Source organism: Massilia sp. IC2-476, assembly GCF_020707295.1.
GTDB lineage: Bacteria > Pseudomonadota > Gammaproteobacteria > Burkholderiales > Burkholderiaceae_D > Telluria.
Window position 1 is genome coordinate 113,908 of the sequence record NZ_JAJFER010000003.1, and the last position, 57,671, is coordinate 171,578.

Annotated in this window: 47 protein-coding genes, 2 tRNA genes, 1 other RNA gene, 1 pseudogene and 1 riboswitch (2 of these 52 only partly in view); of the genes and pseudogenes, 29 read left to right on the forward strand and 22 right to left on the reverse strand. The window is 66.0% G+C overall.

All coding sequences use genetic code 11. The features are described from left to right. Positions 1-753: the 5' portion of an L-cystine transporter gene (locus LK539_RS09445; protein ID WP_227800670.1), read on the reverse strand. 648 nt of this gene lie to the left of the window's left edge; 753 of the gene's 1,401 nt are visible here — the first part of the coding sequence; its start codon is at positions 751-753; its stop codon lies off the left edge, out of view. A 282-nt stretch (positions 754-1,035) separates the two neighbouring features. Between LK539_RS09445 and LK539_RS09450 the strand changes: the two genes are divergently transcribed. Beyond that, entirely contained in the window at positions 1,036-2,745 is a 1,710-nt protein-coding gene (locus LK539_RS09450) for a methyl-accepting chemotaxis protein (RefSeq protein ID WP_227800671.1), read from the forward strand. A 143-nt stretch (positions 2,746-2,888) separates the two neighbouring features. Here the strand turns inward: LK539_RS09450 and LK539_RS09455 are convergent, their stop codons facing one another. Further along, positions 2,889-3,065 (reverse strand): hypothetical protein, encoded by a 177-nt coding sequence (locus LK539_RS09455; RefSeq protein WP_227800672.1) that lies wholly within the window; start codon positions 3,063-3,065, stop codon positions 2,889-2,891. 611 nt (positions 3,066-3,676) lie between these two features. Between LK539_RS09455 and LK539_RS09460 the strand changes: the two genes are divergently transcribed. After that, a complete protein-coding gene (locus LK539_RS09460; protein ID WP_227800673.1) occupies positions 3,677-4,099 on the forward strand; it encodes a hypothetical protein in 423 nt (140 codons plus the stop codon). Positions 4,100-4,140: 41 nt separating this feature from the next. Here the strand turns inward: LK539_RS09460 and LK539_RS09465 are convergent. The 9 genes from LK539_RS09465 to LK539_RS09505 form a co-directional block, all read right to left on the reverse strand. Beyond that, positions 4,141-4,216, reverse strand: a tRNA-Lys gene (locus LK539_RS09465). 70 nt (positions 4,217-4,286) lie between these two features. Then, on the reverse strand, positions 4,287-5,042 hold the full coding sequence (gene ybgF / locus LK539_RS09470; RefSeq protein WP_227800674.1) for a tol-pal system protein YbgF: 756 nt from the start codon (positions 5,040-5,042) through the stop codon (positions 4,287-4,289). 104 nt (positions 5,043-5,146) lie between these two features. Beyond that, positions 5,147-5,668: a peptidoglycan-associated lipoprotein Pal gene (pal, locus tag LK539_RS09475; RefSeq protein ID WP_227800675.1), complete on the reverse strand. Its 522-nt coding sequence runs from the start codon at positions 5,666-5,668 to the stop codon at positions 5,147-5,149. Between the two features lie 36 nt (positions 5,669-5,704). Further along, positions 5,705-6,970 (reverse strand): Tol-Pal system beta propeller repeat protein TolB, encoded by a 1,266-nt coding sequence (gene tolB, locus LK539_RS09480; protein ID WP_227800676.1) that lies wholly within the window; start codon positions 6,968-6,970, stop codon positions 5,705-5,707. A 22-nt stretch (positions 6,971-6,992) separates the two neighbouring features. Then, positions 6,993-7,910, reverse strand: a complete 918-nt coding sequence (gene tolA, locus LK539_RS09485; RefSeq protein WP_227800677.1) for a cell envelope integrity protein TolA — start codon at positions 7,908-7,910, stop codon at positions 6,993-6,995. Positions 7,911-7,920: 10 nt separating this feature from the next. After that, complete coding sequence (locus LK539_RS09490) at positions 7,921-8,352, reverse strand: biopolymer transporter ExbD (RefSeq protein ID WP_227800678.1); 432 nt, start codon at positions 8,350-8,352, stop codon at positions 7,921-7,923. Positions 8,353-8,363: 11 nt separating this feature from the next. Then, entirely contained in the window at positions 8,364-9,047 is a 684-nt protein-coding gene (gene tolQ, locus LK539_RS09495; RefSeq protein ID WP_159695738.1) for a protein TolQ, read from the reverse strand. A 27-nt stretch (positions 9,048-9,074) separates the two neighbouring features. Continuing rightward, complete coding sequence (gene ybgC / locus LK539_RS09500; RefSeq protein ID WP_227800679.1) at positions 9,075-9,479, reverse strand: tol-pal system-associated acyl-CoA thioesterase; 405 nt, start codon at positions 9,477-9,479, stop codon at positions 9,075-9,077. Between the two features lie 227 nt (positions 9,480-9,706). Beyond that, complete coding sequence (locus tag LK539_RS09505; RefSeq protein WP_227800680.1) at positions 9,707-10,453, reverse strand: SDR family oxidoreductase; 747 nt, start codon at positions 10,451-10,453, stop codon at positions 9,707-9,709. Between the two features lie 135 nt (positions 10,454-10,588). After that, a riboswitch (ZMP/ZTP riboswitch) is annotated at positions 10,589-10,705 on the forward strand. A 99-nt stretch (positions 10,706-10,804) separates the two neighbouring features. Here LK539_RS09505 and glyA point away from each other — a divergent pair. The 9 genes from glyA (at position 10,805) to LK539_RS09555 (ending at position 17,596) form a co-directional block, all read left to right on the forward strand. Further along, a complete protein-coding gene (glyA, locus tag LK539_RS09510; protein ID WP_227800681.1) occupies positions 10,805-12,052 on the forward strand; it encodes a serine hydroxymethyltransferase in 1,248 nt (415 codons plus the stop codon). A 46-nt stretch (positions 12,053-12,098) separates the two neighbouring features. Further along, positions 12,099-12,557 carry a transcriptional regulator NrdR gene (gene nrdR / locus LK539_RS09515; protein WP_036245133.1) on the forward strand — a complete coding sequence of 153 codons (459 nt, stop codon included), beginning with the start codon at positions 12,099-12,101 and terminating at the stop codon, positions 12,555-12,557. A gap of 113 nt (positions 12,558-12,670) precedes the next feature. Beyond that, positions 12,671-13,189: a type IV pilus modification protein PilV gene (gene pilV / locus LK539_RS09520; protein ID WP_227800682.1), complete on the forward strand. Its 519-nt coding sequence runs from the start codon at positions 12,671-12,673 to the stop codon at positions 13,187-13,189. After that, positions 13,186-14,121, forward strand: coding sequence for a PilW family protein (locus tag LK539_RS09525; RefSeq protein WP_227800683.1), 936 nt, complete (start codon positions 13,186-13,188; stop codon positions 14,119-14,121). The genes pilV and LK539_RS09525 overlap by 4 nt, the downstream gene beginning before the upstream one ends. 7 nt (positions 14,122-14,128) lie before the next feature. Next, the gene (locus tag LK539_RS09530; protein WP_227800684.1) at positions 14,129-14,812 is read left to right on the forward strand and encodes a pilus assembly protein; all 684 of its coding nucleotides are present in this window, start codon (positions 14,129-14,131) and stop codon (positions 14,810-14,812) included. Further along, positions 14,809-15,255: a type IV pilin protein gene (locus tag LK539_RS09540; protein ID WP_307729097.1), complete on the forward strand. Its 447-nt coding sequence runs from the start codon at positions 14,809-14,811 to the stop codon at positions 15,253-15,255. The genes LK539_RS09530 and LK539_RS09540 overlap by 4 nt, the downstream gene beginning before the upstream one ends. After that, complete coding sequence (locus LK539_RS09545; protein WP_227800685.1) at positions 15,252-15,809, forward strand: GspH/FimT family protein; 558 nt, start codon at positions 15,252-15,254, stop codon at positions 15,807-15,809. Before LK539_RS09540 ends, LK539_RS09545 begins: the two co-directional genes overlap by 4 nt. A 73-nt stretch (positions 15,810-15,882) precedes the next feature. After that, positions 15,883-16,971, forward strand: a complete 1,089-nt coding sequence (ribD, locus tag LK539_RS09550) for a bifunctional diaminohydroxyphosphoribosylaminopyrimidine deaminase/5-amino-6-(5-phosphoribosylamino)uracil reductase RibD (protein ID WP_227801131.1) — start codon at positions 15,883-15,885, stop codon at positions 16,969-16,971. A 1-nt stretch (position 16,972) separates the two neighbouring features. Then, complete coding sequence (locus LK539_RS09555) at positions 16,973-17,596, forward strand: riboflavin synthase (protein WP_227800686.1); 624 nt, start codon at positions 16,973-16,975, stop codon at positions 17,594-17,596. A 130-nt stretch (positions 17,597-17,726) separates the two neighbouring features. On the opposite strand, the gene LK539_RS09560 is transcribed toward LK539_RS09555, so the two are convergent. Both LK539_RS09560 and LK539_RS09565 read right to left on the reverse strand, forming a co-directional pair. Continuing rightward, entirely contained in the window at positions 17,727-20,645 is a 2,919-nt protein-coding gene (locus tag LK539_RS09560; protein WP_227800687.1) for a pitrilysin family protein, read from the reverse strand. Positions 20,646-20,724: 79 nt separating this feature from the next. Then, entirely contained in the window at positions 20,725-23,400 is a 2,676-nt protein-coding gene (locus LK539_RS09565) for an EAL domain-containing protein (protein ID WP_227800688.1), read from the reverse strand. A gap of 367 nt (positions 23,401-23,767) precedes the next feature. Here LK539_RS09565 and ribBA point away from each other — a divergent pair, with 367 nt between their 5' ends. From ribBA to LK539_RS09585, 4 genes are all read left to right on the forward strand, one after another. After that, complete coding sequence (ribBA, locus tag LK539_RS09570; RefSeq protein ID WP_227800689.1) at positions 23,768-24,871, forward strand: bifunctional 3,4-dihydroxy-2-butanone-4-phosphate synthase/GTP cyclohydrolase II; 1,104 nt, start codon at positions 23,768-23,770, stop codon at positions 24,869-24,871. Positions 24,872-25,049: 178 nt separating this feature from the next. Then, entirely contained in the window at positions 25,050-25,529 is a 480-nt protein-coding gene (ribH, locus tag LK539_RS09575) for a 6,7-dimethyl-8-ribityllumazine synthase (protein ID WP_227800690.1), read from the forward strand. 12 nt (positions 25,530-25,541) lie between these two features. Next, positions 25,542-26,012: a transcription antitermination factor NusB gene (nusB, locus tag LK539_RS09580; protein ID WP_227800691.1), complete on the forward strand. Its 471-nt coding sequence runs from the start codon at positions 25,542-25,544 to the stop codon at positions 26,010-26,012. A 175-nt stretch (positions 26,013-26,187) separates the two neighbouring features. Beyond that, complete coding sequence (locus LK539_RS09585) at positions 26,188-26,736, forward strand: GNAT family N-acetyltransferase (protein WP_227800692.1); 549 nt, start codon at positions 26,188-26,190, stop codon at positions 26,734-26,736. Positions 26,737-26,800: 64 nt separating this feature from the next. On the opposite strand, the gene LK539_RS09590 is transcribed toward LK539_RS09585, so the two are convergent. Beyond that, entirely contained in the window at positions 26,801-27,670 is an 870-nt protein-coding gene (locus tag LK539_RS09590; protein WP_373889536.1) for a transglycosylase SLT domain-containing protein, read from the reverse strand. A gap of 523 nt (positions 27,671-28,193) precedes the next feature. On the opposite strand from LK539_RS09590, the gene ubiD reads away from it, so the two are divergent. From ubiD to LK539_RS09635, 9 genes and pseudogenes are all read left to right on the forward strand, one after another. Next, positions 28,194-29,678 carry a 4-hydroxy-3-polyprenylbenzoate decarboxylase gene (ubiD, locus tag LK539_RS09595; RefSeq protein ID WP_227800694.1) on the forward strand — a complete coding sequence of 495 codons (1,485 nt, stop codon included), beginning with the start codon at positions 28,194-28,196 and terminating at the stop codon, positions 29,676-29,678. Positions 29,679-29,762: 84 nt separating this feature from the next. Then, positions 29,763-30,449 (forward strand): annotated as a pseudogene (locus LK539_RS09600) (type 1 glutamine amidotransferase domain-containing protein). 52 nt (positions 30,450-30,501) lie between these two features. After that, an RNA gene (ffs, locus tag LK539_RS09605) (signal recognition particle sRNA small type) lies at positions 30,502-30,600 on the forward strand. 148 nt (positions 30,601-30,748) lie between these two features. Continuing rightward, the gene (locus LK539_RS09610) at positions 30,749-32,896 is read left to right on the forward strand and encodes a DNA polymerase III subunit gamma/tau (protein WP_227800695.1); all 2,148 of its coding nucleotides are present in this window, start codon (positions 30,749-30,751) and stop codon (positions 32,894-32,896) included. A gap of 54 nt (positions 32,897-32,950) precedes the next feature. Next, positions 32,951-33,277 carry a YbaB/EbfC family nucleoid-associated protein gene (locus LK539_RS09615; RefSeq protein ID WP_227800696.1) on the forward strand — a complete coding sequence of 109 codons (327 nt, stop codon included), beginning with the start codon at positions 32,951-32,953 and terminating at the stop codon, positions 33,275-33,277. Between the two features lie 14 nt (positions 33,278-33,291). Further along, on the forward strand, positions 33,292-33,882 hold the full coding sequence (recR, locus tag LK539_RS09620; protein ID WP_227800697.1) for a recombination mediator RecR: 591 nt from the start codon (positions 33,292-33,294) through the stop codon (positions 33,880-33,882). Positions 33,883-33,998: 116 nt separating this feature from the next. Beyond that, entirely contained in the window at positions 33,999-35,132 is a 1,134-nt protein-coding gene (locus LK539_RS09625) for a glycosyltransferase (RefSeq protein ID WP_227800698.1), read from the forward strand. Further along, a complete protein-coding gene (locus tag LK539_RS09630; protein WP_227800699.1) occupies positions 35,119-36,000 on the forward strand; it encodes a DUF2334 domain-containing protein in 882 nt (293 codons plus the stop codon). Before LK539_RS09625 ends, LK539_RS09630 begins: the two co-directional genes overlap by 14 nt. A gap of 369 nt (positions 36,001-36,369) precedes the next feature. Continuing rightward, positions 36,370-38,775: a penicillin acylase family protein gene (locus tag LK539_RS09635; RefSeq protein ID WP_227800700.1), complete on the forward strand. Its 2,406-nt coding sequence runs from the start codon at positions 36,370-36,372 to the stop codon at positions 38,773-38,775. 123 nt (positions 38,776-38,898) lie between these two features. On the opposite strand, the gene LK539_RS09640 is transcribed toward LK539_RS09635, so the two are convergent. The 4 genes from LK539_RS09640 to LK539_RS09655 form a co-directional block, all read right to left on the reverse strand. Then, positions 38,899-41,034 (reverse strand): bifunctional diguanylate cyclase/phosphodiesterase, encoded by a 2,136-nt coding sequence (locus LK539_RS09640; RefSeq protein WP_227800701.1) that lies wholly within the window; start codon positions 41,032-41,034, stop codon positions 38,899-38,901. Between the two features lies 1 nt (position 41,035). After that, the gene (locus tag LK539_RS09645) at positions 41,036-43,906 is read right to left on the reverse strand and encodes a response regulator (RefSeq protein ID WP_227800702.1); all 2,871 of its coding nucleotides are present in this window, start codon (positions 43,904-43,906) and stop codon (positions 41,036-41,038) included. A 392-nt stretch (positions 43,907-44,298) separates the two neighbouring features. Further along, positions 44,299-44,505, reverse strand: coding sequence for a YbdD/YjiX family protein (locus LK539_RS09650; protein ID WP_227800703.1), 207 nt, complete (start codon positions 44,503-44,505; stop codon positions 44,299-44,301). Then, entirely contained in the window at positions 44,505-46,571 is a 2,067-nt protein-coding gene (locus LK539_RS09655; RefSeq protein ID WP_227800704.1) for a carbon starvation CstA family protein, read from the reverse strand. The genes LK539_RS09650 and LK539_RS09655 overlap by 1 nt, the downstream gene beginning before the upstream one ends. Before the next feature lie 337 nt (positions 46,572-46,908). Here LK539_RS09655 and LK539_RS09660 point away from each other — a divergent pair, with 337 nt between their 5' ends. From LK539_RS09660 to LK539_RS09680, 5 genes are all read left to right on the forward strand, one after another. Continuing rightward, positions 46,909-48,273: a cache domain-containing protein gene (locus LK539_RS09660; protein ID WP_227800705.1), complete on the forward strand. Its 1,365-nt coding sequence runs from the start codon at positions 46,909-46,911 to the stop codon at positions 48,271-48,273. Next, complete coding sequence (locus LK539_RS09665; RefSeq protein ID WP_227800706.1) at positions 48,270-48,908, forward strand: response regulator transcription factor; 639 nt, start codon at positions 48,270-48,272, stop codon at positions 48,906-48,908. The genes LK539_RS09660 and LK539_RS09665 overlap by 4 nt, the downstream gene beginning before the upstream one ends. A gap of 102 nt (positions 48,909-49,010) precedes the next feature. Continuing rightward, positions 49,011-50,174, forward strand: a complete 1,164-nt coding sequence (locus tag LK539_RS09670) for an HDOD domain-containing protein (RefSeq protein ID WP_227800707.1) — start codon at positions 49,011-49,013, stop codon at positions 50,172-50,174. Position 50,175: 1 nt separating this feature from the next. Then, complete coding sequence (locus LK539_RS09675; RefSeq protein ID WP_227800708.1) at positions 50,176-52,221, forward strand: bifunctional diguanylate cyclase/phosphodiesterase; 2,046 nt, start codon at positions 50,176-50,178, stop codon at positions 52,219-52,221. A 48-nt stretch (positions 52,222-52,269) separates the two neighbouring features. Further along, positions 52,270-52,359 (forward strand) — tRNA-Ser (locus LK539_RS09680). A 151-nt stretch (positions 52,360-52,510) separates the two neighbouring features. Here LK539_RS09680 and LK539_RS09685 read toward each other — a convergent pair. The 4 genes from LK539_RS09685 to LK539_RS09700 all read right to left on the reverse strand — a co-directional run. After that, positions 52,511-53,164 (reverse strand): PEP-CTERM sorting domain-containing protein, encoded by a 654-nt coding sequence (locus tag LK539_RS09685; RefSeq protein WP_227800709.1) that lies wholly within the window; start codon positions 53,162-53,164, stop codon positions 52,511-52,513. A 160-nt stretch (positions 53,165-53,324) separates the two neighbouring features. Beyond that, positions 53,325-53,744 carry a type II toxin-antitoxin system HicB family antitoxin gene (locus LK539_RS09690; protein WP_227800710.1) on the reverse strand — a complete coding sequence of 140 codons (420 nt, stop codon included), beginning with the start codon at positions 53,742-53,744 and terminating at the stop codon, positions 53,325-53,327. 753 nt (positions 53,745-54,497) lie between these two features. Further along, positions 54,498-57,047 (reverse strand): chemotaxis protein CheW, encoded by a 2,550-nt coding sequence (locus LK539_RS09695; RefSeq protein ID WP_227800711.1) that lies wholly within the window; start codon positions 57,045-57,047, stop codon positions 54,498-54,500. Between the two features lie 67 nt (positions 57,048-57,114). Further along, positions 57,115-57,671, reverse strand: the 3' portion of a protein-coding gene (locus tag LK539_RS09700; protein ID WP_227800712.1) for an acyltransferase. It continues 535 nt past the right edge of the window; 557 of the gene's 1,092 nt are visible here — the last part of the coding sequence; its start codon lies off the right edge, out of view; it ends in the stop codon at positions 57,115-57,117.

Below are 57,671 nucleotides of genomic sequence, written 5' to 3' on the forward strand. Positions count from 1 at the left end.
CGAGCCCGCGACCATCTTGGTCATCAGGGCGAACACGCCTAAGGGCGTCAGGCGCAGCACCAGGGTCACCATGCGCATCACGATCACGTGCGCCACGTGCACGAAGCCGCTGAAGGACTGGAACACTTCGGGTTTCTTGCCGGCGATACCGGTGGCCGAGACGCCGATAAAGATCGCGAACACGACCACCGCGATGGTCGAGGTCTTGCGCGCACCGGTCATGTCGAGGAAGGGATTGGCCGGGATGAAGGACAGCAGCATGCCGGGCAGCGAGATCTCCTTGGCCGCCGCCAGGTTGCCCTGCAGGTATTCGCCGCGCGCCACTTCGGCGGTGGAGGCGGTCAGGCCGACCGCGCTCAGGCCGAACAGCTTGGCCATCAGGATGCCGATCGCCGCCGCCACGATGGTGGTCGTGATCAGGATGCCGATGGTGAGCGTGCTGATGGCGCCGAGCGAAGAGGCGTTGCGCAGCTTGAGGATGGCCTGCACGATCGAGACCATGATCAGGGGAATGATGATCATCTGGAGCAGCTTCACGTAGCCGCTGCCGACCACGTCGAGCCAGGCGCCGGTGGTGCCGATGACGGGCGAATCGGCGCCGTACACGGTCTGCAGCATCGCGCCCAGCACCACGCCGAGACCCAGGCCGGTAAACACCCGCTTGGTAAAGGAAACGTGGGTGGCCTGCAGGCGGTACAGCAGCACGCAGACCAGCAGTGCCAGGGTCAGGTTGATCAGGACAGGAAAGTTCATTGGGGCCTTTTCGTGGCGGCTAATGCGCTGGAGAAATCAATCGCAGCATTTTATAGGCAAACCGGCATCACCGCCGGAGCGGGCTGCAGCACCATCGTGGTGCAGGGCGTTGTCGGGTCAATCATGAATGGTGACAGGGTGGCAAGCACATGTGGCATGCGGGCGACGGTCGCTCTGGAAAACGCGAGATTGACTGTCCGGTTCCCAGGTCCAGCGGGGTTTTGTTTCTATAATTCAATACGTACTGACGTCTTTGCTGCCAACACATTCATCGGATTTCCCATGTTTAAACATCTCAGCATCAAGTCTCGCCTGATCTTCGTCATCGCCTTCCTGGCCGCCGAGTTGCTGGCTGGCGCGGTCATCGGCCTCTACAATTTGAGCGTCGCCAACAGCGAAATGAAGAGCATGCATGACGACCGCGTCGTCGCGCTCGGCCAGCTCAGCCGGGTCATGCAGCTGATCACCACTAACCAGCTGCTGGTCACCAAGGCGGCGCACCAGGAAGACGCCGCGGCGCGCAACACCCTGGTGGCGGAAGTCGACGCCAACATCGCCGCGGTAACAGCCACCTGGAAAGCGTACGAGCAAACCGAGATGACCAGTGAAGAAGCGGCACTGGCAGCGAAATTCGTGGAGGCCCGCAAGGCCTTCCTGGCGCAGGGATTGCAGCCTGCGCTTGCCGCCATCCGCGCCGGCGACCTGGCCCAGGCCAGCCAGCTGGCCAGCGGCGCCATGGAGCGGGGCTTCCAGCCGGTAGGCGAGCTCGGCGGCCAGCTGCTCGGGCTGCAGCAGCGCGTGGCGAAGGTCGAATACGAGCGCTCGCAGCAGAAGTATGAAATGGTGCGCCTCGTGTGCCTGGCAGGCCTGGCCTTCGGCCTCGTGATGGCCGCCGTGGTCGGCTGGATGCTGGTACGCGCCATCGTGCGCCCGATCGAGCAGGCCGTGCAGGTCGCCGCCGCGGTCGCGGCGGGTGACCTGAGCCAGAAAATCGAGGTCAGCTCGAAGGACGAGACCGGGCGCCTGTTGCAGGCCCTGAAGGACATGAACGAAGCGCTGGTGCAGATTGTCACCCGCGTGCGCGGCGGCACCGACACCATCGCCACCGCGTCCGGCCAGATCGCGGCCGGTAACCTGGACCTCTCGAGTCGCACCGAGCAGCAGGCCGGTTCGCTGGAAGAGACCGCCTCCTCGATGGAAGAACTGACCTCGACCGTGCGCCAGAACGCCGACAACGCGCGCCAAGCCAATGTCTTGGCGGCTTCGGCCCAGCAGGTGGCGGGCAAGGGCGGCGAAGTGGTCGAGCAGGTGGTGCAGACCATGGGCGCGATCAATAGCTCGGCAACCCGCATCGTCGACATCATCTCGGTCATCGACGGCATCGCTTTCCAGACCAATATCCTGGCGCTGAACGCGGCCGTGGAAGCGGCCCGCGCAGGCGAGCAGGGCCGCGGCTTCGCGGTGGTGGCGGGCGAGGTGCGCAACCTGGCCCAGCGCAGCGCGGCGGCGGCCAAGGAAATCAAGGCCCTGATCGACGATTCGGTCCAGAAGGTGCACCACGGTTCCGAGCTGGTCGACCAGGCCGGTGCAACGATGACGGAGATTGTCCAGAGCGTCGGCCGCGTGACCGACATCATGGCCGAGATCACGGCCGCCAGCCAGGAGCAGACCGCCGGCATCGAGCAGATCAACAGCGCAGTCACCCAGATGGACCAGGTGACGCAGCAGAACGCCGCGCTGGTCGAGCAGGCCTCGGCGGCGGCGCAGTCGATGCAGGAAGAAGCGGCGGCGCTGGCCCAGGCCGTCGGCGTGTTCAAGCTCGGCGTCCAGGCGGCGCCAGCCGCTCCGGTGCGCGCCGCGGCGCCTGCGCGGCCGGCAAAAGCGCCGGCACGGATCGCGGCGAAACCGGCGGCCGTCAAGCCCGAGCGCAAGCCGGCCAGGCCGGCCAAGGCCAAGGCCGAGGAAGCGACCGAAGGCTGGGAAGAGTTCTGACGGGCAGCGTAAGGGAAGGGCGGCCAACACGGCCGCCAGCTAGCGGTACGACTTGAAAGCAGCGGGCAGCGATGCCCGCTGTTTGTTGATGCGCCCAGCGCTGCCGGCGCGGGACGCCGTGCAGGGACTGGCGGAGGAAGTGCTTATTCGAAGGCGATGACGAGTGCGGCCAGGCCGACGCAGAGGCCGACGGCGACGCTGATGCGCTGGCGCAGGCGGCTCGACACGATGCCCTTGGCAAAGGTGCGCTTCGGTGCACTCGGGTTGCTGCGGTCGATGGTCGCAGCGTGGATGTTCGGATGCGAATGCTCGGTATTCATGTCGGTTCCTTGGTCCTTTGTTTGCCGTCTCCACCGGAGACTGGCGGTTCGATAGTGGAAAGCGCCCGGAGGCGCGCTCATGCATGGCAGCTTCGGTTCGGCGATATCGCGATGCCCGCGCTCGCCGGCTCAGACAAGTGGCACCGGAGCGGCCGGACCGGATCGACAAAGGGCGATGCGCTGGCAGTCCGAAAGGCTTGCCAGCCAGCGCTCAATGATAAATCCGGTCTCAAGAATCCCAGTCGGTAAGCTGCACGAATGTTGTTTATTCTACATGCAGGGGTAACGAAAACAAGGGCGCACACAATTGCTTACGACTTCAATCAATTGCTGCAAAACAACAATATCCTGCCGCACTCCACATATGTCAAGCAATTGTGGTAGGGAGTAGGGCGAAACCAACACTCAACGCCTGCCCGCCTTCGAATACGATACAAAAACGCCATGCATATTGCTATTTTTGTATCATTTCGTCTGGATCTGCCTTGTGGTGAATCGAGACCGTTTTGTCATGTCACGCGATGAGGCCTTGCGGGTAACGGACGCTGCCCTAGACTGAAGCTGTCCACCCTGACGCCGTCAGGGTGCCATCCCTTGCGAAGGAGAATGCCATGCGTCCCCTGACCCTGGCCATCGGGGCATCGCTGTTGCTCCTGGTCGCCGATGCCGCCGCACAGACCTCGTCCTATCCCGCCACCGCGCCTTCGTCGATCTCGAGCGTGCAGGTGACGGCGCCGCCACGCTCGGTGCGGCTCTACCAAGAACATCTAGATGCGGTGCGCGGCGTGTATGCGCTGTCGAACGGCTGGCGCCTGAAGGTCGACTCGGCCGCCGGCGGCATCATGGCGCGCATCGATCGCCAGCCGCCCATGCACCTGATTGCGCTCAGCCCGGACCGCTACGTGTCGCGCGACGGCAATGTGACGATGGATTTCAATCGCGGCGAGAGCGGCGACGATATGCTGATGCGCTATGTGCCGAATTCGCGCGTGGCACAGGTCATCGAGGTGCGGGCGACGCTGGCACAGCGCTGAAACAAAAACGCCAGCCCGGAGGCTGGCGTTTCTGCTGATTCTGGTAGGCCGTGCTGGGCTCGAACCAGCGACCAACGGATTAAAAGTCCGCTGCTCTACCAACTGAGCTAACGACCCGAAAGAAGCGAGATTATAGGATGCGCCGCGCTCGCTGTCAAATGCCCTGGGGCAGCGGCGCGGCCTGCGATCACTTCAGCGAAGCCAGGCGATCCTTGGCGGTCCGGGCGGCGCTCGAGTCGGGGTACTTCGAGACCAGCTGCTGCAGCGCCTTCTTGGCGTTCTTGCTGTCCTTCAGCAGGGCATAGCTGCTGCCGATGTTCAGCATCGCGTCCGGCACCTTGGGGCTGGTCGAATAGCTCGTGGTCAGCACTTCCTGGGCCGCGATGGCCTTCTTGTAGTCGCCCTGGGCGAAATACGCGTTGCCGAGCCAGTACTGCGCGTTGGCGGCATAGGCCGAATCCGGGTAGCGGCGCACGAAATCCTGCAGGGCAGCGGTGGCGCCCTTGTAGTCGCCGCTCTGGAACAGGGCGGTGGCGTTATCGTAGGCGGTCTTTTCGGCCGGCAGCACCGATGCGGTCTGGCCGTCGACGGTTTCCTGCTGCGGTTCGACCTTCTTGATGCGGGCGTCGAGGTCGGCGTACAGCTGCTTCTGGCTTTCCTGGGCGCGGGCGATCTGGTTGGCCAGCACTTCGATCTGGCCGCGCAGGCGGGAAATCTCCTGCATGGTCTGCTCGTGCTGGTTCAGCAGGTCGAGCTGGGAAGTCTTGTCCGACTTGGTCTCGATGCGGGCGTTCAGGTCGCGGGCGATGTTATCGACCTTGGCGCGCAGATCGAGGATGGCCTTGCGCGCTTCATCGTCGCTGAGCAGGCCGGCTTGCGCCTGCAACGGCATCCAGGCTGCCAGGAAGAGGCAGGCAAGTCGGGACGGGGACAGTTTCATCATGGCAGTCAATCTTTCCGGTTGCAGAGTAAAAACGGGGCGGATGCAGTCTGCACTGCCATCCGCCCCGCTGTCAATCAGCCGTATCTGATCAGTTATCGGAGTGATTACTGATAGACGATGTCGGCGCGACGGTTTTCAGCCCATGCAGCTTCGTCGCTGCCGGTGGCCTTCGGCTTTTCTTCGCCCAGCGACACGGCTTCCATCTGGTTGTCCGACACGCCCAGGGCGCCCATGGCGCGGCGCACGGCTTCGGCACGCTTCTGGCCCAGAGCCAGGTTGTACTCGGTGCCGCCGCGTTCGTCGGTGTTACCCTGGATCAGAACCTTGCGGCCGGCGTTCTTGGTCAGGAAGCCCGAGTGGTTGGCGACGACCGGCTTGCCGTCTTCGCGCACGACGAAGCTGTCGTAGTCGAAGTAGACGCTGCGGTTGGCCAGCGGGCCTTTCGGATCATTCAGCGGATCGACGCTGCCGGTTTCGACTGGACGGATGTCGCGCGCGTCAGGCTGGGCTGCCGGCGGGGTTGGGGTCTTCTCGACCACCGGGGTTTCGTTGAGCTTGGGCGAGGACGAGCAGGCGGTCAGCACGAGAGCGGAAGCGATGAGGGCTACTTTCTGGAAGTTGCGCATGGTTTTTCTCCTTGTCTAATAAAGTTTTACTGCTGTTTACTTCATGAAGGGACCCCAGCTGGGCTCCCGAATGTTTCCCGCATTGGTGGTTAAGCGCTGCTTGACCCGTCCATCCACCGAGACCACGGCGAGCGCAACACGCCCGCCGCCCTTGGTCGCATACATGATGTACTTGCCGTTAGGCGAAAAACTCGGTTCGGTGGCCCCATCGGCCAGGCGCAGCTCCTGGCCGCTGGCCAGGTCCATCGCGTAAAGGGAAAAACCGCCGTTGCGCTGGGAAATCCAGGCCAGTGTCTTGCCGTCGGCAGACACGCGCGGGCTGATATTGTAATTACCGTTGAACGTGACGCGGGTCGGCGTGCCGCCGTTCACGCTCATCTTGTAGATCTGCGGGCCGCCGCTGCGGTCGCTGGTGAAGTAGATGGTCTGGCCGTCGGCCGAGAATTGCGGCTCGGTATCGATCGACGGGCTGTTGGTCAGGCGGCGGTGGCCGGTGCCGTCCGAATTGACGGTGTAAACCTCGGTATTGCCGTCCTTCGACAGGGCCACGGCCAGGGTGCGGCCGTCCGGCGCCCACGACGGGGCCGAGTTGTTGCCCTTGACGTTGGAGATCACGTTGCGGCGGCCGGTCATCAGGTCTTGCAGGTAGACCACCGGCTTGCGGTCTTCCATCGAGACGTAGGCCACCTTGGTGCCGTCCGGCGCCCACGCCGGCGAGATGATCGGCTCGCGGCCGCGCGCGGCGATGACTTCGTTCTCGCCGTCGGCGTCGGCCACGGCCAGGGTGTAGTTGCGCGCGCTGCGGTCTTCCTTGACGTAGGCGATGCGGGTCGAGAAGATGCCGCGCACGCCGGTCAGCTTTTCGTAGACGTCGTCGGCGATGCGGTGCGCCTGCAGGCGGGTGTACTTCGGCTGGACTTCGCCGCCCAGCTGCGAGATCTGCGCGCCCTTGACGGTGTCGTGCAGCTTGTAGCGGACCGCGAAGCGGCCGTCGGGCTGCTTGGTCACGCTGCCGACCACCAGGGCGTCGGCGCCCTTGGCCTTGAACGCAGCCAGGTCGACGCTAGCGCTGTCGCTGATCACCTGGCCGGCGTCGATCACCTTGAACACGCCGCTGCGCTCGAGGTCGGCGCGGATGATGGCCGAGACCTGCGCCGGGGCGATCGATTCGTCGGCAAAGGCGGCGACCGCGACCGGGATCTGGTTGCTGCCGACACCGGCGATCTCGACCTTGATCTGGGCTTGCGTGGCCGTCCCCATCAGCAGGGTGGCGCTAAACAGCAGGAAATGGAGTTTTTTCATAGTCTGTCGTTGAACGAATGGGTCAATCGTAGTCTTTCATCGAGAAGTTGACGTCGATGGTGCGTTCCACCGTGCCGTCCTTCTTCTTCGGGAGCGGGGATGCCTTTTTGATACCATTCTCTACTGCTCTGTCAAACTCAGGCACACCGCTGCTTTTCACGAGGCGCACCGACATCACTTCGCCGGTCGGCAGCTGATCGACGCGGAACACCGCCTTCGGGTTGCCCGGCATCGTGGTGCTGCCGCCGTAGGCGGTGGCGCTCTTGATCGCGGCGGTCAATGCGGCGACGTAACCGCCGTCGGAACGCGGGCCAGTCGACTTTTCGGCAGTGCCGGTGGTGCCCATGGCGCCCGAGATGCGCTTGAGTTCGTCCTGGGCCAGCTTGGCCAGTTTGGCGGCTTCGGCCTTTTCCTTGGCGGCCTTGTCCTTCGCAGCCTTGTCGGCAGCGAGCTTCTCGGCCTTTTTCTTCTCGTCGGCTTCCTTCTTCGCGAGCTCTTTCTTCTCAGCCTCTTCTTGCTTCTTCTTCTCGGCGAGCTCCTTCTTGCGCTCTTCTTCCTTGCGTACGCGTTCCTTCTCGGCCTCGTCGCGTTTAGCCTGTTCCTTGCGCTCTTTCTCGCGCTGCAGATTGATGTCCGGTGGGGTCGGGGCAGGGCGCTCCACCGGCGGCGGTTCGGCCGGGCGCGGCGGTGGCGGAACGGGTTCGGGTTGCGGCTCGGGCTCCGGGGCCGGCGGGGGCGGCAGTTCCGGGGCGGCGGCGCTCTGGACCGACATGTCCCAGACCTCGGCCTGGACGGCGACCGGTTCGGTGTTCTGCCAGCTGATGCCGAACCAGAGGAAGCCCAGCAGCACGGCGTGCACGGCCACTGCCAGCATGAAGGCGGGCAGGCGGCTCGGTTCTGGCGGCACGGTGTAGGGTGCGCCGGCGATGGCTGGCTTCATTGCAGACATATCACTTGGTGGCAAGTCCCACCCGGTTGATACCCATCTTCTTCGCGTCCGAGATCAAGGTGATCACATCCTCGTATTTGCTGTCGCGGTCGCCTTCTATCAAGACCGGGTAGTCCGGGTTCTCTTCGTGCAGGGCGCGCAGGCGCGCCATCAGCGCGGTGCGGTCGGCCACGTCTTCCATGGCGAGCTTTTGCTTGCCGCCGACGCCGATCGACAGGCGGTTTTCCGGCTGCACGGAGACGCGGATATAGGTGTCCGGCGGCAGTGCCGATTTCTCGGCGCTCGGCAGGTTGACCACGCTCGGCGCCTCGTTGGCCGGCACCGCCATGAAGATGATGAGCAGCACCAGCATCACGTCGATATAGGGCACGACGTTGATCTCGGACTTGAACGCCCGTTTGCGTCCGCTGCGCAGGCTGCTGTTGAAGGCCATCCCGGTTCTCCTTAGCGCGACTGGCGCTGCAGGATGTTCGAGAACTCTTCGACGAAGCTCTCGAAGCGGATGGCCAGGCGGTCGATGTCGTGGGTGAAGCGGTTGTACGCCACCACGGCCGGGATCGCGGCGAACAGGCCGATCGCGGTGGCGATCAAGGCTTCGGCAATGCCGGGCGCGACCACGGCCAGGGTGGCCTGCTGCACGTTGGCCAGGCCTCGGAAGGCGTTCATGATGCCCCACACGGTACCGAGCAGGCCGATGTAAGGGGAGACCGAACCGACCGAAGCCAGGAAGTTCAGGTGGATGTCGAGGGCGTCGAGTTCGCGCTGGAAGGCGGCGCGCATGGCGCGGCGGGCGCCGTCGAGCACCGGACCCATGTCCATGGCGTCGCGCGCAGCCTGCTTGCCCTTGATGAATTCGCCCATGCCGGCCTCAAAAATGCGGGCCAGCGGACCGCTCTGGTCGCGCTGGCTGCTGGCGCTCTGGTGCAGGGTATGCAGGTTGCCGCCGGCCCAGAAGCTGCGTTCGAACTGTTCGGTCTGGCTACGTGCGGAACGCAGCGCGAACACCTTGCGGAAGATGTAGGTCCAGCTCACGACCGACAGGATCAGCAACAGGGCCATGATCAGCTGCACCAGGAAGTGTGCGTTGGCGATCAGCGTAATAAACGAAAGGTCTTGGGTCGCGGTCATCGGTTGGGTTCTGTTGTCTGTTTATCTTTATGCGGCGCGCATTTTATCAGCAGCATGCTCGGGCAGCGAACGCGGACGCATGGTGGCAAGGTCGACGCAGCCGACCTTGACGCTGGCGCTGGTCAGCAGCAGCTCGCCTTTCCACGCTTCCTGGGCGAACTGGACCGACGCGCGCCCCAGCTTCTCGACCGTGGTGCGGATGGTCAGCACGTCGTCGAGGCGGGCAGGCTGGTGGTAGTCCAGGGAAACGCTCTTGACGACAAAGGCAGCACGGTCGGTGTCCAGCAATTCCTGCTGGCCGACGCCGGCCGCGCGCAGCCATTCGGTGCGCGCCCGTTCGAAGAACTTCAGGTAGTTAGCGTAAAACACGATGCCACCGGCGTCGGTATCTTCGTAGTAGACCCTGACTGTCCAGTCAAATGCTGAAGGCATTTCCCCTGCCATTAAGTGTAAATAGGAAACATTTTACGCGATTTTTCCCCTCCTTATGTACGCTTGCGTACATATGAGAGAGGAAAAGACGGGCGTGCCTCTCGGTAAAGGCAGCTACAGTGCGGCAGTAGTAGACGTGAAACATGGCCGAAAGACCAATTACTGTAACACTTTCTCACAACTGCCGAGCGCTCGTTACATGCCTGCAATATGCATAGAGGGTGGCTTCAGCTGCGCTTGATCGTGAACGGCGAGAAGCCCTGGCAGGTCGGCATCAGCTCGATGCTGTTGACGTTCACGTGCGGCGGCAGGGTCGCGATCCAGTAGGCGGTGTTCGCGATGTCCTCCGCGGTGAGGGGCACGGTGCCCTCGTAGACCTTGGCCGCGGCCGCGTCGTCGCCCTTGAAGCGCACGTTCGAGAACTCGGTGCCGCCGCACAAGCCCGGCGCCAGGTTGGTAGCACGCACGCCGGTGCCGACCAGGTCGGCGCGCAGGTTGAGGGTGAACTGCTCCACGAAGGCCTTGGTCGCGCCGTACACATTGCCGCCCGGGTAGGGGTAGTGGCCAGCCACCGAGCCGAGGTTGATCACCAGGCCGCTGGCGCGCGCCACCATGGCGGGCAGCACGGCGCGGGTCATGGTCACCAGGCCCTGGCAGTTGGTGGCGATCATGGTGTCCCAGTCTTCCAGCGGCACTTCGTGCGCCGGTTTGGTGTTCAGGGCCAGGCCGGCATTGTTGATGAGCACGTCGATGTCGCGCCAGCCTTCCGGCAGCCCGGCGAGCGCGGCCTCGATGGAGGCGCGGCTGGTGACGTCCAGCGTGATGGGGAGGGCGGCATCGCCCAGTTCGCGCGCCAGCTCTTCGATGCGCTCGGTGCGGCGCGCCGCCAGGATAGCGCGGTGGCCGTTGCGGACAAAGACACGCGCCATCGCGGCGCCGAAGCCGGCCGACGCGCCGGTAATGAAGACGATCATGGTTGCTCTCGAAGGGCGGAGGAATGGAAAATTGTAGCCGAAATGGCCACAAGTCCGCTGGGACCCGCAAGCTTGTTAAGAAGACAGCAGTTTCCTTGCCCTAAGCGCCTTGGATCACATACAATCTTCTCAGTTTACGTCTCACGTAACTGGCGAAACACCGTGCGCCTGGAGTTTGCGATGCGCACGGCAAAAGGTGGACACCCACCGGGGAACGTGAGATGCCACTCGCCGTTCGCCTGGGCAGCCACCAACTGGTACGTGACGTACTGCGGGCTGCCTGTGCGCCTGTCGGTCCCGCCGCATGACGCGCTGCCCGTTGCCTGGTATTTCTCTCGATTGGAGTTTTACATGTTTGCCAAAGATCATACGCTTGCCAATATCGACCCGGAACTGTGGGATGCCATCCAGAAGGAAAACGTTCGCCAGCAAGACCACATCGAACTGATCGCCTCGGAGAACTACACCTCGCCGGCCGTGATGGAAGCGCAGGGCTCGCAGCTGACCAACAAGTATGCCGAAGGCTATCCGGGCAAGCGCTACTACGGCGGCTGCGAATACGTCGACGTCGCCGAGCAGCTGGCGATCGACCGCCTGAAGCAACTGTTCGGCGCTGAAGCCGCCAACGTGCAGCCGAACTCGGGTTCGCAGGCCAACCAGGGCGTGTTCTTCGCCATGCTGAAGCCGGGCGACACCATCATGGGCATGTCGCTGGCCGAAGGCGGCCACCTGACCCATGGCATGGCCCTGAACATGTCGGGCAAGTGGTTCAACGTCGTCTCCTACGGCCTGACCGAGCAGGAAGACATCGACTACGACGCCATGGAAGCTCTGGCCCGCGAGCACAAGCCGAAGATGATCATCGCCGGCGCCTCCGCCTTTGCCCTGCGCATCGACTTCGAGCGTTTCGCCCGCATCGCCAAGGAAGTCGGCGCCTACTTCATGGTCGACATGGCCCACTACGCCGGCCTGATCGCCGCCGGCGAATATCCGAACCCGGTGCCGCACGCCGACTTCGTCACCTCGACCACCCACAAGTCGCTGCGCGGCCCGCGCGGCGGCATCATCCTGATGAAGGCCGAGTACGAAAAGCAGATCAATTCGGCGATTTTCCCGGGCATCCAGGGTGGTCCGCTGATGCACGTGATCGCGGGCAAGGCCGTCGCCTTCAAGGAGGCGCTGTCGCCGGAGTTCAAGGAATACCAGAAGCAGGTGGTCAAGAACGCCAGCGCCCTGGCCAACACCCTGACCGAGCGCGGCCTGCGCATCGTGTCGGGCCGTACCGAGTCGCACGTGATGCTGGTCGACCTGCGTTCGAAAGGCCTCACCGGCAAGGAAGCGGAAGCGATCCTCGGCCAGGCCCACATGACCTGCAACAAGAACGGCATTCCGAACGACCCCCAGAAGCCTTTCGTCACCTCGGGCATCCGCCTCGGCAGCCCGGCCTTCACCACCCGCGGCTTCAAGGAAGAAGACGCGGTCAAGGTCGGCCACCTGATCGCCGACGTGCTGGACAACCCGCACGACGCCGCGACCATCGAGCGCGTGAAGGGTGAAGTCAAGAAGCTGACCGACAAGTATCCGGTCTACGCGAAGTAAGCAACCCGGGGCCGCAGGCTAGCGGCCCCATTCTCAGCACGGCGCCATGAAATGTCCCTTCTGCCAGCATGAAGATACCCAGGTCCTCGACACCCGCGTGTCCGAGGAAGGGGATGCCATTCGCCGGCGCCGGCGCTGCGCGAAGTGCGACAAGCGCTTCACCACCTACGAACGCATCGAACTGTCGATGCCGATCATCGTCAAGAAGAACGGCAGCCGCACCGAGTTCTCGTCCAACAAGCTGCGTGGCAGCTTGATGCTGGCCCTGCGCAAGCGTCCCGTCGCCGCCGAGGCGATCGACACCGCCGTCGCCACCATCGAAGAAAAGCTCCTGACCAGCGGCCGCCGCGAGGTGGACACCGGCTACGTGGGCGAGCTGGTGATGCAGGAACTCAAGCGTCTCGACAAGATCGCCTATATCCGCTTCGCCTCGGTCTACAAGAATTTCGAAGACCTGGCCGAGTTCCAGGAAGCGATCGCCGAAGTCGGCCAGCCGCGCAAGTAATCGCGCACACGAGCGCGATTACGAACCTGTTGCTGTTTTCGATTGCGCCAGCTCATGGCTGGCTCATGCACGCCTGATAACTTCGCAGCTCATCGTTTTTACGGGAGCTGGTCGTGCGGGTGCAGAGTCCTGGCTTTACCCTGGTCGAGGTGCTGGTCGCCTTGTTCGTGCTGGCGGTCGGCATTGTCGGCGCCGGCGCTACCCAGCTGACCGCGGAACGTACGCGCCAGCAGTCGGCGCTGCTGTCCGATGCGGCCCAGCTGGCGGCCTCGCTGGCCGCGCGCATGCAGCTCAATCCCGCCATGTCCGGCCTGCCGGACGACGCCAATCCCTATCTCGACTTTGCCTATGATGCAGGGGATGGCCTGCCCGCGCCCGGCGCCAGCTGTTTCGGCGCCAGCAGTTGCACCCCGGCCCAGCTGGCCGAGTTCGACCTGCACGAAATCCGCCAGGCCCTGCACGCGCAGTTCCCACGCGGGCGCATCGAAGTCTGCCGCGATGCATCTCCCTGGGACAGCGCGGTCGGCCGCTGGCGCTGGAGCTGCGACGGCACTGCCGGCGCGCTGCCGGTGGTGAAACTGGGTTGGCAGGGCACCGGGGACGCGCCCGGTTTCGTGCGAGTGCTGCAGTGAAGCCGCGTACGCTGCGGCAGCGCGGCATGTCGCTGGCCGAGCTGCTGGTGGCCATGACGATCGGCCTGTGCGTGCTGCTGGCGGCGGCCAGCCTGTTCATCTGGGCCAACCGCGCATTTGCCGCGCAGGTGGAGACGGCCGCCATGGACGACGCCGGCCGCTACGCGCTGGAAGCAATCGCACGCGCAATACGGCAGTCCGCCGCAGCCGACTGGGAAGGCCACAACACGGGGCCGGATCCGAGCGCGCCCGCCAACCTGGCGGGCCTGGACGCGCACAGCCTGAGCAAGACCGGATTCGCCCTCGACAATGCGCTGCCGGACGCGGTCAATGGCAGCGACGTGCTGGCGGTGCGCTTCCCGGGAACGGGCGCCGCGCCGAACGGCGACGGCACCACGCTCGACTGCGCCGGTTTCAGCGTGCACCGCGACCAGGAAGGCTGGAGCATCTTCTACGTCGCCCGCAACGCGCAGGGCGAGGCGGAATTGCGCTGCAAGTACCGCGGCGCGAGCGCCTGGTCGGCCGATGCAGTGGTGGGCAAGGTCGACAGCTTCCAGGTCTTGTACGGACTCGATACCGACGCCGACGGCACGCCCGAGCGCTACGTCAATGCCACGGCGCTTGAGGAACTCGACGCCGGCCTGGCCCTGGCAGGCGACACCCAGGCCGAACGCGACGTGGAACGGCGCCGGCGCACCCACTGGAAGCAGGTGGCGAGCGTGCGCGTGGCGCTGCTGCTGCAGGGAGCGGCCAGCCCGCTGGAGACGGCGTCCGACGCCGTCTACGACCTGTTCGGCCAGGCCTACGGCGAACTGGCCGGCAGCGAGGATGCCGGCACCCACCTGATGGAGGCGGCGCTGTCTGCCGGCCACGCGGCGCGCTACCGCAAGGTGTTCGGCACCACGGTCGCGCTGCCGGCGCGCACCAGGTGAGGGCGGCATGGCTACTCCTCAGTCGAACGGGGCGCAGCGTGGCATGGCGCTGCTCACGGCCCTGTTGCTGATGCTGGCGATCCTGATGACCAGCATTGCGGCCGCGCGCACCGCGATCAACGGCGCACGCGCCGCCGGCCACGAGCGCGACCGCATGCTGGCGCTGAGCGGCGCCATGGCCGCGCTGGTCGACGCCGAGCACGATATCGAAGGCGGCGCCGATCCCGCGTCGGCGCGCGCCGCGGCGCTTGCTAACGCCACGGCCGCGGCGTTCAGCGAGGGCTGCCGCGGCGGCGCTCCCTACGACGGCCTGTGCGCACAGGCGGCGGACGCTGCCGACATCTTCGCCGCGCTTGCCGACGCCGCCGGGCCTTCCGTCGCCCTCGGCAGCTTCACGGGCGCGCAGATTCCCGTTGGCGAAGGCGCACTGGCGGTGCAGGCGCCGCGCTACCTCATCGAACGCATGCCTTCCACGCCAGAGGTGCTGCTGTACCGGATTTCCGCGCTCGGCTTCGGCAGCGTCGACACGACCCAGGTGGCGGTGCAGGCCTATTACCGCAAGCTGCTCCCCGCCGGTCCGCCGGCCGAGCCTGCACAAGCGGTCGCGGAGCCTGGCGCCCCCGGCACGCCCGGCGGGCCCGGGGTTCGCGTGGGCTGGCGCGAAATCAGCAACTGGCAGGAGGGGCGATGAAGCCGCGCGGATTCACGCTGGTCGAGCTGATGATCGTGCTGGCGATCGTCGGCATCATGGCGGCGGTCGCCTATCCCAGCTACGCTCAGCACGTGCTCAGGACCCGCCGCGTCGAGGCCCAGCTGGCGCTGGTCGAGGCCATGCAGCGCCAGGAACAGTACCGCGCGCTGCACCACACCTATGTCGCCTTCTCGTCATCAGCGGAACAAGGCGACAGCGGCCAGTTCCGCTGGTGGCTCGGTACGCGTCCCGAGGACAGCGCCTACGAGCTCGAGGGGCGCGCCTGCGAAGGCCAGGACATCCGCCAGTGCATCGAACTGCGGGCCCAGCCGGGGACGGCCCGGGTCGACACGGATTTCAGCGATCCGGACTGCGGCGTATTGAGCCTCGACAGCAGCGGCGCGCAGGGTGCGAGCGGCGCCGGGCCGCGCTGCTGGCCATGAGCGGCGCTTCCGCTCGCGGCGCCACGCTGGCCGAGCTGGCGGTGGTGCTGGCGATCGCCGCCGTGGCCTTCGCGGCGGCGGCGCCTGACCTGCATGCCCTGGTGACGCACCAGCAGATCAAGGCCGCCTCCAGCGAATTGCTGGACGCCATCCTGCACACCCGCGCCCAGGCCATCGCCAGGGGCGAGCGGGTCAAGCTGGCGCCGCGCGACGCGGCGGGCAGCGACTGGACCCAAGGATGGACCGTCTTCGTCGACCGCGACGGCGACGGCGAATTGGGACCGCCAGACGAGCTGGTCGCGGTCCACGGCCCGCTGCCACGCGGCGTGCAGATCGACTTTTCCTTCACCCAGCCTGCGCCGCCGCAGTACATCGCCTACAATGGCGCCGGGCGCAGCTGCAGCGACAGCAACAGCGGCGCCTCCCGGCTCGGTACGCTGTCGCTGTTTCATGGCGGGCATATCCGGCGTATTAAAATCAACATGCTCGGGCGTGCGCGGCTGTGCAATCCCGCGCGCGACGATGGCTGTGACGGGGCCGAAGCCCCGCCCTAGCGGCCGGGCGAACCCAACAGCGGACAACAGAGTGGCACACGACAGCGCAAGCATTCTCAACGATACCGACGGCATGGCGCTGGCCCTCGCCTGGGCGGCAAAGGGCATGTTCATCACGGCGCCCAATCCGCGCATCGGCTGCGTGATCGTGCGCGACGGCGTCGTCATCGGCGCCGGCCACACCCAGCCGGCCGGACAGGCGCATGCCGAGATCCAGGCCATGCGCGATGCCGCGGCGCGCGGCAACGATGTGCGCGGCGCCACGGCCTATGTCACGCTCGAACCTTGCAGCCACTACGGCCGCACGCCGCCGTGTTCGAATGCGCTGGTGCAGGCCGGCATCGGGCGCGTGGTGGCGGCGATGACCGATCCCAACCCGCTGGTGGCCGGACGCGGCCTGGCCCAGCTCGAAGCGGCCGGCATCGCCGTCAGCTCGGGCGTGCTGGCCGAGCAGGCCTACGAGCTCAACATCGGCTTCTTTTCGCGCATGCGCCGCGGCCTTCCCTGGGTGCGCCTGAAGGTGGCCGCCAGCCTGGACGGCGCCACCGCGCTGGCCGGCGGCGAGAGCCAGTGGATCACGGGGCCGGACGCACGCGCCGACGGCCACGCCTGGCGCGCCCGCGCCCAGGCGATCGTGACCGGCATCGGCACCATCAAGGCCGACGATCCGCAGCTGACCGTGCGCGGCATCGAGACGCCCTTGCCGCCGCGCCGCGTGATCGTCGACAGCCGGCTCGAGATCGCGCTGGACGCCCGCATCCTGCAGGGCGCGCCGTGCTGGATCGTGACCGCGGCCGAGCAGCCCGAGAAGAGTGCGGCGCTGCGCGCGGCAGGCCACGAAGTCATTGTGCTGCCGAATGCGCGCGGCAAGGTCGATCTGCCGGCCCTGATGCAGGAACTGGGCCGGCGCGAGATCAACGAGGTCCACGTCGAGGCCGGCTCCAAGCTGAATGCCTCGATGGTGCGCGAAGGCTGCGTCGACGAGCTGCTGGTCTACCTGGCGCCCAGCCTGATCGGACCGGGGCAGGGCATGTTCGAGCTGCCGCCGCTGGCGCGCCTGTCCGACAAGCGCCAGCTGCGCTTCCACGACCTGGCGCGGGTCGGCGACGACATCCGCATCCTGGCCAGGTTCGCCCAATCGACAATCAACACTGAGGAATAATATGTTTACTGGAATCGTCGCCGCCGTCGGCAACATCACATCGGTCAAGCCGCTCGAAGGCGGCTCGTTTGCCGGCGTGCGCCTGCAAGTCGATGCCGGCCCGCTGGGACTGGCGGACGTGGCGCTGGGCGACTCGATCGCGATCAACGGCGCCTGCATGACCGTGGTGGACAAGACCGACAGCAGCTTCACCGTGGACGTCTCGCGCGAGAGCCTGAGCAAGACCGTCGGATTGGAAGCGCCCGGCGAAGTCAACCTGGAAAAGGCACTGACCCTGGCCGAGCGCCTGGGCGGCCACCTGGTGTCCGGCCACGTCGACGGCCTCGGCACCGTGCACAGCTTCGAACCGGTGGGCGAATCGCGCGAACTGATCATCGATGCGCCGCAAGACCTGGCCAAGTTCCTGGCCTATAAAGGCTCGGTGGTGGTGAATGGCGTGTCGCTGACGGTGAACCGCGTCGAGGATATCCAGACCGAAGGCGGCAAGGTATGCCGCTTCTCGATCAACCTGATTCCCCACACGATCGAGGTCACTACCCTCAAGCACCTGAAGGCGGGATCGCAGGTGAACCTGGAGATCGACCTGATTGCGCGTTACGTGGAGCGCATGCTCTCGGCGAAGTAGGGTGGGCGGGTTTCCCGCCCACGCGGTGATTGTTATCGGGTTCGTGTCGCGCCAGGTGATCTTGCTGCCGCTATAACGGCGTGGGGTGCTCTGGTCCGGTGAACCAGAGCACGAGCCGCCCACCCTACGGTCAACCACCCGGCGCGGTGGCCTTGGCGTTCGACGCCGCTACCGCCGTCGTCCCCTGCGTCTCGGGATTGAGCACCACCTGCACGTAGTTCATCTCGTTGAAATAGCGCCGTGCCGCGACCTTGATGTCTTCCGCCGTCAAGGCCTGCACCTGCTTCTCGACCTGCAGGATCGCGCCCGGGTCGGTCCCTTCGCTCAACGCCGTCTGCAGGTGCCCCAGCCAGTAGCCGTTCTCGCGCAGCGAGCGGCGGTGGTTCTGGATCCAGTTGCTCTTGACCTTTTCCAGGTCTTCAGCAATCGGTCCTTCCTTCTGCAGGCGCTTGATCTCCTCGAAGGTCGTGGCAATCACCTTGTCCACGTGTTCCGGCCCGGTCGGCAGGGTGACGCCGATCGAGTAGTTCCCGTAGGGGATCTTGCTCAGCACGCCCGAGGCGCCGCCGCCGTAGATCAGGGCCATCTTTTCGCGAAGCACGTCGATGATGCGCAGGTTGACCACCTCGAGCAGGGCCGACAGGCGCAGTTGCTCGGCTTCGCTGAACTCGGCCACGCCGGTAAAGGTCAGCGAGACCGTGCTCTTCGGCTCGGAACCGCTGCGCACCTCGCGCTTGACCACGCCCGTGGCCGGACGCAGGCCGACGTCGCGGTAGGCCACGGTCAGGTCCGGGGTCGGCAGGCTGCCCAGGTAGGTCGCCAGCAGCGGCTTGATCGTGGCCGTATCAAAGCTGCCGACCAGGATGAAGGTCAGGTCCTTCGCGCTGGAAAAGCGCTGGCGGAAGATCTCGATGCTGCGGTCGAGGTCGATCTGCTCGTACTCTTCCGCCTTCAGGGTGCGCGGTGCGCGCGGGTGGTTGTTGTACAGGGCCGACATGACCGCATCGCCGAAGCGCGCGCCGGGCTGCGTGGTCTGGTTGCGCGCCTGCTCGGCCTGCTTGCCGACATAGGACTTGAACAGGTCTTCGTCGCGCCGCACGCCGTTGAACTTCAGCCAGGTCAGCTGCAGCATGGTCTCGATGTCGGTCGCGCCGGATGCGCCCACCACCACGTCGGTGTAGTTGGCCAGGCCGACGTTCACCTGGGCCGCCTTGCCAGCCAGGATCTTGCGCATGTCGAGCGGCGTGAAGTCCCTGACGCCCATGCTGGCCACGATCGCGTTGGCGAAGCGCGCGTTCAGCACGTCCTTGTCGCCGAACAGGCTCTGGCCGCCGAAGCGCGCCGCGCTCATCATGACCTGGTCGTTGCGGAAATCGGTCGCCTTGAGGATCACCTTGACGCCGTTCGACAGTTCCAGACGCGTCAGTCCGAGCGCCTTGTCGTGCGATTCGGCCACGATGCGCCCAGGCGCGGGCGGGTGCTCCATCAGGCGCGCCGCCACCGCTTTTTCGTCGTGCGGACGCAGTTCGGCGCGCTGGGCCGTGGCCACCGCGGCGAGCAGCTGCTGGCCCTGTGGTGTGTCGGGACGGGTCACGCCCGTGTACAGTACCAGCTTGCCCGAATCCGCGGGAATCGTGCGGCGCGCATAGGCGTTGACTTCGTCCAGGGTGATGCCAGGGACCAGCTCCCTGACGTAGCGGTATTCGGTGTCGATGCCGGGAATCGCTTCCTGCTGCAGGAAGTTGCGGATGTACTCGGCCGCATAGGTGCCCGAATCGCTCTTGGCGCGCTCGTTCCAGGCCTGCTCGTAGTTGCGCATCAGGTTTTTCTTGACGCGCTCGAGTTCGCCCGCGCTGAAGCCGAAGCGGCGCGCGCGCTCGTTTTCCTCGACCAGGGCGGTGAGCGCCACTTCGGCGCCGCGCGCGCCGATGGCGGCCGAGGCGTTGTAGGAGCGGTAGCGCGGGGTCAGCTTGCCGAGCGAGCTGCTGGCGCCCATGAAGGGCGGTTCCGGCAGCTGCGACAGTTCCTGCAGGCGCTGGTTGAGCATGCTGGCGAACAGCGATTGCACCAGGTCGTCGCGGTAGGCGCGGATGGTGCCCGCTTCGACCACCGGCTGCACCGGATAGCGGATCAGCACCGCGTTGCCGGTCGCTTCCTGGTCGGTGACGACCAGGGCCTCGGTGGCCTGGCGCGCCGGGATCTCGGCATAGGGGCGCGGACGCGCCGGTTGCGGGTTCTTGAGGTGGGCGAAATGGGCCTTGACCAGCTTTTCGGCGTGTTGCGGGTCGATGTCGCCGACCACCACCACCGCCATCAGGTCGGGACGGTACCAGTCGCGGTAGAAGCGGGTCAGGGCTTCGGGCTGGAAGTTGCGCAGGACGTCCTCGGTGCCGATCGGCAGGCGCTCCGCGTATTTCGAACCGTTGAAGATGGCCGGCATGATCTGCTTGCTCATGCGGTCCGAGGCGCCTTTACCGAGGCGCAGTTCTTCCAGGATGATGCCGCGTTCCTTGTCAATGTCTTCCGGGTTGAAGCTGACGCCATGGGCCCAGTCTTCCAGCACCTGGAAGGCCTTCGTCACGTGCTCCGGCTTGTCGGTCGGGATCGGCAGGATGTAGACGGTCTCGTCGAACGAGGTATAGGCGTTCAGGTCGGCGCCGAAGCCGACGCCGATGGTCTGCAAATAGGACACCAGCTCGTGCTTGCGGAAGTTGGTCGAGCCGTTGAAGGCCATGTGCTCGACGAAGTGGGCCAGGCCGCGCTGGTCCTCGTCCTCGAGGATGGAACCGGCCTTGACCACCAGGCGCAGCTCGAGCTTGCGTTCCGGGCGCGCATTGCGCTGAATGTAATAGGTCAGGCCATTGGCCAGCTTGCCCACCTTGACCTGTGGGCCGACGGGAATCGCGGCGTCCAGGCGCAGGGGCGCGTTGTGCGCAGGCGCGGCGACAGGCTTGGCGGCGCTCCTTGCGGCAGGGGCGGCAACGGCGGCCAGCGGCTGCACACACAGCAGCGCGGCCAGGCAGAGGCCGCGCAGGGAATTCTTGCTCATCGAAGATCCAATCAGGGGATGAGCACGCATTCTACCGCGCATGCCCGTCGAAAATGTTGTGGTATTACGTATGTATGTGTCACACGGCAACGCGGCCCTTGGCCAGCAGCTGGGCCATCTCGTGCGACGGCACCGGGCGGCTGTACAGGTAGCCCTGCATCACGTCGCAGCCGATCAGGCCCAGGAAGTCGCGCTGGCCGATCGTCTCCACCCCTTCGGCCACCACCGACAGCGACAGGCCCTGGGCCAGCGCGATGGTGGCCTGGGCGATTGCCGCGCTGCGCTGCTCGGTGGTGATGTTGCGAACAAAGGTCTGGTCGATCTTGAGCTTGTCGAGCGGGAAGCGCGACAGGTAGCCGAGCGATGAATAGCCGGTGCCGAAGTCGTCCAGCGACAGCGACACCCCCATGGCGCGCAGCTCGGCCATCTGGGCCTCGGCCACGGCGCTGTCGCCCAGCATCACGCTTTCGGTCAACTCCACCTCCAGGTAGCGCGGCGCCAGCCCGCTCTCCAGCAGGGCCTTGCGCACCATGCTGCTGACTGAACCGGCCTTGAACTGGTTGGCCGAGACGTTGACGGCCATCTTCACGGGCGGCAGGCCGGCGTTTTGCCAGGCCTTGTTCTGGAAGCAGGCCTGGCGGATCACCCATTCGCCGATCGGGTGGATCAGGCCGGTGTCTTCGGCAAGCGGGATGAAGTCGCCCGGCGACACCGAGCCCATCTCCTCGCTGCGCCAGCGCAGCAGCGCTTCCATCCCCACCACGCTGCCGTCGATGCGTGAAATTTGCGGCTGGTAGTGGAGGGCCAGTTCGTCGCGCTCGATGGCGCGCCGCAGGCGGGTTTCCAGCGCCAGCCAGCGCAGCGCCTGGGCGTTCATCTCGCCCTTGAAGAAGCGGAAGCCGTTGCGCCCCGATTTCTTCATGTCGCCCAGGGCCGCGTCGGCCGCCTTCAGCAGGTCGCCCGGCGCATTGCCGTCGCGCGGGAAGATGCTGATGCCGACGCTGCCGGTGACCACTACGTCGTGCCCGCCCAGCACGAAGGGGCGGGCGATGGCGTCGATCAGGCGGCGCGCGGCCAGGATGATGTCCTCGTTGTCGTCGCAGCTGGTGAGCAGCAGGACGAATTCGTCGCCCGACAGGCGCGCCAGGGTGTCGGTCGGGCCGGCGATGTCGCCCACCCGCTGCGCCACCTCGCGCAGCACGGCGTCGCCGGCCGCGTGGCCGAGGCTGTCGTTGATGCGGGACAGGCGGTCGACGTTAAACAGAAGGAGTGCCAGCTGGCCATCGCCCTGGCGCGCGGCCGCGATCGCCTGCTGCAGGCGGTCGTTGAACAGGGAACGGTTGGGCAGCAGCGTGAGGGCGTCGTGGTTCGACAGGAAGTCGAGCTGGTGGTGCGCCGCCTTCAGGGCCGACAGGTCGGTGGAGACCGATACGTAGGCGGTCAGCTTGCCCGCTTCGTCGCGCACCGCGCTGATGCTGGTGCGTTCCGGGTAGACTTCGCCGTTCTTGCGGCGGTTCCAGATTTCGCCGCGCCACTGGCCATCCTTTTCCAGGCAGTGCCACATGTCGCGGTAGAAGGTGGCGTCATGCCGTCCCGAGCGCAGCATGCGCGGGCTCAGTCCCAGCACTTCCGATTCGCGGTAGCCGGTGATCTGCTCGAACGCGGGATTGACGGCGACGATGTTGGCGTCGGCATCGGTCATCATGATGCCTTCCTGGGTGCTGTCGAACACCTGGCGCGCCAGCTCGAGCCGGTGCTCGCTCTCGCGCAGGGCCTTGTCGGCGTCGGCGCGGGCCAGGGCTTCCAGCTGCAGCTGGGCCGCGTGGCGCTGGACCACGTCGTACAGGTTCAGGTTTTCATAGGCCACCGCCAGCTGGGCCGCCAGGGCCGTGGCCCAGCGTTCCTCTTCGTCGGTGAAGGCGGGGGCGCCAGGGCGGCGCGCGCAGTACAGCCAGCCGTGCGGATGCTGCAGGTCGTGCACCTGCAGGCCGAGGAAACTTCCCATGGGCGGGTGGCAGGACGGCATGCTGTCGAGCATGGCGTCGCCGGCCGCCAGGCGCAGCGGCGCGCGGGCACGCAGCAGCATGCCCGGCAGATGCGATTCGTCGAGGGCGTGCGAGGCAAGCAGGGCCGGGTCGAGGGTCCAGGTGTCGAGGTGGCGCACATTGCGCTCGCCGCGGTCGAGCAGGCACAGGGCGGCGCAGTCGGCGTGCAGCACGCGGCGGGCGGCGTCGAGGAAGGAGGCTGCCAGGGTCTCGACCCGGCGTTCGCCGATCAGCGACAGGCACATGCGCTCCAGTTCGGCCAGGCGCGCGCCCAGGTCGAAGGGCAGGGCGCGGTCGCCCTCCGCCGCCAGCTGGGGCACCGGCAGCGGCGGGGCGCCTTCGATGACGCCCAGTTCGGCCTGGATGGCATCCAGGATCTGCTGCGGGTCGGCCGGTTTCGGCAGCACGGTGGCGACCCCACAGCGCGCCGCCATCGCCTGGATTTCACGCTCCGCATACACTGCGGAGAAAAAGATGACGCGGATGCCGCGCAGCTCGTCGTCGCCGCGCAGCTGCTGGACCAGCTCGTAGCCGTCCATGATGGGCATCAGGAGGTCGGTGATGACGAGGTCCGGCCGCTCCCGCCGCGCCAGCGCCAGCGCCTGGGCGCCGTCGTGCGCTTCGAGCAGGCGGTGGCCGGTAAAACCGAGCAGCGCATTCAAAAAGGCGCGGTTGCTCGGCCTGTCGTCGACGATCAGGATCGTGGCCATCAATGCCGCCCTTCGCTGGAAGGGCAAGGCATGCCTGTGTTGCGAACCGCCGCCATGGCAACTCCGGAGATGTGCTGCGTGTTGCCATGGAGGAATCCCGGAAACACACGCAGCCGCGATGTTTTTATCATAATCGAGTCATGCGTAAACACGCAGCTTGTTGCGTGCAGGAAAGGAGAGCTTAACAATTCTGTGGGCGCGAAGGTACATCGCGCGTGCAATCGTGCACGCGTGTTGCTTTGTGGTAACAGGCGTTGACGGATTCGCAGCGCTGTGGTGGGGAAGGGCTGTAGTGGCTCGGTTGAAAGGCGGTAAATCCATTAAAATAACGGATTACGCAAAAACACCCCCGTTTCAAGGAATCCGTATGTCTATTTCCAGCACCGAGGAAATCGTTGCCGAATTGCGCGCAGGGCGCATGGTCATTCTTGTCGATGAAGAAGACCGCGAAAACGAGGGCGACCTGGTGCTTGCCGCCGATTTCGTCACCCCGGAAGCGATCAACTTCATGATCCGCCACGCGCGCGGCCTGGTCTGCCTGACCCTGACCGAGGAACGCTGCGACGAGCTGGCGCTGCCGATGATGACCTCGAAGAACGGCACCTCCTTCGGCACCAACTTCACGGTCTCGATCGAAGCGGCCGAAGGCGTGACCACCGGCATTTCCGCGGCCGACCGCGCGCGCACCATCCAGGTCGCCGTGAACAAGGGCACGACCCCGGACGACCTGGTGCAGCCGGGCCACATCTTCCCGCTGCGCGCCCAGAAGGGCGGCGTCCTGATGCGTGCAGGCCATACCGAAGCCGGCTGCGACCTGACCGAGATGGCCGGCCTGACCCCGGCCTCGGTGATCTGCGAGATCATCAAGGAAGACGGCACCATGGCGCGCCTGCCGGACCTGATCGAATTCGCACGGGAACACAAGCTGAAGATCGGCACCATCGCCGACCTGATCCATTACCGCAGCCAGAACGAAAGCCTGGTCGAGCGCGTGGCGGAACGCCCGCTCAACACGCCGTATGGCGAATTCAAGCTGGTTGCCTACCGCGACAAGCCGAGCGGCGCGGCCCACCTGGCCCTGGTGCACGGCGAAATCGCGCGCGACAAGGAAGCCCTGGTGCGCGTGCACCAGCCGGTTTCCATCCTCGACGTGCTGGGCAACTGCGCTTCGACCCACTCTTGGGACCTGGCCTCGGCCATGAAGGCGATCCAGGCCGGCGAGAGCGGTGCGATCGTGCTGCTCAACTGCGGCGAAACCGCCGACCAGCTGTTCGCCCAGTTCGCTCCGCGCGACACGGGCCCGCGCAGCAGCCGCGCCGCCTCGATGGACCTACGCACCTACGGCATCGGCGCCCAGATCCTGCGCAACCTCGGCGTCGGCAAGATGCAGCTGCTGGCCAATCCGCGCAAGATGCCGTCGATGACGGGCTTCGACCTGGAAGTAACCGGTTACCTGCCGCAACCAGCCTGAGCGCCTAACAATTCCCCCGATGGCTGCGTTGCATCGCCTCGCCGTACTAGCGTACTGTCTTCGGCGATGCGCCTTGCCCTCGGGGTTTTGTTAGACGCTCTTAAATGCTTGGGCGCGGCGCGCCCGAACGAGAATACCCACTAATATATATACACACATCGATAAGAAGAGGTCAGCCATGACGGTAGGAACTTTTGAAAGCAATCTGGCGGGCGAAGGCCTGCGCATCGGCATCGTGCAGGCACGATTCAACGCCGACATCGGCCACGGCCTGCTGTCGTCCTGCCTGGCCGAACTGAAGCGCCTGGGCGTCGCCGACGAGGACATCCTCCACATCACCGTCCCGGGTGCGCTGGAAGTGCCGCTGGCGCTGCAGAAGATGGCCGAGACCCAGCAGTTCGACTCGCTGATCGCGCTCGGCGCGGTGATCCGCGGCGAGACCTACCATTTCGAACTGGTGTCGAACGAATCGGGTGCGGGCATCACCCGCATCGGCCTGGACTACGGCATGCCGATCGCGAACGCGATCCTGACCACTGAGAACGACGAGCAGGCCGAAGCCCGCATGGCCGAGAAGGGCGCCGATGCGGCGCGCGTCGCGGTCGAGATGGCGAACCTGCTGTTCGCGCTGGAAGAACTGCAGGCCGAAGAAGAGTAAGGAAGAAAGCACATGACCGACAAGACCACGCACGCCAACCCCAGCAAGAACCGCACGCCGCGCCACCGCGCGCGCGAGTTCGCGCTGCAGGGCCTGTACCAATGGCTGCTGAACAATGAACCGGCCCGCACGGTGATCACCAATATCCGCGGCGCCCATGGCTTCGACAAGGCCGACGGCGAATTCTTCAGCGAACTGCTGAACGGCGCCATCGCCACTTCGGTCGAGCTGCGCGAAGTCATCGCGCCGCTGATCGACCGCAGCATCGCCGAGCTGTCCCCGATCGAGCACGGCGTGCTGCTGCTGGGCGCTTACGAGCTGAAGAACCATCCGGAAATCCCCTACCGCGTCGTGATCAACGAAGCGGTCGAGCTGACCAAGTCCTTCGGCGGCATCGACGGCCACAAGTACGTCAATGGCGTGCTGGACAAGCTGGCCTCGACCCTGCGCCCGGACGAGGTGGGCGCCGACGCGCGCCGCTGATCGACGGCGCATCTATATATAGAGCGAAAGCCACCGCGGCACTGCCCGGTGGCTTTTTTTTATGCCGATATGACATCCCAATCACGTTTCGCCGAACCCGCACTGCTGTGGGCCTGGCTGGCCGGCCGTTCGATCGCCCGCGGCCTGCCGCTGCCTGTGCCAGCCCATGGGGGGCATGCGCGTCGACACCGCCTCGATCGAGGAAACGTGCCGCTACGTGTTTGCCGGCCCGGCGCCGGGGCTGGTGGCGCTTGCGGCCTCGATCCGGGCGCCGCGTACCTTCATCAAGATGTGTGGCCGAGGCGAGGAACTGCTGGCGCTTGCCCCGCCGGGCTGGGAGCTGCAGCCGGGCGGCTACCTGATGACGCATGCGGGCCAGGATCGCGCCCCGCCTCCGCTCGCGCCCGGATACCGGCTCGAGCTGCGGCAGGAAGGGCCAGCGATCCTTGCCCGCATCCATGCGGAGGATGGCGCGCTCGCGGCGTCCGGTTACGCGGCCGAGTACGGCGGCGCCTTCGTGTTCGACCGGATCGCCACCTACGCAGCACATCGGCGGCGCGGCCTGGGCAGCGCCATGATCGCCGCGCTCGCTGCGCGCCAGCGATCGCCGGCCGCGCGCAGGGTGCTGGTGGCGACCGAGGACGGACGTGCCCTGTATGCGGCGCTCGGCTGGCGCGTGGCGTCGCCGTATTCCACCATCGTCATTCCCGACGACGTCCAATAAACCGCAGGAGCAATAAAAAAACCACCGCCGCGGCGGTGGTCTTCGTGAGGAGTGTTGCCCTGGCTTACAGGGTCGCCAGCGTTTCCGCGCCGTGGTTCTCCGGCTTGGCCGGGGCCGCTGCCGGCGCCGGCGTCTCGGCCGGCTCCTGCTTGACCATGATGGTGGCCGGAGCGGGCGAGGGAGCGGCGGGACGCGGCGGATTGGTGGTCGGAACCTTCTGGCCGCGCGCCACCTGCTTCAGGCGCTGGTATTCGGCCAGCACCTTGGCGCCGTAGCCGGAATCGCTTTCCATGTCGGCCGCGCCGACGTAGGTCTTGAGGCCGCCTTCCACGGAACCGGTGCGCTTGACGTAATCCTTCAGGATCAGGGCGCCGACCTTGATGTTGGCGACCGGATTCAGGGCTGCCTGCTGGCCGCCGACTTCCTCGAACTTGTCGTGGTGGACCTTGGCCATGACCTGCATCAAGCCCTTAGCGCCCATGGCGCTTTCGGCGAAGGGGTTCAGACCCGATTCGATGGCCATCACGGCCAGGATCAGGAGCGGATCCAGCTTGACCTCGTGCGCCGTCATGTAGGCGGTCGAGACCAGCATGTTGGCGGCATCGCTGGCGACGCGGTAGCGCTTGCTCAGCCAGGAAGTGACCCACTGCTGCTGCTTGCTGTTGCCCACGTGGTGAGCGTCGGCGACGGGCGTTTCGACTGCTTCCGCCACGTTCTCGAGCTTGGGCGCCGGGGCGACCGGGGCCACGGCGACGATTTCAGGCTGGGGATCCAGCACGTCCGAGACGCGCTTGGCGACGTCTTCGTTGGTGTAGAGCAGCGCGAGCATCGCGACTGCGGAGAGACCGAATACGGTCAGGGTGTTGCGTGCGGTGTTCAGCATACCGCGTGCCGCTTTGCTCACGGAAGACCACGTGACTGGCTGGCTGGCCATGGTGTGCACGAGCCTTGCGCTCGTGATGAAACGATTGATCATCGAATTCCCCTTTGTCGCGGCAAAAAGGACTCCTGTCACGGCGTCTAGGGACGCTGTGCCGGGGTACTTGAATGCCGTGCATCAGAAATATCGTAGGTCGCCGCGTTGCGGCCGACTAACGCCGTCATTGCCTTGCTACAGCTGGCTGCTTTAAAACCCGTCCGGGTGGAACCAGTGGCTCAACAACTGTCTCGGGGGATTGGGCAGACGCCCAGTGAAAACACTCCTCAAAAATGTCATGTGGGGCCCCGACCCCGTGAATGCATGAGAACAGCTAAAATCGTGTCAGAAAGACTTGCCTGTCTCATCAAGTAGGACGGATTCTAGTGGCTCCTTTATACCAAGTCAACCCTAGCACGATCCGCTCTTATTACTTTTAGTTCTGATTGCCAGGCCGAAATTTTGAAAAGTCTTGCTAAATCAGCTACTTGGCATGGTGCCTTAACAACCCTTCTATGGTCGAGATAACGATCAAAACTTGATGAAATATTCAGATTTGCGGGACTTTATGGCTCAGCTCGAACGGATGGGCGAGCTCAAGCATGTTGGCGTACCGGTGTCGCCCCACCTCGAAATGACGGAGATCTGCGACCGCACCCTGCGCGCCGAAGGACCTGCGCTGCTGTTTGAAAAACCGACTGGGCACGCTATTCCAGTGCTGGGCAACCTGTTCGGCACGCCACGGCGCGTGGCGCTGGGCATGGGCGCCGAAAGCCTGACCGAGCTGCGTAACATCGGCCACGTGCTGGCGCGCCTGAAAGAGCCGGAGCCGCCCAAGGGCTTCAAGGACATCATGGGCATGGGCTCGCTGGTCAAGGCGGTATGGGACATGGCGCCGAAAGAAGTGAAGGGCGCTCCGTGCCAGGAGATCGTGTGGGAAGGGCAGGACGTCGACCTGGCCAGGCTGCCGATCCAGCACTGCTGGCCGGGCGACATCGCGCCGCTGATCACCTGGGGCCTGGTGATTACCAAGGGGCCGCACAAGAAGCGCCAGAACCTGGGTATCTACCGCCAGCAGGTGCTGGGCCGGAACAAGGTGATCATGCGCTGGCTCGCGCACCGCGGCGGCGCCCTCGATTTCCGCGAACACGCGCTGGCCAATCCGGGCAAACCCTATCCGGTGGCGGTGGCGCTGGGCGCCGACCCGGCCACCATCCTGGGCGCGGTCACCCCGGTGCCGGATACCTTGTCCGAGTACCAGTTCGCCGGCCTCTTGCGCGGTCAGCGCACGGCGCTCACGAAAGCCATCGGCAGCGATCTGCGCGTTCCCGCGTCCGCCGAGATCGTGCTGGAAGGGCATATCTATCCGGACGCGAATCACCTGTCCGGCTTCGAGCATGCGCTGGAAGGCCCTTATGGCGACCACACCGGCTATTACAACGAGCAGGACAGCTTCCCGGTGTTTACGATCGACCGCATCACCATGCGCCGTGACCCCATCTACCACTCGACCTACACCGGCAAACCGCCCGACGAACCGGCCGTGCTGGGCGTGGCGCTGAACGAAGTCTTCATCCCGCTGCTGCAGAAGCAGTTCAGCGAGATCACCGACTTCTACCTGCCGCCGGAAGGCTGCAGCTACCGCATGGCGGTGGTCCAGATGAAGAAGCAGTACGCGGGCCACGCCAAGCGCGTCATGTTCGGGGTCTGGAGTTTCCTGCGCCAGTTCATGTATACCAAGTTCATCGTGGTGGTCGACGAAGACGTCAACGTGCGCGACTGGAAGGAAGTGATCTGGGCGATTACCACCCGGGTCGACCCGACCCGCGACACGGTGATGGTCGATAACACGCCGATCGACTACCTCGATTTCGCTTCGCCGATCAGCGGCCTGGGCAGCAAGATGGGCATCGACGCCACCAACAAGTGGCCGGGCGAGACCAACCGCGAGTGGGGCACCCCGATCGCGATGACGCCGGAGGTAAAAGCGCGGGTGGACGACATCTGGGGCCAGCTGGGCATCTAGGTTCTGCGCGGCACGCGTGCGGCGCGGCGGGGGAGGGCCGGGGTAGACTCGGCCTTCGATTACCACGACCACGGAGCGCTCACGATGAAGATCCTGATGGTGCTGACCTCGCACGACCGCCTAGGCGATACCGGCAAGAAAACCGGCTTCTGGCTGGAAGAGTTCGCCGCTCCCTATTATGTGTTCAAGGATGCCGGCGCCGAGCTGACCCTGGCTTCGCCGAAGGGCGGGCAGCCGCCGCTCGATCCGAAGAGCGACGAGCCGGACGCCTAGACCGAGGCGACCCACCGTTTTCGCGCCGATCCGCAGGCCGGCCAGGCGCTTTCCAATACCGTCACCCTGTCCGGGGTGAACGCGCAGGACTTTGACGCCGTGTTCTATCCCGGCGGCCATGGCCCGCTATGGGACCTGGCCGAGGACGCCGATTCGATCCGCCTGATCGAAACCATGCTGGCGGCAGGCAAGCCGGTGGCGGCCGTGTGCCACGCTCCGGGCGTGCTGAAAGGCGTCAAGGGCCCCGGCGGCGAGCCGCTGGTCAAGGGCAAGCGCGTAACCGGCTTCACCAATACCGAGGAGGAAGCGGTCGGCCTGACCGAGGTCGTGCCTTTCCTGGTCGAGGACACCCTGAAACAGCTGGGTGGCGAATACAGCAAGGCGGCTGACTGGGAATCCTATGTCCTGACGGACGGTCTATTGGTCACGGGCCAGAACCCGGCATCGTCGGAAGAGGGCGCGCGCGCCTTGCTCGCACTGTTGAAGCAGTCCTCCTGAGCCTTTACAAGATCCGGCCCCAAAACCAGTGGGGTCGGGTATAATTGTCGCCGGCGGGCCCCTGCGCATTGCGGCATGGTTTACCTGGTCAGGTCGGGAACGAAGCAGCCAAAGCCGTTCACCGCAAGTGCCGCAGATCAGGCTCGCCTTTTAATCTCCCCTCCTGTTTCACCCTTCCAACTCTCTCGAATTGTCCTGCCTTTAGCGGGTAAGCGCCATTGCGTGCGGCTGCGAGACTTGTTGCCAGGCACGACCGTCGGAATGTTCGCGGCAGCCGCCAACTGCGGTAAAATCCCGGCATGTCCTATCAAGTCCTCGCCCGCAAATACCGTCCCAAGAACTTCGAAACGCTGGTCGGCCAGGAGCACGTCGTCCGTGCGCTGACCCATGCCTTGAAGACTGGCCGCCTGCACCACGCCTACCTGTTCACGGGAACGCGCGGGGTCGGCAAGACGACGCTGTCGCGCATCCTGGCCAAGTCGCTCAATTGCGTGGGCCCGGACGGGCAGGGCGGGATCACGGCCGAACCCTGCGGCGTGTGCGAAGCCTGCCGCGCGATCGACGCCGGCCGCTTCGTGGACTACATCGAGATGGATGCGGCCTCCAACCGGGGCGTCGACGAGATGGCCCAGCTGCTGGAACAGGCGGTCTACGCCCCGAGCAATGCGCGCTTCAAGGTCTACATGATCGACGAGGTGCACATGCTGACCAACCACGCGTTCAACGCGATGCTGAAGACGCTCGAGGAACCGCCGCCGCACGTGAAATTCATCCTGGCGACCACCGACCCGCAGAAGATCCCGGTCACGGTGCTGTCGCGCTGCCTCCAATTCAACCTGAAGCAGATGCCGCCGGGCCACATCGTGGGTCACCTCGAGAACATCCTCGGCCAGGAAGGCGTCACCTTTGAGCAGCCGGCCCTGCGCCTGCTGGCGCAAGGCGCCCACGGCTCGATGCGCGACGCGCTGTCCCTCACCGACCAGGCGATCGCCTATGCCGCCGGCCAGGTGACCCTGGACGCGGTGCAGGGCATGCTGGGCGCGCTCGACCAGTCCTACCTGGTGCGCCTGCTGGATGCGCTGCAGGCGCAGGATGGCGCCGACCTGATGGCGGTGGCCGACGAAATGGCCAGCCGCAGCCTGTCCTACAACGGCGCGCTGCAAGACCTCGGCACCCTGCTGCACCGGATCGCGCTGGCGCAATCGGTGCCCTCGGCGGTGCCGCAAGACCTGCCGGAACTGAACGACATCCTGCGCCTGGCCCAGGCTTTTGATGCGCAGGAAGTCCAGCTGTATTACCAGATCGCCGTGCATGGCCGCAACGAGATCGGCCTGGCGCCGGACGAGTACGCAGGCTTCACCATGACGCTGCTGCGCATGCTGGCCTTCCGTCCGGGACAGGGCGGCGCCGAGCAGGCCGCCAGCCCGGCAGCACCTGCGGCAGCGGGTGCGGCGCCGGCCGCGCGCGCGGCAGCGGTCGCCGCGGCCAGCCATGCCGCGGTGGCGCCAGCGCGTCCGGCTGCGCCGCCGCCGGCACCCGCCGCAGCGGCGCCCGCAGCGCCCGCAGCAGCCAGCCCAGCCCCAGCCATGACCTCCGCCCGCGCCGCGATCAATGCGGCGCTGGAAGCGGCGCGCGCCGCCTCCGGCCAGAAAGCCCCGCCCAAGCCGCGCACCGAACCGCCAGCCGCGGCAGCGCCTGCCGCACCGGCCGCCGCGCCCGCACCGGTTGCACCGCCACCTGCGCCTGGCCCATCGGCCGCCATGCAGGCCGCACCGGCCGTGCGCCCGGCGCCGGGCGGTACGCCGCCATGGGAACAGTCCCAGCCGCAGGCAGTCCAGCCGCAACAGCAGGCCCAGCCGCAGGCTGGGCAAACCCAGGCGCGCATGCAGGGGGCGCCTGCCGAGGATGAGCCGCCCTCCTGGGTCACCGAATTTTCCGACGACACCGCGGTCGCCGCCGATGCGCCGACCGTAGTCACGGCACCGGCGCCGGCGCAGATGCGCGCGCCAAGCGCACCGCCGCACGCCTATGTCGTCACGCCGGTTCCGGCGATTGGATGGGACGGCAACTGGCCGGCCCTGGCCGCCGGCCTGCCGCTGCGCGGCGTGGCCCAGCAGCTGGCCCTGCAGACCGAACTGATCGAATGCATCGCCCATGAGCAGGCCGCTACCTTCCGCCTGCGCGTGCCGGTCGACACCCTGCGCGCCAGCGGCAACAGCGAAAAGCTGACCGCCGCGTTGCAGGAACATTTCCCTCAAGTGCGTGTCACCCTCGATACCGAGATCGGCCCCGTGTGGTACACGGCCGCGGCCGAAGCCAAGGCCGCGCGCGAGGAGCGCCAGCGCCAGGCCGAAGCCCTGGTTGCCGCCGATCCCTTCGTGCAGGCCATGGAACGCACTTTCGGCGCCTTCGTCGTGCCCGGCTCGGTGAAGCCGGCCGCGGCTTGAAGCCGCACTGCATTAAGATAACTTACCTATCCGGACTTTTTGGAGATACCGACCATGATGAAAAACCAGCTCGCAGGCTTGATGAAACAGGCGCAAGCCATGCAGGACAACATGAAGAAGGCGCAGGAGCAGCTGGCTCTGATCGAAGTCGAAGGCCAGTCGGGCGCGGGCCTGGTCAAGGTCGTGATGACCTGCAAGAACGACGTCAAGCGCGTCACCATCGACCCGTCGCTGCTGGGCGATGACCGCGACATGCTGGAAGACCTGGTCGCGGCTGCGTTCAACGACGCCGTGCGCAAGGCTGAAGCCACCGCCAGCGAAAAGATGAGCGGCCTGACCGCCGGCATGCCGCTGCCGCCGGGCTTCAAGATGCCGTTCTAAGGACGAACGGTCCCATGTCGAAGTCGCTCGACTTCCTGACCGAGGCGCTGCGGCGCCTGCCCGGCATTGGTCCGAAGTCGGCGCAACGCATGGCCTTCCACCTGCTGCAGCATGACCGCGAAGGCGCGGCCATGCTGTCGCGCGCACTCTACCAGGCGGTGGATACGGTCCACCACTGCGCGATGTGCAATACCTTTTCCGACACCGAAGTGTGCGACTTGTGCGCGGACGAATCGCGCGAACGCGCGCTGCTGTGTGTCGTGGAAACCCCTGCCGACCAGATGATGATCGAGCAGACCCTCACCTACAAGGGCCTCTACTTCGTGCTGATGGGCCGGCTCTCGCCGCTCGACGGCATTGGCCCGCGCGACCTGCACCTCGACAAGCTGGTCGGGCGCGCCACCGATGGTGTGGTCGAGGAAGTGGTGCTGGCCACCAATTTCACCAACGAGGGCGAAGCCACCGCCCACTACATCAGCGAGATGCTCAAGGCGCGCGGCCTGAAGGTCAGCCGCCTGGCGCGCGGCGTGCCCGTTGGCGGCGAACTCGAGTACGTGGATGCGGGCACGATAGCGCGCGCCATGCTCGATCGCCGCACTGCATAATTCCCCGTAAAGACGATTGGTGGCGGACGACCGGGGAGGGTTCCCTTGATGCCTGTGCGTGCGCGCAAGCCTCGTTGGTGTGCCGCTGCCATCATGGCACTTTCAGCGGAACCCACATGCATCTTGTTGACATCACGATGTTCTACGCCGCCGAAGGGGGCGGCGTCAGTACTTACCTGAATGCCAAGGCGCGCTGGCTTGCGCGCTATGGCTGGGCGCGGCATACCATCCTGAGTCCCAATGTCGGCGACGACGAGGCGCCCGGCCTGGTGCGGGTGCCGGCCGTATCGCTGCCCGGCATCAACGGCTACCGCATGCCCCTCTCGGTGGCGGCCGCCGCCCGGCGCCTGCGCGATGCCCGCCCTGACCTGATCGAAGCGGGAGACGCCGGCCACAGCGCCTGGGCCGCGCTGCGCCTACGCCAGCGACTCGGCATCCCGGCCATCGCCTTCTACCACTCCGACCTGCCGCGCCTGGTGCAGAACCGCTTCGGCGACACCATTTCGCACGGCACCTGCAAATACCTGGCCCACCTGTACCGCGAATTCGACACCGTGCTGGCGCCGAGCCGGTTGATGGTGCACCAGCTGGCCGACATGGGCGTCACCCATGCGCTGCACCAGCCGCTCGGCATCGACAGCAAGATCTTCCACCCGAAGCGCCGGCGCGCCAGCCTCCGGGCGGAACTCGGCCTGTCGGAGGATGCACGCCTGCTGGTCTACGCCGGCCGCTTCACGGCGGACAAGAAACTGCCGCTGCTGATCGAGGCCGTGCGCAAGCTGGGCGAGCCTTACCACCTGCTGCTGGTCGGTGGAGGGGACGCGCTGCCCCGCCATGAACAACTGAGCTTCATGCCCTTCCAGCGCGACCAGCGCGCCTTGGCCGGCGTGCTGGCCAGCTGCGACCTGCTGGTGCATCCGGGCGACTGCGAAACCTTCGGCCTGATCGTGCTGGAAGCGATGGCCTGCGGGCTGCCGGTGGTGGGGACGAGCGGCGGCGGCGTGGGCGAGCTGGTGGACGAGCAGACCGGCATGCTGGCGCGCCCCAACGACGTCGACAGCCTGGCCGGCGCCATCGAAGCAATCTACGGGCGCGACCTGGCGCAGCTGGGCGCCAATGCGCGGCGCAAGGCGCAGGATCATTACGACTGGAGCCAGGTCTTCCCGCAGCTGATGCACCGTTACGGCAGCCTGCTGGCGGCGCGCCCCGAAGCGCGGCGGTCGCTGGAGAGCGTCTGTGTTTCCGACTGAGGGGAGCGGCGGCCAGGCCGGCCCCGCACCCGCCCTGTGCGTGTCGATCCACGACGTGGCCCCGGCCACCTGGGACGAATGCGCGCGCCTGGCCGCGGCCCTGCGCGAGGTGGCCGACATCCCGCTGACCTGGCTGGTGGTGCCGCAGTACCACCGCGGTGGCGGTGACCCGGTGCGGATGGAGGCGGGGCTGGATGAGGCGCTGGCGCGCGGCGACGAACTGGCTCTGCATGGATTCACTCACCTCGACACGGCGCCGCGCGGGCCCGGCTTGAGCGAGCGTTTTTTGCGCGGAACCTACAGCCACGAAGGCGAGTTCGTGGCCCTGCCGGCCAACGAGGCGGCACGCCGCATCCAGTGCGGACTGGACTGGTTCGCCGCGCGCGGCTGGCCGGTGCGCGGCTTCGTGCCGCCGGCCTGGCTGATGGGAGAGGGGGCGTGGCAGGCGCTGCGCGCCTTCGACTTCGACTACACCACGACTTTCCGACGCTTTCACCTGCTGGGTAGCCGCGCAGGCGCCGGCTCGGCCGCGACGGTGCTGTCGCCCTCGCTGGTCTATGCGGCGCGCAACCGCAGCGGCAGGCTGGCCTCGCCGCTGCTGGCGGATGTGCTCGCACTGGCGCTGGCGCGCCAGCCGCTCATCCGGCTAAGCCTGCACCCGCCGGACGTGCGCCATCCGCGCCTGCTGCGTCATGCGCAGGCCACCCTGGCGCGCCTGCTGGCCACGCGCACGGCCCTGACCAAGGCCGGGTTCGCACAGCAACTGCTTACCAGTACGGTCCCCAGTAACCGCCACCTCGCCAGTAGCGCCCACCCCATCCGCCGTAGTACGACGGACCAACCTGGCGCAGCTCCTCGCGCGTGCTGAGCTGCAACACGCAGTGGCGCCATTGGTCGCTGTTCGGCGCATAGCCAAGGCGTGAGCAGGCCGGACCGTAGATGGTCATGAGTTCGGCCATTTCCGACTGTGCACGTTCGGCCCGTTGCTGCGGCGTGCTGCAGGCCGCGAGCGTCAGGGTCAATCCCACTAACGCTATTTTTGCGATTTGCATGATCTGCTCCTTTGCCCGCCGTTCTGGCGGCTTTGTTCCAGTATAGGACGGCAGGTGGGTATATGTAGCGCATAAATCAATCGTGCCCACCTCGGGAATCCGAACAAAACTGGTTCGGAGTAGGACTTTTTCTGGCAATTTTCTGGCAAGATACGCGCCTAAAAAAATAATGGGGGAGTGACAAGATGCGACAGCGTCGATGGAAGACCTGGGCCCTGCGGGGACTAGGCGGATTGCTTTTGCTCGTCCTGGTGGCGGTCGTCGCGGGATGGCTGTATCTGCGCGCCAGCCTGGCTCAGCTCGACGGCGAGCGCAAGGGGATCGGATTGCAGGCGGCCGTGACGGTGACGCGGGACGCCGCCGGGGTGCCCCTGATCAGCGGCGCCAGCCGCGCCGACGTCGCCTATGCCACCGGCTTCGTGCACGCCCAGGAGCGTTTTTTTCAGATGGACCTGTTGCGCCGCACGGCCGCCGGCGAACTGGCCGAGCTGTTCGGCCCGCGCGCGCTGCCGCTCGACCGTTCGCGCCGCCTGCACCGCTTCCGCGCCCGCGCCCAGGATGTCCTGGCGCGCCTCCCGGCCGCGGAGCGCGCGCTACTGGAACGCTACGTCGCCGGCGTCAACGACGGCCTCGGGGCGCTGCGCACCAAGCCCTTCGAATACCTGCTGACCGGTACCGAGGCGCGCCCATGGAACGCGGTGGACTCGCTGCTGGTGATCTGGGCCATGTACATCGACCTGCAGGGCAACCAGGAACCGCGCGAGCTGGCGCGCGGCTGGCTGCGCGAGCACAGCGACCCGGCCCAGCTGGCCTTCCTGCTGCCCGAATCGAGCAGCTGGGACACGACGCTCGATGCCGGCACGGCCGCCGCTGCACCAGGCCCGGCGCCGCTGCCGCCCAGGGCCCCGGCCTGGTGGGGCGCCGCGCCCGAGAAGCCCGCGCAGCTGGCCGGCGCCGCCTTCGTCGACTCGGTCGGCAGCAACAACCATGCGATCGCCGGCAGCCGCAGCGCCAGCGGCGCCGCCATCGTCTCGGACGACATGCACCTCGGCCTGCAGCTGCCCAACATCTGGTACCGCCTGGCGCTCAGCTTCCCCGACCCCAAGGGCAAGGATGGCAGGCGGCGCCTGGTGGGTGTGAGTCTGCCGGGCGCGCCGCCGACCGTCATCGTCGGCAGCAACGGGCAGGTGGCCTGGGCCTTTACCAACAGCTACGCCGACCTGGTCGACCTGGTGGCGCTGAACACCGATCCGGCCCGCCCCGGCCAGGTGCGCACGCCGAACGGCTGGGAGACCCCGGCCGACCACGTCGAGCTGATCGCCGTGAAAGGGGCCGCCTCCGAGCGCTTCGTGGTACGCGAGACTTCGCTGGGCCCGATCCGTGAGGCCGGCGGGCGCCAGTACGCGGTGCACTGGATCGCACATGACCCGCAGGCGATCAACGTGAACCACATGAAGCTCGAGACCGCGGCCAGCGTGGACGAGGCCCTGGGGATCGCGGCCATCGACGGCATCCCGGCGCAGAATTTCGTGGCCGGCGACGCCCAGGGCAACATCGGCTGGACCATCGGCGGCCTGCTGCCGCAGCGCGCGACGCCGTCGCTGGCGTCCACCTTCCCGCTGGAAGAGGGAACCCCGACCTGGAACGCGTTGCTGCCGCCGGCAAGCTATCCGCGCGTGGTCAACCCGGCGGGCGGCCAGATCACGACCGCCAACAGCCGCCAGCTGATGGGCGAGGGCGCGGCGCTGATCGGCGACGGCGGCTTCGACCTCGGCGCGCGCAACCGCCAGCTGGCCGAGGGCGTGCAGGCGCTGGGGACGAAGGTCGGCATGCGCCAGGCCTTCGATGCGGCCCAGGACGACCGCGCCCTGTTCATCGGGCGCTGGCGCGAGCGCGCACTGCAGGCGCTGGACGCGCAGGCGCTGGCCGGCAAACCGCAGCGCGCCGAGTTCCGCCGGCTGCTGGAGAAGAGCTGGACCGGCCACGCCAGCGTCGACTCGGTCGGCTACCGCCTGGCGCGCAACTACCTGTGGGCGCTGAACGAGCTGCTGTTCGGGCGCGCCAACAAGGCGCTCGGGGAGCTCGAGCCGAAGACCACGCTGGCCACCGCCACCAGCCGCTGGCCGGACGTGGTGGCGCGCCTGTTGGATGCCCGTCCGGCCGGCTGGCTGCCGCCGGGGCACGCCGACTGGCGCGCGGTGGAACTGGCGGCCATCGACCGCGTGATCGCCGACCTGGGCAAGGATGGCGAGCCGCTGGCGAAGGCCACCTGGGGACAGCGCAACACCGCGACCATCGCCCATCCGATCAGCATCGCGGTGCCGGCGCTGGCGCCGGTGCCGGGCGCCCCTGCGGACCAGCTGCCGGGCGATTCGAACATGCCGCGCGTGGCCGGCCCGAAGTTCGGGCAGTCCGAGCGCCTGACCGTGTCGCCGGGACACGAGGAAGAGGGGTTGTACAACATGCCGGGCGGGCAGAGCGGGCATCCGCTGTCGCCGTTCTTCCTGGCGGGGCACAAGGAGTGGGTGAAGGCGGAGCCGGTGCCGCTGTTGCCGGGGCAGGCGAAGTACACCTTGCGGTTTGTCCCGTAGGGTGGGCGGCTTGTGATCCGGTCCACTGGACCAGATCACCCCACGCGGTCAACCAGCGGCGAGATCATCGCGCACGATATTTGTACGTCACGTATCACCGCGTGGGCGGGAGACCCGCCCACCCTACTTAGCAGGTAACAGCAACGGCGCCTGCAGCATCCCCGTAATCGCATCCGCACTCGACGGATGCCCCAGGAAGTAACCCTGCACCATATCGCAGCCATACTGCTCAAGCAGCAGCAGCTGTTCGCCGGTCTCCACGCCCTCGGCCACCACCACCATCTTCAGCCCGTGCGCCATCGCGATGATGGCGCGGGTGATGGCCGCGTTCTCGGAATCCTGGGGCAGGCCGTTGATGAAGCTGCGGTCGATCTTCAGCGCGCGCACGTCGAAGCGCTTCAGGTAGTTCATCGACGAGTAGCCGGTGCCGAAGTCGTCGATCGACAGGAACACGCCGATGCCACGCAGCTGTTCCAGCGTCGCCAGGGTGGCGCGCGCGTCGTCCATCAGCGTGCCTTCGGTCAGTTCCAGTTCCAGCAGGCGCGGTTCCAGGCCGGCGTCCAGCAGGGCCGAGTGGACCATCTGCGACAGGTTCTCATCCTTGAACTGCTTGGCCGACAGGTTGACTGCCATGCGCAGGGTGCGCTGGGCCTGGCGCTGCCACAGCCTGGCCTGGCGGCAGGCGGTGCGCAGCACCCATTCACCGATCGGCACGATCAGGCCGGTCTCCTCGGCCAGCGGGATGAACTCGGTCGGCGGCACCAGGCCGCGCTCGGGATGGCGCCAGCGCACCAGCGCTTCGACCCCGACGATCTCGGAACTGCGCACGTCGCGTTGCGGCTGGTAGACCAGGTAGAGCTCATCGTTCTGCAGCGCCTTGCGCAGCCCGACCTCGAGCTTCACATGGCTCATGATCTGCATGGTCAGCGAAGAGCTGTACAGCTTGGCGTTGTTCTTGCCGCAGTTCTTGGCGTGGTACATCGCGGTGTCGGCGAATTTCAGCAGCGAGCCGCAATCGTCGCCGTCTTCCGGGAACAGCGAGATGCCGATGCTGGCGGTCACGAAGATCTCGTTGCCCTCGATGAGGAAGGGCCGCCGCATGGCTTCCTTGACGCGGTGGGCGACGTTGAGCGCATGCTCGACCCGTTCGAGGTCGGGAATCAGGATGGTGAACTCGTCGCCGCCCAGGCGCGCCAGGTTGGTGGCGTGGTCCTTGCCGTCCCCGCGCGACACCAGGTCGCTCGGGCGCGTGGTTTCGCGCAACCGTTCCGACACCATTTTCAAAAGCGCGTCGCCCGCATTGTGGCCGAGCGTATCGTTGATGCGCTTGAAGGCGTCCAGGTCCATGAATAGCACCGCGAACTTCTTGTTGCCCATTTTCGAGCGCTGCAGCTCGCGCTCGAGCGTCTCGAGGAAGGCCTGGCGGTTCGGGATGCCCGTCAGGCTGTCGCAGTAGGCCAGGCGCCGGATCTGTTCTTCGGCGCGCTTGCGCTCGCTGATGTCGCGCACCAGGCCGAGCACCTGCGAGGCGCTGGTGGCGACCAGCCGCGCCTCGAAATGCTGCACTTCGCCGCAGTGTTCCAGGTCGTACTCGACCGAGCGCACCTGCTGGGTGGTCAGCACAGTGCGCATCTGTTCCAGCACCCGCGCCGCGATCTCGGGCGGCAGCACGTCGGTGACGTGCTTGCCGATGCAGGGCTGCGGCTGGTGCGGCGCGCGGCCGCGCCCCGGGCGCTCGTGGCCCGGCTCGTAGTCGAGGTAGAAGCCGTCGCGGTCGAGCCGGAAGAAGGTGTCGGGAATCGCCGCCAGCACCGCCCGGTTCTGGGCGTCGGCAATGCGCAGGCGCGCGATGGCGTCGCTGGCGCGCAGTACGTAGAGCACGCGGTGCCCGAGGATGGGCCAGTTGATCGGCTTCGAGACGAAGTCGGTCGCCCCGGCTTCGTAGGCGCGCGTGACCGCTTCCAGGTCGTCGCCGCCGGTGACCATCACGATCGGCACGCTGGTGCCGTCGAAGCTGTTGACGATGCCGGCGGCGCGGATCGCCTCGCAGGCGGCAAAGCCGTCCATGCGCGGCATCTCGACGTCCATCAGGATCAGGTCGGGCGCGCAGGTACGCGCCAGTTCCACGGCTGCCTGCCCATCGGCCGCCTCGATCGCGTCCAGCCCGACCTGGGCCAGCATCTCGAGCATCAGCATGCGCATGACCGGATCGTCATCGGCGACCAGCACCGTTCCGCGCTTCGGAAGAGAAGAAGGCATCTCAGGTTTCCTTTTCAAGCATGGCGTGGAGCGAATGGCGCACGTTCTGGAATTCGTGTTCCATATCCGCGAGGATGCGGTCGGCGCCATCGACGGTATCGGCGCGTCCGAGTTGTTCGAGTTCCTTGCACAGGGTCGCGAGGCGCGCCGCGCCGACGTTGGCGCTGGCCGACTTCAGGCTGTGCGCGACCCGGCGCACGCTGCCGGCGTCCATGCCTTCGACCGCTTCGCGCAGCGTGGCGAGGTGACGCGGCGTGTCGCCGACGTAGGCGTTGATGACCTTCTGCACCAGCGCGTCGCCGCCATCGCGGCTCAGGGCCCGGATGTTGTCGAGCGCGACCCGGTTGACCGCCTCGCGCTGGATCACCTCGACCGTCTCTTTCGGCAGGCGCGGCGGCGCATCGAGGTGATGCGCGGTGGCCGCCAGCGGCACTGCGACCCAGCGCCCGATCACGGCCGACAGCTGCTGCTGGGTGAAGGGCTTGGACAGGTAGTCGTCCATCCCGGCCGCCAGGCAGGCTTCGCGGTCGCCCTGCAGGGCGTTGGCCGTGATCGCGATCACCGGCAGGGTGCGCGCGCGGCCCGCTTCGCGCTCGTGGCGGCGGATCGCGGCGGTGGCCGCGAAGCCGTCCATCACCGGCATCTGGCAATCCATCAGCACCGCGTCGAAACTGCCGCTCTGTACCGCCTGCAGCGCTTCCTGGCCGTTGCGCGCGCAGGTCGCCTCGATGTCCAGGCTTTCCAGCATGGCCATCGCGACCTCGACGTTGACCGGATTGTCCTCGGCCAGCAGCACGCGGCGTACCCGCGCGCGCGGCGCCGGACGCGCCGCATCCGCCGGCGCGGCAGGGACGGGCGCCTCGGCCCTGCTTGCCGGAAGGCTGGGGACGGCCGCAGCAATGGCAGCGGCGGGGGCATGCAGGCGCGCGGCGCAGGCGGCCAGGCAGGCATACAGGTCGGCGGCGCGCGCCGGCTTGACCAGCTGGTAGGCCACGCCGGCAGCGCGCCGCTGCACCGGGTCGGCCGCCAGCCGTTCGGGGCTGACCAAGACCAGGTGGGTGGCGCGGGCGCCGCCATCGGCCTTGATCGAAGCAGCCAGCGCCAGCCCGCTGGTATGGGTCAGCTCCATGTCGAGCACCGCCGCGTCGTAGGGACGGCCGGCGCGCGCTGCGCTGAGCAGGCTTTCGTAGGCGGCGGCCGCGCTGGCCGCGCTGTCGGCGCGGGCGCGCCAGGCGTGCAGCTGCTGGGCCAGGTCTTCGCGGCTGTCTTCCTGCTCGTCCACCACCAGCACGCGCAGGCCTTCCAGGCTGTGCTGGCGGTGGCCCGGCGCGTCGGGGTCGACGCGGCGCTTGTCGAAGCTGACGGTGAACCAGAAGATCGATCCCTGCTTGGGCGCGTTGTCGACACCGATCGCGCCGCCCATCAGTTCCACCAGCTGCTTCGAGATCGCCAGGCCCAGTCCGGTGCCGCCGTAGCGCCGGGTGGTGGAGTCGTCGGCTTGCGAGAAGGCCTCGAACAGGCGCGCCCGCGCTTCGCGCGAGATGCCGATGCCGGTATCGTGCACCTCGAAGCGCAGCATCACCGACTGGGTGTCCTCGCCGGCCACCCGCACGCGCGCCAGGATCCGCCCCTGTTCGGTGAACTTGATGGCGTTGCCGAGCAGGTTGGCCATGATCTGGCGCAGCCGGTTCGGGTCGCCGCAGATCGCCACCGGGATGTCGTTCGCGATGTCGAAGTCGAAGCCGATACCCTTGGCGGCGGCCTGCGGCGTGTACACGTTGTGGATGTCGTCCAGCAGGTCCCACAGGTTGAAGTTGATGTACTCGATGGTCAGCTTGCCGGCTTCGATCTTGGAAAAATCGAGGATGTCGTTGATGATCACCAAGAGGTGCTCGCCCGAGCGTTTCACCAGGGTGGTGTAGTTGCGCTGGGTTTCGGTGAGCCCGGTGGCGAGCAGCATTTCCGTCATGCCGAGCACGCCGTTCATCGGGGTGCGGATCTCGTGGCTCATGGTGGCAAGGAAGGCGCTCTTGGCGCGGCTCGCGGCCTCGGCGGCATTCTTGGCCTTTTCCAGCTGCTCGGTGCGTACGCCGACCTGGCGTTCCAGCTCGTCGCGGTGGTGCAGCAGGGCGGCGCCGCGGTCCTCGATCTGGGCCATCATGGTGTTGAAGCTGTCGATCAGCTGCCCCAGTTCGTCGGTGCGCTGGTGGGCGATGCGCAGGCTGTAGTTCTGGCTGCTCGACACCTTCTGCGCCGCCTGGATCAGCTTCGTGACCGGCTCGGCGATGCTGCGCTTGAAGCGCCCGGCCATCGCCACCGACACCACCAGCGAAACGCCCATCGCCAGGCCCATCACGCACAGCCCGGCCAGGATGTCGATCCAGGTCGCCACCAGGTCGGTCTCGATCATCACCACGCCGACCTGGATCTCGCCCGCCATCACCGGCTGGAACACGCGCATGCGGCGCGACAGCAGGCGCTGGCCGTCGAGGTTGACGGCAGCCAGGGTCTCGGCGTCGATTCCTTCCAGCCGGTCCGGCGCCGGAACAGGGGCGCCGTCCTCGCGCGCCAGGTACTGGGCGAAGGGCTTGCCGTTACGGTCGTACAGGACGGCGGCGGCGATATCGCTCTTGGCCGAGAGCACACTGAGCGCGCTGCGTGCGCGGTCGCGGTCGCGCAGCAGCAGGTAGTCGGCGCTGCTGGCCGCGATGACCTGGGCAAAGGTCGACAGCTGCATCGCCTCGTCCTTGCGGTGGTTGGCCACCGAAGTCACCGCAAAGGCCGCGAACACGAATACCAGGGCGGTTGCAGTGGACAGCAGCGAGATGATGGTCAGCTTCTGGTTCAGACTGGAGCGCTCGAAGTTCGGCATTCTGATCCCGCAGGTACGGCGGAACGGCCCGGCGCCGGACGACGCAGGGCTTCCTTTGCGGAATGCAAATTCCCGCAAGAAAAAAATATACGGTTAAGGGGAGAGGGGAGCGTTGAGGGAAGTCAACGTGTTGAAGGCAGTGCAATTAAGCGTGCGACAGGTGTTTGCGCATCCTTTCACCCTTACATGGTGAACGTCGTCCCGGCGAAGGCCGGGACCCAAGTTCGTTGCGTCGCGTTGGCGGGTGCACGCAAGCGTAAGCGAGTTGCGAGGCAAATTGGATTCCGGCCTTCGCCGGAATGACGGTTCTACGGCTGGTGGGGGAAAGAAGGGCAGCGGGCGGCTGCGAAAAACAGAAGGGGCGCCTTCGCGCCCCTCCATTCATTCAGGCCTCAACAACACGTGGCCCGTTTCCCGCCGTAGCGCGCCTCCTGCCGCTCGCGGAAGAACTCCTCGTACGTCATCGGCGTCTGGTCCGGATGGGTACGCTCCATATGCGCCAGGTAGGTGTCGTACTCGGGCAGGCCGACCATCAGGCGCATGCTCTGCCCGAGGTACTTGCCTGCCTGCTTGCCAGCGTCGAGGAGGGCGCTGATCATCACTGCACCTGCGCGTTAGGCATGGCGACGTACGGGGTCTCCTTCGTGGTCGGCCCGCTGCTGCCGCGGGCGGCCAGGATGGTGCGCACGCCGTAGAACAGCACCGAGAGCACCACCAGCATGAAGAAGCCCGCCAGCGTGGCGTCGACGTAGTCGTTGAAGATGATGCGTTCCATCTGCTCGACCGTCTTGGCCGGCGCCAGCACCGTGCCGGCGTCGTGCGCGGCCTGGAACTTGTTGGCGTGGGCGATGAAGCCGACCTTCGGATTCGGATCGAAGATCTTCTGGTAGCCGGCGGTCAGGGTGCAGGCCAGCAGCCAGATGGTCGGCACGATGGTGACCCAGGCGTACTGCGCACGCTTCATCTTGAACAGCACGCAGGTGCCGAGGATCAGCGCAACAGCGGCCAGCATCTGGTTGGCGATGCCGAACAGCGGCCACAGGGTGTTGATGCCGCCCAGCGGATCGACCACGCCCTGGTACAGGAAGTAACCCCAGGCCGCGACGCACAGGCCGGTGGCCAGCAGGTTGGCCGGCAGCGACTCGGTGCGCTTCAGCGACGGGGCAAAGGCGCCCAGCAGGTCCTGCAGCATGAAGCGGCCGGCGCGGGTGCCCGCATCGACCGCGGTCAGGATGAACAGGGCCTCGAACAGGATCGCGAAGTGGTACCAGAAGGCCATCATGGCCTGGCCGCCGATCACGTTCGACAGGATGTGGGCCATGCCCACGGCCAGGGTCGGGGCGCCGCCGGCGCGCGAGATGATGGTGTGCTCGCCGACATCGCGCGCCATCTGTTCCAGGGTTTCAGGCGTGATCACGAAGCCCATCTGCGACACGGCCGCCGCTGCTGATTGCGCAGTGGTGCCCAGCACCGCGGCCGGGCTGTTCATGGCGAAGTAGACGCCCGGGTCGATGGTCGATGCCGCCACCAGCGCCATGATGGCGACGAAGGATTCCATCAGCATGCCGCCGTAGCCGATGAAGCGGGCGTGGGTTTCGTTCTCCAGCATCTTGGGCGTGGTGCCCGAGGAGATCAGCGCGTGGAAGCCCGACACCGCGCCGCAGGCGATGGTGATGAACAGGAAGGGGAACAGGTTACCCGACCACACCGGACCGGTGCCGTCGATGAACTTGGTGGTGGCCGGCATGCGCAGCTCCGGCGCGACGATCACGATGCCGATCGCCAGCGCCACGATGGTGCCGATCTTCAGGAAGGTGGACAGGTAGTCGCGCGGCGCCAGCAGCAGCCACACAGGGATCACGGAAGCGATGAAGCCGTAACCGATCAGCATCCAGGTCAGTTCGGTGCCGGTGAAGGTGAAGGCCGGACCCCAGGTCGGCGAATCGTGCACCCACTGGCCGCCAATGATGGCGAGCATCAGCAGCACGAAGCCGATGATCGAAACTTCGCCGATGCGGCCGACGCGCACGTAGCGCGAGTAGATACCCATGAACAGCGCGATCGGGATGGTCGCCATCACGGTGAACGAGCCCCACGGCGAACCGGTGAGCGCCTTCACGACGATCAGGGCCAGCACGGCCAGGATGATCACCATGATCATGAAGCAGCCCAGCAGCGCGATCAGGCCCGGGATCTCGCCCATCTCGGATTTGATGAGGTCACCGAGCGAACGGCCGTCGCGGCGGGTGGACATGAACAGGACGATGAAATCCTGCACGGCGCCGGCGAACACGACGCCGGCCAGGATCCACATCATGCCCGGCAGGTAGCCCATTTGGGCCGCCAGCACCGGGCCGACCAGCGGGCCGGCGCCGGCGATCGCCGCGAAGTGGTGGCCGTACAGGACGTACTTGTTGGTCGGGACGTAGTCCAGGCCGTCGTTGTACTTGTAGGCCGGAGTCTGGCGCAGCGGGTCGAGCCCGAGCGCCTTGTAGGCGATGAATTTGCTGTAGAAGCGGTAGGCGATCAGGTAGACGCAAATCGCGGCGGCGACGATCCAGATCGCGTTGATGGTTTCGCCGCGCTTGACGGCGATGAACCCGAGCGAAAAGGCGCCGAGGATCGACAGGGCGATCCAGCCGAGCGAGCTCGACATTCGTTTCATGGTGCTCCTCCGAGGATGGATTGGAATCCGTATTGATTACTTATCGTGGCCGGCCGCATGCGTATTGACCGGCGGTTTTAGGGACAGCGTACCGGCGAGTATGTTGCACGAATATCAGCACCGCAAGCGCATGATTACGCAGTGCCTGCGTAGTACTACGTAGCTGCCGGGCCCGGCAGCCTTGCAGTTTCCACCGTAAAATGTCGGGCTGACACAACCGTAGGGTGGGCGGATTTTCCGCCCACGCGGTGATAGTTAGCTGGAAAGCGCCACGTACGATGATTTCACCACTGGTCGACCGCGTGGGCGGGAGATCCGCCCACCCTACGACGCAAATATGAAACTCAGGCAGAAGGTGATCGTGCTGGCGATCGGGCCGCTGATCGTGGCACTGTGCGCGATCGCCCTGTTCGTGCGCCAGCAGGCCGCCGAACTGGCGCAGCAGCAGCGCGCCACCATCCAGCGCGCCTACCTTGCAAGCAAGGAGGCCGAGCTGCGACACTACGTGGCCTTGGCCACGCAATCGATCGGCCACCTGGTGCGCTCGGGCCGCAAGGACGCCGCCACCCTGGAGGAGGCCAAGCGCATCCTCGGTTCGCTCAGCTTCGGCGACGACGGCTACTTCTTCGTGTACGACATGCAGGGCCGTAGCCTGATGCACCCGCGCCAGCCCGAGCTGGTCGGCACCGACATGTGGGACTGGCGCGACGCCAATGGCGTGCCCACCATCCGGCGCCTGATCGAACGCGCCCGCGCCGGCGGCGGCTTTCACCGCTACACCTGGGCCAAGCCCTCATCGAACCGCGCCGCCCCCAAGCTCGGCTACGTGGTGCCGATCGAGCACTGGGGCTGGATGATGGGCACCGGTATCTACCTCGACGACGTCGAAGCCGCTTTGGCTCAGGTCGACGCCCAGCAGTCGCGCAACATCGGCGAGACCCTGCTGTGGATCGCCGGCCTGGCGGTGCTGGCCTCGGTGGCCGTGGCCAGTGGCGGCCTGGTGCTGAACCTGCGTGAGCTGCGCGTGGCCGACGCCAAGCTCAAGGCGCTGGCCCAGCGCGTGGTCGAGTCGCAGGAAGAAGAGCGGGCACGCCTGTCGCGCGACCTGCACGACGGGATCAGCCAGGCCCTGGTCTCGGTCAAGCTGCAGCTGGAAGCGGGCCTGATCCGGCTGGACGGCGACGCCGCCCAGCAGCAGGCCGCGCGCAACGCGCTCGAACGCACGGTCGACCAGGTCAAGTCGGTGCTGGGCGAGGTACGCCGCATCTCGCACGACCTGCGTCCCGCCCTGCTGGACGACCTGGGCCTGGCGCCGGCGCTCGACCACCTGGCCAGCGAGTTTGGACGCCACAGCGGCACTCCGGTGCGCTTCCACGTCGAAGGGACAGTCGACGGGCTGCCCGAGATGGCGGGCACGGTGCTGTTTCGCATTGCCCAGGAAGCGCTCACCAATGCCGAGCGCCATGCCGGCGCGCGCCAGGTCGAGATGCTGCTGGCGCGCCGCGGCCGCTGCCTCAGCTTGAGCATCGCCGACGATGGCGTCGGCTTCGACGCCCAGGGCATTGCCCAACACCCGCAGCGCGGCATCGGCCTGCGCAACATGGTGGAACGGATGGAAGCCATCGGCGGCCTGCTCGCGATCGAGTCGTCGCCGCTCGGCACCCGCGTGGTGGCCAGCATCGATTTGAAGGAACAGACATGAGCGACGCTTCTGACATCAAGATCCTGCTGGTGGACGACCATCCACTGGTGCGCGACGGCCTGCGCGCCCGCCTGGAAGCGGCGCCGCGCCTGCGCGTGGTGGGCGAGGCCGGGTCAGGCGAGGAAGCCATCGCGCAGGCCGGCGCCTGCCGTCCCGACCTGGTGCTGATGGACGTGAACATGAAAGGCGGCAGCGGCATCGAAGCCACGGCGCGCCTGCTCGAACACTATCCCGACATCCTGGTGCTGGTCCTGTCGATGCACGACAAGCCCGAATACGTGGCCCAGGCCATGGCGGCCGGGGCGCGCGGCTACGTGCTGAAGGACGCACCGGGCAAGGACATCGTGCTGGCGATCGACACCGTGATGGGCGGGGGCATCTACTACAGCGCCGCGCTGGCGCGCCAGCTGGCCAACCCGGCGCCGCAGGACACGCTGCTGACGCTGCGCGAGCAGGAAGTCCTGAGGCACATCGCCGACGGCCAGTCGAACAAGCAGATCGCCCGCGCCCTCGACCTGTCGGTGCGTACGGTCGAAACCCACCGCCTCAACATCAAGCGCAAGCTCGGGATCGAAGGGCAGGCAGAGCTGATCCGCTTCGCCGTCCAGCGTGCGGAAAATGGTGGTTATCCGTGAGTATGTACGAATAGTATCTATAAAGAAACAAAAGGTGTTGCTTTCTGATAATCCGTCGAATAAGATTGACCGAATATCATTCGGAGCCGCACTGAGAACCCCATGGCCGAGCTGGACCCGTTTCCGCTGGTAGCAATCGACCCGGTCGCCAATGGGCAGAACGAGTGGGTTGCGCTTTGCCTGCGGATCCAGCCGGGCGCGAACCTGGCGCAGGAGCTGCAGGCCGTCTTCGGCACGCCGGACCTGCTGGCCGCCATCGCGCCGCTCGACGGGCTCCTGATGCTCGACCATCCCGCCGCCTTGACCCCGCCGGTACTGGCACTGACCCCGGCCAACCGCATCGGCTTCGTCGTCGCTGCGTCTACGCTGGCGGAAGATGGCGTCGCGCGCCGCCTCACCGAACTGCACGAACTCGGCTACCGCCTGTGGCTGGACGGCACGCCGCCGGCCGGCGTGGCCGTGCCGCCCGCGCTGCGCACCATCGCGCGCGATTACCGGCGCGACGGCCTGCCGCCGGCACGCCCGGCGGCGCTGTTCGGCCCGCACATGGTGCGTGGCGTCGACAGCGTCAAGGCGTTCGCAGACAGTGAAATGGCAGGCTTCGACTGGTTCAGCGGCGACTATCCCTGCGACCCGGCCACCGCCGGCGACACCAACGACGGCACATCGCGCCGCCGCATCCTGACCTTGCTGGGCCTCTTGTCGCGCGACGCCGATTCGCGCGAACTCGAACTGCAGCTCAAGCAGGATCCGGCCCTGTCTTACCACCTGCTCAAGCTGGTCAACTCGGCCGCTTTTGCCGTGAGCACGCAAATCACCAGCTTCAACCAGGCCATCAGCCTGCTGGGAAGGCGCCAGCTGCAGCGCTGGCTGCAGCTGCTGCTGTACGCGCGCCAGCACGCGGACGGGCTGCCGAACCTGCTGCTGCCGCTGGCGGCGCGCCGCGGCGCCCAGCTGGAGGCGCTGTGCAAGGACAGCGGGGGAGACCGCGACGCCTGCGACCTGGCCTTCATGGCCGGCGTGTTCTCGCTGCTCGACCGGCTGCTGCACATGCCGATGGCGGACATCGTCGCCGACCTGCACCTGCCGGAGCACGTTTCAGGCGCGCTCCTGGCGCGCAGCGGACAACTGGGCGACTGGCTGCGCCTGACCGAAGCCCACCCGTCCCGAGCGGACCTCGAAGCGGCGGGAATTACCCCCGCCGACTGGTGGAACAGCCAGTTGAATGCCTACCACTGGGCCATCCAGGTGGGCCGGAATGTCTGATATGCACGCACTCGTACCAGTAGACGCAGCTCTTGATTTTGTCGGTGGTACGGGCGCCGTGTGTGATGCCGTGCTGCGCCTGCGTGGCGAAGCCCTGCACGAGACCCTGGGCCGCATCGCGGCCGACCTGCTCGCCAGCCCGCACGGCCGCTTCCTGCCCGGCGCCGCCATCGGCACCGCTCCCGGCATCGGCCCCGTGCTGCGCCAGGTGGTGGCCGGCAGCACCGAACAATTCGGCATCTATGAAGTGACCGGCCGCGACGCCTATGGCCCGGACGATGCGCGCCTGCTGGCGGGCCTGGCCCACCTGACCGCATCGATGCTGCAGGTGCATTCGCTGGCGGTGCGCTCGACCCACGCCTACGCGCAGATGGAAGCCCAGCTCGCGCACCAGTCGCAGATTCTCGACCAGATCCACGAGTCGGTGCTGACCATGGACAAGATGGGCTACATCACCAGCTGGAACCGCGGCGCCGAGGAACTGTTCGGCTACACCGCACTGGAAGCGATCGGCCGCAACATCCTGTTCCTGTATGCCGACGAGGAAGAGGACTTCCAGGATTTCTTCGCCGAACAGGGCGGGCGCATGATGGAAGTGCGGCGCCGCAAGAAGTCCGGCGACGTGTTCTGGGCCAGCCTGTCGCTGTCTCCCTTGCGCGACCTGGCCGAGCGCCCGATCGGCCTGATCGCCTACCTGACCGACATCACCGAGCGCAAGCAGGCCGAGGAACAGCTGCACCATCTGGCCTACTACGATGAACTCACGGGTCTGCCGAACCGCACCCTGTTCGCGCGCCTGGTCGACCAGGCCCTGATGGTCGCCCAGCGCAACGAGGCCGCCGGCTGCGTGCTGTTCATGGACCTGAACCGCTTCAAGCGCATCAACGACACCCTGGGCCGCAAGATCGGCGACGAACTGCTGCGCCAGGTAGCCCAGCGCCTGCGCGACACCCTGCGCGACGAAGACGTGGTGGCGCGCCTGTCCGGCGACGAATTTGCCGTGGGCCTGTTCGACATCCGCCAGCACTTCGAGGCCACCACGGTGGCGCAGAAGCTGCAGGCCGCGCTCGACGCGCCATTCTTCATCGCGGGCCACGACCTGCGCGTGGGGGCCAGCATCGGCATCAGCGTCTATCCGCAGGACGGCAGCGACGCCGAGACCCTCCTGGGCCTCGCTGACATCGCGATGGAGCGGGCCAAGCAGCTCGACGCCAACCCGGACCGCAGCGTCGCCTTCTACAGCCAGGACATGAACCAGGGCATGCAGGAACGCATGCGCATCGAATCCGGCCTGCGCCACGCGCTGGGGAACGGCGAACTGACCCTGTACTACCAGCCCAAGTTCGAGATCGGCACCGACCGCATCGTCGGCGCCGAAGCGCTGGTGCGCTGGGTGCATCCGGAGCGCGGCATCGTGCCGCCGGGGGAATTCATTCCGCTCGCTGAGAGCACGGGACTGATTGTGCAGGTAGGGGAGTGGGTACTGGAGCAGGCCTGTGCCCAGGCTGCGATCTGGCAGCGGGCGGGCATCGAGCCGATGCGCCTGGCGGTGAACGTGTCGGCGCGCGAGTTCACGCCTTCGCTGCCGGGGCGCGTGGCCGATACCTTGGCGCGCTATCAGCTGGATGCGTCCTGGCTCGAGCTGGAGATCACCGAGAGCACGCTGATGCACGACTTCGAGCGCGTGACGGCGATCATGGACGACATCCACCAGTTGGGCGTGGCGCTGTCGCTCGATGATTTCGGCACCGGGTATTCGAGCCTGTCGTACCTGAAGCGCTTCCCGATCGATACCTTGAAGATCGACCGCTCGTTCACGACCGGGATTCCGGAGGACCAGAGCGATTGCGCGATTGCGGGGACGATTGTCAGCATGGCCCAGCAGCTTGGCTTGCGCGTGATCGCGGAAGGGGTGGAGACGCTGGAGCAACTGGCCTTCCTGCGGACGTCGGGGTGTGACGAGGTGCAGGGCTACCTGTACAGCAAGCCGCTGCCGGCGGCGGACTTCGAGCGCAGCCTGCGTGAGAACTGGCTGCTGGTGGCCTGATTTCCTTCGCTCGCACTGATGATTTCTGTATAATGCGGCTTCCTCTTAGGAAGCGTGGCCGAGTGGTTGAAGGCAGCAGTCTTGAAAACTGCCGACGGGGGAACCCGTTCGTGAGTTCGAATCTCACCGCTTCCGCCAATAAGCCCTTTCAATTGAAAGGGCTTTGTTGTTTCTAGTCACAGCGGTTTTCGACTAGAAATTAGCTCCGAATTTAGGCAGTTGCGGAAACGATTTCCGCAACCCCACTACTTCGTCGCGCGCGATCGGCGCCAAACGCTCTATTCCGCAATCACTGCCGCTCACTTGGCAGATAACCTTGGATCGTAGCGCGCCGTCCCAGAAGGTCAGCGGGCTTTTTGCTTTGTTTCCACCGACGCGTGGCAGCTACCCCAAACGCGCCTAAGCCCAAAAGTGCTAGTGACGAAGGCTCTGGAACTCTACGGATTTCGCCTTGGGCGCCGTGGCACTCCCCGTGCGCAGGAAGACCAGCGCCGGGGTATTGAGCGCAGCCATGACCCCAAAGCAGGCCATCGCTTCTGGCATCCGTAATGGTCCACAGGCCAGCGCTGCCGCTAACGTCAAACTGGAAATATTCATCGAGCCCGCGGATGTAGCCCGATTCAATGTTCCAATGACCGAACTGTAAGTTTATGTCGATGTTTTTGTAGCCTGCTCCCTGTTCACGAGGCCTGTACGTTACGCCAAAGTAGTTCATCGATATCAAGCCCGACGTGGGGTCGCCGTAATATGGATTATTCGTAGTCACCTTAAAGTTGAACGTCCCGCTTTGGACAACCTGGTCTGCGAAAACGAATCGGAGGCCGAACTCGCGCGGGACTTCGTTGTTGGTTGCCTTCCATTCGTAGATCACATCTGCGCGTGCAGAGAAGGCTAAGGTAAATAGGGCGGAACCAGCAGCTAACGCAAGAATAGTTTTTTTCATGGAATCTCCCGTGTTTTCGTTCCAAGTATTAAGCAAAACATATGCCACTTGAATATATCTATTAATTTCAGAGGTTTACCAAATCGCGGATTTTTCCATGTCAAACTTCCCGACGTAAACTTACCTACTAAGCATACGCCCCGCCGAGTGATGTTTTGCGTCATCGGCTCGAGACGACGTCAAGCTCGCACCCGAGTGCCGCCATGGCATCGGCGATTGTGTCAATCTTCGTGTTATGGCTTAGGTCGATAATGCGGTTGACCTCCTGGGGCTTGATGCCCATTAGGCGGGCTAGATCCGCCGGCCTTACCTTGCGGTCGAGCATGGCGTTGAGTAGCAAAATCTTCGCCGACACGATGAGCGGAAGTGAAACCAAGCGCACGCCCTCTTGGACTTTCGACGGCGGCGGGACTTTGCGCTGATCTTCGAAATAGAAGTCTATCGACGTGGTAAGTGCATCTCTTGCCATTAAAAGCGCTTCGGCCTCGTCATCGCCCTGCGTAAGCGCCTCGGGAATGTCGCGGAACTTGATGACGAACCCGCCTTCGTCGGCAGGGGTAAAGGTCGCTGGGTATTTCATATGCCCTCCATAACAAATTCAGTCAGTATTCAGTAATGCTAAGTTGCGTTGTTGTGCGGAAATCCCTTTCGAGGTTTACCTCACTTGAGTTTCAGTTGTTTTTTGCTTTCTCGACAAGGCGGTTCTGAGTTTCTTGCTTTGATGCGTTAGCAGGATTGTCTGCTCGCCGTTCAGGTAGGCATTCAAGTGCTTGTCCGTTCCTTGGACGTCGCTCCTTGCTGCTTGAGTCACCTAACGACGTACTTTGTCTCAACGTAGCCGGTGTTGTTTTGCCAAAATAGACAGCATAAGCAAATTTGTTTATAAGTGCGTGAACTATTTAAATAAATTTTTTATTGATGCGCGAGTGGGTAAGCTCCCGGAGAACCGGTTGGAGCATCTGCAGAGGCTCATCGAGCGCATGTAGTGCGGCACCCTGTATGACCGCACTGGTGCGCTCCATGCGGCGCCCGTCGCCCAGCTCATCGCTGTGGCTCGAGGTAAGAATGAAGGCACGCACAAATGTACGGTGCCGCGATCCTGCGCTGTGCAGGGCTTGCGATCACTCCTGCCTCGACACAGTGATGGGTCAGCAATTTTGGCGGTTGTGCTTGTCCTCAGCTCACTGGAAAGTCCATGTAGCTAAACAAGCCAAGGCGTAGAAGTATTTTGGACGAACTTCAGATTACGTTGAGATAGTTGGGCCGGAGGACAAGAGTTCCGATAAGGAAGCGGTGGCGACCACTTATTCTAGGCAAAAAATGGATTGCGGCTTCACCCCGTGCGCTGCTCGTCAACTACTGTCCTTGCAGCGCGCATCCATGCGAGAAGTCGCTCGGTACTGATCTCCTGGATCAGCAGTTCGCCGCCATTCGCCTTGATCAGACCGGCGGTCAAGCCTGCCGCAGCCGGCGCGCCAAACGCGCTCAGTACCTCGGGCGCAAAGCGCTGCACCGAGTGCACATCGTCCACCAGCAAGCCGATCGTGCCCGCGCCATAACGCACCAGGATCACCTGCCCATCGAGAGGCCACGCGCGCTCCCGGCCCGACACCATGCGCGCCAGGTCGAACACCCACACGAAATGGCGCCGGCCCTGGTCCGGCCCGGCATCGAGCATGCCGATCGCACCGCTGGAAGCAGGGGCGCGCTTGACCCGCGCGAACGGCACTGCCTCGACCACGGCAGCGGCATCGAGCGCCATCAGCGCGCCGTCGACCAGGAACAGGGCATAGTCACGCCCTTGTTCGTGCTCGGTGCGTACGCGCACCTGGCTTGATCGTGCCAGCTCGGCCTGCGAGCGCACCGGGCCGAAGGATTGCAGCACGACCGAGAACACGGGCTGTTCGCGACCAGGGATCGTCCGGAATTCGCGGTAGCCCTGCGCACTGGCGCATGCAGCGACGCAGTACTGGCCGTCATGCACGACGATGCGCGCTGCGCGGCCATGCTGCGCCGCCGTGTCGAACAGGTCTGCGTCCAGCGCCAGTACCGCGCCTGCCGGGTAGCCGGCGTCCGTCCCGGACAGCACCCGCCCGCCTGGCTCGACAAAAAAGGCCTGCATGGCGGCGCGTCCGGCCACGCCGCCGTCGAGCATGTTGCGCAGTTCGACAGCGCTGTCGAAGACGATGCCGATACCGCCGATGACGTTCGCATCATGCTCGGGGTGGCGGATCGCGGCGTGGTAGACGAAGGTCGGGCGGCCGTCATACAGCGGCGACGGCCCGAAGGTTTCGGCAACATGATCCGACTCGCTGCGCAGGCCCATCACGGCCCGCAGGGTGTCGTCGGCGATGTGGCTGCCGACAAGGTCCTGCGGGCCTGTCGCGGCCACGATGCATCCGTGGCGGTCGTACACCACAAGGCGGCTGTACACGGTGTACAGGCCATTGATGTGGGCGAGCAGGGCGCCGATCTGGACGCGCTGCTGGCCAGCGTCCGTGGTTGCGAGTGCCTGGCGCAGCGGTCCGGCCAGGGCCCACCAGCGGCAATCGTTGGCACGCTCGTACAGGCTGCGATCCAGCATGTCGACCAACAGCTGCGCGGTGAATGCGGCGGCCTGCAGGCTCGATGCCAGCACGGTCTGGTACAGGCCTTCGATCGATTGCGAGAAGGCCGCGTCGCTGCGCTCGCCGGTCTCGGTGATCTCGTCGAGCACGGGGTTCAGGCGCCGCGTGTCGCCGGCACCATCGCTGCCGGTGCGGATGCTGGTGACCTTGCCGTTCCAGACGATGCGCTTGATGGCCTGGGTCGCGCCGGTTACCGAGGACATCAAGGCATGCAGCGCCGGGTTGAAGCTGCGCGCATGCGACAACAGCCCTTGCAGCATCTCGGGCGCCAGCTGCGACGCCGCATCGCGGCGTGGACGGCGGAAGGCCAGGTCGAGCGGCACCATGACCTGCGTCTTCCAGCCCGGCGGACCGGGATAACCCTGGTAGCCGCCTGACGCCAGGGTGCTCACCAGGTATTCGCGGCCGGCAAACAGGCGCGGCGCCGCCGTGGCTTCCAGGTTGACCGGAACCCGGACGCCGGGCGCGATCCAGAGCGGATCGGCGCTGCTGATCACACGGTCGTCGGCGTCGAGCAGCAGCATGTTGGCGCGTCCCTCGGGATCGCCGTAGGCGGCGAAGACGGCGGCAAGTTCGTGCGCGAAGTGAAAGCTGAGGCACAGCACGCCGGTCACGGCGCCCGACTCCGGGTGGCGCATGGCCTGGGAATACAGCAGCGCGCGCTCCTGTCCGGGGCGCAGGTCGCTGGCACGGAAGGTCTCGAGGTAGCCCGGCGCGGCCAGGGTCGCGGCTACCAGCGGGTCGCTGCTGCACGAGAGGGGTGCGTCGGGAGCCGCCCGCACCAGCATCGTGCCGTCCGGCGCGAGCAGCAGGATATCGTCATATACCGTGTACTTGTCGCGGTAGGCCGCCAGGCGCCGTTGCGCCGCGGCGCGGTCGGTGCTCTGGCCGGCGGCGAAGCGGCACAGGTCGAGGTCGACCGCGAGGAAACCGACATCGGCGGTGCGCTCGAACAGGTTGCGCACCAGGAGATCGAGCGCGTACTGCGCGCGGGTGGCGGCCTCGCCCAGCACCTGGCGCACCTTTTCGGCCACCATGTTGGCGACCAGGTCGCGTTCCAGCTGCACCAGATCGGTGCGGGTGGCCAGTACCGCCGGCAGCAGCAGGCGAGCCTCCGACGGACAATTCATCTTGGCCGAGGCCTCGATCAGGCGCCAGGTCTGGTGCAGCTCGTGCAGCGCCGCCTGGCGCTGTGCGACGTCGGGCATGCAGGGCAGGAGGGTGTCGACAAGCTGCTCGGTTGCTTCGTGGTCCATGTTCTGCTCATGAAAAGAATTCTTTCCAAAAAGCAAAATGCGTGCCAATCGGCTGGGCGCTGCAGGCTCAGACCTTGACCACGTCGCCCAGTTCGTGTGCGGGGTGGATAGCAGGTACTGCCTTGTCGGAGCTGATTTCGGCCGGCCGGCCCTTTCCGATCAGCGTGCAGAATATACCGGGCATGGAGCGCATCGCCAGCGCATACAGACCAACCACGATCAGGGTGACGATCACCGGCGCCATGATCCAATAGAGCGGGTAGGGGACGACGTCGCCGAAGCGGCGGTACAGCAGATTGACACCCACCAGGATCGGCGCATGCGCGAGGAACAGGAAGAAACTGTACTTGCCCATCCGGGCCAGCCATTGCCCGAACGCCGTGGGTACCAGCAGGGATGCGGCGGGCCACACCAGTACCGGCGCCACCAGGCGCAGGTAATTGGTATTGATGATCTTGAAGTACACGACCGCAGCGCAGCAGGCGAAAAATACCGCAAGCAAGGCAGGTGCGAAACGGTCCAGGGCTTCCATGTCCCATTTCAGCACCGCGGCCAGCCCGCCCAGGTAGAAGACCGGACCCATCACATCGCGCATCACCAGCGGGCCGTCGAGATTGTTGTAGA

Coding starts and splice junctions, on each gene's coding strand:
- tolQ (WP_159695738.1), bottom strand. CDS start 9,047: ATGACCGCGACCCAAGACCTTTCGTTTATTACGCTGATCGCCAACGCA.
- LK539_RS09655 (WP_227800704.1), bottom strand. CDS start 46,571: ATGAAACGAATGTCGAGCTCGCTCGGCTGGATCGCCCTGTCGATCCTC.
- LK539_RS09675 (WP_227800708.1), top strand. CDS start 50,176: ATGCACGCACTCGTACCAGTAGACGCAGCTCTTGATTTTGTCGGTGGT.
- LK539_RS09615 (WP_227800696.1), top strand. CDS start 32,951: ATGATGAAAAACCAGCTCGCAGGCTTGATGAAACAGGCGCAAGCCATG.
- LK539_RS09455 (WP_227800672.1), bottom strand. CDS start 3,065: ATGAATACCGAGCATTCGCATCCGAACATCCACGCTGCGACCATCGAC.
- ybgC (WP_227800679.1), bottom strand. CDS start 9,479: ATGCCTTCAGCATTTGACTGGACAGTCAGGGTCTACTACGAAGATACC.
- ribD (WP_227801131.1), top strand. CDS start 15,883: ATGGCGCTGGCCCTCGCCTGGGCGGCAAAGGGCATGTTCATCACGGCG.
- LK539_RS09590 (WP_373889536.1), bottom strand. CDS start 27,670: ATGGCCAGCCAGCCAGTCACGTGGTCTTCCGTGAGCAAAGCGGCACGC.
- LK539_RS09555 (WP_227800686.1), top strand. CDS start 16,973: ATGTTTACTGGAATCGTCGCCGCCGTCGGCAACATCACATCGGTCAAG.
- LK539_RS09650 (WP_227800703.1), bottom strand. CDS start 44,505: ATGATCAGCGCCCTCCTCGACGCTGGCAAGCAGGCAGGCAAGTACCTC.
- ubiD (WP_227800694.1), top strand. CDS start 28,194: ATGAAATATTCAGATTTGCGGGACTTTATGGCTCAGCTCGAACGGATG.
- LK539_RS09660 (WP_227800705.1), top strand. CDS start 46,909: ATGAAACTCAGGCAGAAGGTGATCGTGCTGGCGATCGGGCCGCTGATC.
- LK539_RS09585 (WP_227800692.1), top strand. CDS start 26,188: ATGCGCGTCGACACCGCCTCGATCGAGGAAACGTGCCGCTACGTGTTT.
- LK539_RS09460 (WP_227800673.1), top strand. CDS start 3,677: ATGCGTCCCCTGACCCTGGCCATCGGGGCATCGCTGTTGCTCCTGGTC.
- ribBA (WP_227800689.1), top strand. CDS start 23,768: ATGTCTATTTCCAGCACCGAGGAAATCGTTGCCGAATTGCGCGCAGGG.
- LK539_RS09640 (WP_227800701.1), bottom strand. CDS start 41,034: ATGCCTTCTTCTCTTCCGAAGCGCGGAACGGTGCTGGTCGCCGATGAC.
- LK539_RS09665 (WP_227800706.1), top strand. CDS start 48,270: ATGAGCGACGCTTCTGACATCAAGATCCTGCTGGTGGACGACCATCCA.
- LK539_RS09690 (WP_227800710.1), bottom strand. CDS start 53,744: ATGAAATACCCAGCGACCTTTACCCCTGCCGACGAAGGCGGGTTCGTC.
- LK539_RS09530 (WP_227800684.1), top strand. CDS start 14,129: ATGGCTACTCCTCAGTCGAACGGGGCGCAGCGTGGCATGGCGCTGCTC.
- LK539_RS09490 (WP_227800678.1), bottom strand. CDS start 8,352: ATGGCCTTCAACAGCAGCCTGCGCAGCGGACGCAAACGGGCGTTCAAG.
- LK539_RS09545 (WP_227800685.1), top strand. CDS start 15,252: ATGAGCGGCGCTTCCGCTCGCGGCGCCACGCTGGCCGAGCTGGCGGTG.
- pal (WP_227800675.1), bottom strand. CDS start 5,668: ATGCGCAACTTCCAGAAAGTAGCCCTCATCGCTTCCGCTCTCGTGCTG.
- tolB (WP_227800676.1), bottom strand. CDS start 6,970: ATGAAAAAACTCCATTTCCTGCTGTTTAGCGCCACCCTGCTGATGGGG.
- ribH (WP_227800690.1), top strand. CDS start 25,050: ATGACGGTAGGAACTTTTGAAAGCAATCTGGCGGGCGAAGGCCTGCGC.
- recR (WP_227800697.1), top strand. CDS start 33,292: ATGTCGAAGTCGCTCGACTTCCTGACCGAGGCGCTGCGGCGCCTGCCC.
- LK539_RS09560 (WP_227800687.1), bottom strand. CDS start 20,645: ATGAGCAAGAATTCCCTGCGCGGCCTCTGCCTGGCCGCGCTGCTGTGT.
- LK539_RS09565 (WP_227800688.1), bottom strand. CDS start 23,400: ATGGCCACGATCCTGATCGTCGACGACAGGCCGAGCAACCGCGCCTTT.
- LK539_RS09625 (WP_227800698.1), top strand. CDS start 33,999: ATGCATCTTGTTGACATCACGATGTTCTACGCCGCCGAAGGGGGCGGC.
- LK539_RS09645 (WP_227800702.1), bottom strand. CDS start 43,906: ATGCCGAACTTCGAGCGCTCCAGTCTGAACCAGAAGCTGACCATCATC.
- ybgF (WP_227800674.1), bottom strand. CDS start 5,042: ATGATGAAACTGTCCCCGTCCCGACTTGCCTGCCTCTTCCTGGCAGCC.
- LK539_RS09450 (WP_227800671.1), top strand. CDS start 1,036: ATGTTTAAACATCTCAGCATCAAGTCTCGCCTGATCTTCGTCATCGCC.
- LK539_RS09610 (WP_227800695.1), top strand. CDS start 30,749: ATGTCCTATCAAGTCCTCGCCCGCAAATACCGTCCCAAGAACTTCGAA.
- LK539_RS09670 (WP_227800707.1), top strand. CDS start 49,011: ATGGCCGAGCTGGACCCGTTTCCGCTGGTAGCAATCGACCCGGTCGCC.
- LK539_RS09540 (WP_307729097.1), top strand. CDS start 14,809: ATGAAGCCGCGCGGATTCACGCTGGTCGAGCTGATGATCGTGCTGGCG.
- LK539_RS09635 (WP_227800700.1), top strand. CDS start 36,370: ATGCGACAGCGTCGATGGAAGACCTGGGCCCTGCGGGGACTAGGCGGA.
- glyA (WP_227800681.1), top strand. CDS start 10,805: ATGTTTGCCAAAGATCATACGCTTGCCAATATCGACCCGGAACTGTGG.
- tolA (WP_227800677.1), bottom strand. CDS start 7,910: ATGAAGCCAGCCATCGCCGGCGCACCCTACACCGTGCCGCCAGAACCG.
- LK539_RS09505 (WP_227800680.1), bottom strand. CDS start 10,453: ATGATCGTCTTCATTACCGGCGCGTCGGCCGGCTTCGGCGCCGCGATG.
- LK539_RS09695 (WP_227800711.1), bottom strand. CDS start 57,047: ATGGACCACGAAGCAACCGAGCAGCTTGTCGACACCCTCCTGCCCTGC.
- nusB (WP_227800691.1), top strand. CDS start 25,542: ATGACCGACAAGACCACGCACGCCAACCCCAGCAAGAACCGCACGCCG.
- nrdR (WP_036245133.1), top strand. CDS start 12,099: ATGAAATGTCCCTTCTGCCAGCATGAAGATACCCAGGTCCTCGACACC.
- LK539_RS09685 (WP_227800709.1), bottom strand. CDS start 53,164: ATGAAAAAAACTATTCTTGCGTTAGCTGCTGGTTCCGCCCTATTTACC.